41 protein-coding genes, 1 riboswitch and 1 other annotated feature are annotated in these 53,480 nt (G+C 45.3%); of the genes, 30 read left to right on the top strand and 11 right to left on the bottom strand.

The window, feature by feature from the left end; genetic code table 11:
* The first annotated feature begins 103 nt into the window (after positions 1–103).
* The 5 genes from AB5026_RS10275 (at position 104) to AB5026_RS10255 (ending at position 4,869) form a co-directional block, all read left to right on the top strand.
* Complete coding sequence (locus AB5026_RS10275) at positions 104–766, top strand: DUF5110 domain-containing protein (RefSeq protein ID WP_368213270.1); 663 nt, start codon at positions 104–106, stop codon at positions 764–766.
* Between the two features lie 64 nt (positions 767–830).
* Positions 831–1,289, top strand: a complete 459-nt coding sequence (locus AB5026_RS10270) for a ferritin-like domain-containing protein (protein ID WP_015526330.1) — start codon at positions 831–833, stop codon at positions 1,287–1,289.
* A gap of 109 nt (positions 1,290–1,398) precedes the next feature.
* Complete coding sequence (locus AB5026_RS10265) at positions 1,399–1,578, top strand: DUF6472 family protein (protein WP_015526328.1); 180 nt, start codon at positions 1,399–1,401, stop codon at positions 1,576–1,578.
* 316 nt (positions 1,579–1,894) lie between these two features.
* Positions 1,895–3,175, top strand: a complete 1,281-nt coding sequence (locus AB5026_RS10260) for a 2-hydroxyacyl-CoA dehydratase subunit D (RefSeq protein ID WP_173761040.1) — start codon at positions 1,895–1,897, stop codon at positions 3,173–3,175.
* On the top strand, positions 3,172–4,869 hold the full coding sequence (locus AB5026_RS10255) for an acyl-CoA dehydratase activase (RefSeq protein ID WP_021652226.1): 1,698 nt from the start codon (positions 3,172–3,174) through the stop codon (positions 4,867–4,869). The genes AB5026_RS10260 and AB5026_RS10255 overlap by 4 nt, the downstream gene beginning before the upstream one ends.
* A 54-nt stretch (positions 4,870–4,923) precedes the next feature.
* Here the strand turns inward: AB5026_RS10255 and AB5026_RS10250 are convergent, their stop codons facing one another.
* Positions 4,924–5,700: a helix-turn-helix domain-containing protein gene (locus tag AB5026_RS10250; protein ID WP_174087885.1), complete on the bottom strand. Its 777-nt coding sequence runs from the start codon at positions 5,698–5,700 to the stop codon at positions 4,924–4,926.
* Positions 5,701–6,041: 341 nt separating this feature from the next.
* Here AB5026_RS10250 and AB5026_RS10245 point away from each other — a divergent pair, with 341 nt between their 5' ends.
* The 5 genes from AB5026_RS10245 to thiE all read left to right on the top strand — a co-directional run bounded on the left by AB5026_RS10245 (position 6,042) and on the right by thiE (position 11,444).
* Positions 6,042–7,547: an alpha-N-arabinofuranosidase gene (locus tag AB5026_RS10245; protein WP_288245754.1), complete on the top strand. Its 1,506-nt coding sequence runs from the start codon at positions 6,042–6,044 to the stop codon at positions 7,545–7,547.
* Between the two features lie 67 nt (positions 7,548–7,614).
* Positions 7,615–8,604, top strand: coding sequence for an aldo/keto reductase (locus AB5026_RS10240; protein WP_278795475.1), 990 nt, complete (start codon positions 7,615–7,617; stop codon positions 8,602–8,604).
* A 323-nt stretch (positions 8,605–8,927) separates the two neighbouring features.
* Positions 8,928–9,030, top strand: a riboswitch (TPP riboswitch).
* Positions 9,031–9,366: 336 nt separating this feature from the next.
* Positions 9,367–9,921 carry an energy coupling factor transporter S component ThiW gene (gene thiW / locus AB5026_RS10235; RefSeq protein WP_015526323.1) on the top strand — a complete coding sequence of 185 codons (555 nt, stop codon included), beginning with the start codon at positions 9,367–9,369 and terminating at the stop codon, positions 9,919–9,921.
* A complete protein-coding gene (locus AB5026_RS10230; RefSeq protein ID WP_368213268.1) occupies positions 9,884–10,786 on the top strand; it encodes a hydroxyethylthiazole kinase in 903 nt (300 codons plus the stop codon). The genes thiW and AB5026_RS10230 overlap by 38 nt, the downstream gene beginning before the upstream one ends.
* Positions 10,787–10,802: 16 nt before the next feature.
* Positions 10,803–11,444, top strand: a complete 642-nt coding sequence (gene thiE, locus AB5026_RS10225) for a thiamine phosphate synthase (protein ID WP_015526321.1) — start codon at positions 10,803–10,805, stop codon at positions 11,442–11,444.
* A 314-nt stretch (positions 11,445–11,758) separates the two neighbouring features.
* On the opposite strand, the gene AB5026_RS10220 is transcribed toward thiE, so the two are convergent.
* The gene (locus tag AB5026_RS10220) at positions 11,759–12,205 is read right to left on the bottom strand and encodes an Lrp/AsnC family transcriptional regulator (protein WP_021652217.1); all 447 of its coding nucleotides are present in this window, start codon (positions 12,203–12,205) and stop codon (positions 11,759–11,761) included.
* 399 nt (positions 12,206–12,604) lie between these two features.
* Between AB5026_RS10220 and AB5026_RS10215 the strand changes: the two genes are divergently transcribed.
* Positions 12,605–14,035: an aspartate ammonia-lyase gene (locus tag AB5026_RS10215; RefSeq protein ID WP_173762953.1), complete on the top strand. Its 1,431-nt coding sequence runs from the start codon at positions 12,605–12,607 to the stop codon at positions 14,033–14,035.
* A 202-nt stretch (positions 14,036–14,237) separates the two neighbouring features.
* Positions 14,238–17,630, top strand: a complete 3,393-nt coding sequence (locus AB5026_RS10210; protein ID WP_368213267.1) for an SNF2 helicase associated domain-containing protein — start codon at positions 14,238–14,240, stop codon at positions 17,628–17,630.
* Positions 17,631–17,809: 179 nt separating this feature from the next.
* Here AB5026_RS10210 and AB5026_RS10205 read toward each other — a convergent pair whose 3' ends face one another.
* From AB5026_RS10205 to AB5026_RS10195, 3 genes are all read right to left on the bottom strand, one after another.
* Complete coding sequence (locus AB5026_RS10205) at positions 17,810–19,183, bottom strand: sodium-dependent transporter (protein WP_021652213.1); 1,374 nt, start codon at positions 19,181–19,183, stop codon at positions 17,810–17,812.
* Between the two features lie 208 nt (positions 19,184–19,391).
* Positions 19,392–20,981, bottom strand: coding sequence for a response regulator (locus AB5026_RS10200; protein ID WP_173734169.1), 1,590 nt, complete (start codon positions 20,979–20,981; stop codon positions 19,392–19,394).
* 18 nt (positions 20,982–20,999) lie between these two features.
* Positions 21,000–22,790: a sensor histidine kinase gene (locus tag AB5026_RS10195; protein WP_368213266.1), complete on the bottom strand. Its 1,791-nt coding sequence runs from the start codon at positions 22,788–22,790 to the stop codon at positions 21,000–21,002.
* Positions 22,791–23,002: 212 nt separating this feature from the next.
* Between AB5026_RS10195 and AB5026_RS10190 the strand changes: the two genes are divergently transcribed.
* From AB5026_RS10190 to AB5026_RS10170, 5 genes are all read left to right on the top strand, one after another.
* Complete coding sequence (locus AB5026_RS10190; RefSeq protein WP_368213264.1) at positions 23,003–24,310, top strand: ABC transporter substrate-binding protein; 1,308 nt, start codon at positions 23,003–23,005, stop codon at positions 24,308–24,310.
* Between the two features lie 59 nt (positions 24,311–24,369).
* A complete protein-coding gene (locus AB5026_RS10185) occupies positions 24,370–25,242 on the top strand; it encodes a carbohydrate ABC transporter permease (RefSeq protein WP_015526310.1) in 873 nt (290 codons plus the stop codon).
* Positions 25,239–26,081: a carbohydrate ABC transporter permease gene (locus AB5026_RS10180; RefSeq protein ID WP_021976595.1), complete on the top strand. Its 843-nt coding sequence runs from the start codon at positions 25,239–25,241 to the stop codon at positions 26,079–26,081. Before AB5026_RS10185 ends, AB5026_RS10180 begins: the two co-directional genes overlap by 4 nt.
* 9 nt (positions 26,082–26,090) lie before the next feature.
* Positions 26,091–28,259 carry a glycoside hydrolase family 2 TIM barrel-domain containing protein gene (locus tag AB5026_RS10175; RefSeq protein WP_173762955.1) on the top strand — a complete coding sequence of 723 codons (2,169 nt, stop codon included), beginning with the start codon at positions 26,091–26,093 and terminating at the stop codon, positions 28,257–28,259.
* A gap of 108 nt (positions 28,260–28,367) precedes the next feature.
* On the top strand, positions 28,368–28,619 hold the full coding sequence (locus AB5026_RS10170; protein WP_044961921.1) for a hypothetical protein: 252 nt from the start codon (positions 28,368–28,370) through the stop codon (positions 28,617–28,619).
* An 87-nt stretch (positions 28,620–28,706) separates the two neighbouring features.
* On the opposite strand, the gene AB5026_RS10165 is transcribed toward AB5026_RS10170, so the two are convergent.
* The 4 genes from AB5026_RS10165 to AB5026_RS10150 form a co-directional block, all read right to left on the bottom strand.
* Positions 28,707–28,910 carry a helix-turn-helix domain-containing protein gene (locus tag AB5026_RS10165; RefSeq protein ID WP_255363757.1) on the bottom strand — a complete coding sequence of 68 codons (204 nt, stop codon included), beginning with the start codon at positions 28,908–28,910 and terminating at the stop codon, positions 28,707–28,709.
* Positions 28,911–28,929: 19 nt separating this feature from the next.
* Positions 28,930–29,217 carry a hypothetical protein gene (locus AB5026_RS10160; RefSeq protein WP_129975543.1) on the bottom strand — a complete coding sequence of 96 codons (288 nt, stop codon included), beginning with the start codon at positions 29,215–29,217 and terminating at the stop codon, positions 28,930–28,932.
* A gap of 39 nt (positions 29,218–29,256) precedes the next feature.
* Complete coding sequence (locus AB5026_RS10155) at positions 29,257–29,364, bottom strand: response regulator (RefSeq protein WP_180211352.1); 108 nt, start codon at positions 29,362–29,364, stop codon at positions 29,257–29,259.
* 314 nt (positions 29,365–29,678) lie between these two features.
* Positions 29,679–30,815 (bottom strand): FAD:protein FMN transferase, encoded by a 1,137-nt coding sequence (locus tag AB5026_RS10150; RefSeq protein ID WP_368213263.1) that lies wholly within the window; start codon positions 30,813–30,815, stop codon positions 29,679–29,681.
* Between the two features lie 322 nt (positions 30,816–31,137).
* On the opposite strand from AB5026_RS10150, the gene AB5026_RS10145 reads away from it, so the two are divergent.
* The 10 genes from AB5026_RS10145 (at position 31,138) to AB5026_RS10100 (ending at position 48,791) form a co-directional block, all read left to right on the top strand.
* Entirely contained in the window at positions 31,138–32,016 is an 879-nt protein-coding gene (locus AB5026_RS10145; RefSeq protein WP_092069709.1) for a Cof-type HAD-IIB family hydrolase, read from the top strand.
* 157 nt (positions 32,017–32,173) lie between these two features.
* On the top strand, positions 32,174–32,803 hold the full coding sequence (upp, locus tag AB5026_RS10140; protein WP_044961929.1) for a uracil phosphoribosyltransferase: 630 nt from the start codon (positions 32,174–32,176) through the stop codon (positions 32,801–32,803).
* 50 nt (positions 32,804–32,853) lie between these two features.
* Positions 32,854–32,990: a sequence feature (ribosomal protein L10 leader region), on the top strand.
* A gap of 52 nt (positions 32,991–33,042) precedes the next feature.
* Complete coding sequence (gene rplJ / locus AB5026_RS10135; protein WP_021652200.1) at positions 33,043–33,552, top strand: 50S ribosomal protein L10; 510 nt, start codon at positions 33,043–33,045, stop codon at positions 33,550–33,552.
* 75 nt (positions 33,553–33,627) lie between these two features.
* Complete coding sequence (gene rplL / locus AB5026_RS10130; RefSeq protein ID WP_015526302.1) at positions 33,628–34,002, top strand: 50S ribosomal protein L7/L12; 375 nt, start codon at positions 33,628–33,630, stop codon at positions 34,000–34,002.
* 147 nt (positions 34,003–34,149) lie between these two features.
* Positions 34,150–36,786, top strand: a complete 2,637-nt coding sequence (locus AB5026_RS10125; protein ID WP_288866516.1) for a right-handed parallel beta-helix repeat-containing protein — start codon at positions 34,150–34,152, stop codon at positions 36,784–36,786.
* A 224-nt stretch (positions 36,787–37,010) separates the two neighbouring features.
* Positions 37,011–40,868, top strand: coding sequence for a DNA-directed RNA polymerase subunit beta (locus AB5026_RS10120; RefSeq protein WP_291543509.1), 3,858 nt, complete (start codon positions 37,011–37,013; stop codon positions 40,866–40,868).
* 17 nt (positions 40,869–40,885) lie between these two features.
* The gene (gene rpoC / locus AB5026_RS10115) at positions 40,886–44,584 is read left to right on the top strand and encodes a DNA-directed RNA polymerase subunit beta' (RefSeq protein WP_174087893.1); all 3,699 of its coding nucleotides are present in this window, start codon (positions 40,886–40,888) and stop codon (positions 44,582–44,584) included.
* A gap of 98 nt (positions 44,585–44,682) precedes the next feature.
* A complete protein-coding gene (locus AB5026_RS10110) occupies positions 44,683–46,632 on the top strand; it encodes a serine/threonine protein kinase (RefSeq protein ID WP_368213260.1) in 1,950 nt (649 codons plus the stop codon).
* Positions 46,633–46,663: 31 nt separating this feature from the next.
* The gene (locus AB5026_RS10105; protein ID WP_021976216.1) at positions 46,664–47,479 is read left to right on the top strand and encodes a PP2C family serine/threonine-protein phosphatase; all 816 of its coding nucleotides are present in this window, start codon (positions 46,664–46,666) and stop codon (positions 47,477–47,479) included.
* Positions 47,480–47,564: 85 nt separating this feature from the next.
* Positions 47,565–48,791, top strand: a complete 1,227-nt coding sequence (locus AB5026_RS10100; RefSeq protein ID WP_368213258.1) for a hypothetical protein — start codon at positions 47,565–47,567, stop codon at positions 48,789–48,791.
* 58 nt (positions 48,792–48,849) lie between these two features.
* Here the strand turns inward: AB5026_RS10100 and AB5026_RS10095 are convergent, their stop codons facing one another.
* Together AB5026_RS10095 and AB5026_RS10090 are read right to left on the bottom strand one after the other, a co-directional pair.
* On the bottom strand, positions 48,850–49,983 hold the full coding sequence (locus AB5026_RS10095) for a serine hydrolase (protein WP_368213257.1): 1,134 nt from the start codon (positions 49,981–49,983) through the stop codon (positions 48,850–48,852).
* Between the two features lie 14 nt (positions 49,984–49,997).
* The gene (locus AB5026_RS10090; RefSeq protein ID WP_021976213.1) at positions 49,998–51,026 is read right to left on the bottom strand and encodes an N-acetylmuramoyl-L-alanine amidase; all 1,029 of its coding nucleotides are present in this window, start codon (positions 51,024–51,026) and stop codon (positions 49,998–50,000) included.
* Between the two features lie 177 nt (positions 51,027–51,203).
* On the opposite strand from AB5026_RS10090, the gene AB5026_RS10085 reads away from it, so the two are divergent.
* Genes AB5026_RS10085 through AB5026_RS10075 form a run of 3 tightly spaced genes read left to right on the top strand, consistent with a single transcriptional unit; the run spans position 51,204 to position 53,216 of the window.
* Entirely contained in the window at positions 51,204–51,524 is a 321-nt protein-coding gene (locus AB5026_RS10085) for a PadR family transcriptional regulator (protein WP_118061753.1), read from the top strand.
* Positions 51,521–52,213, top strand: a complete 693-nt coding sequence (locus AB5026_RS10080; RefSeq protein WP_021977001.1) for a DUF1700 domain-containing protein — start codon at positions 51,521–51,523, stop codon at positions 52,211–52,213. The genes AB5026_RS10085 and AB5026_RS10080 overlap by 4 nt, the downstream gene beginning before the upstream one ends.
* A complete protein-coding gene (locus tag AB5026_RS10075) occupies positions 52,206–53,216 on the top strand; it encodes a DUF4097 family beta strand repeat-containing protein (protein ID WP_368213256.1) in 1,011 nt (336 codons plus the stop codon). Before AB5026_RS10080 ends, AB5026_RS10075 begins: the two co-directional genes overlap by 8 nt.
* Positions 53,217–53,480: the final 264 nt, after the last annotated feature.

The raw sequence follows: 53,480 nt of genomic DNA, 5'->3' as shown, positions 1-53,480 counted from the left end.
CAGTACCGTAAGGTGTTTGCCAATGCAGTAGTGGGAGAAGCAAGAATCCCCCTGCTTTAGCTGTGGGGAGTGTCAAACAGGTCTGCGCTATGAGGGTGGACGAATGGTGGATATGTACCGTACTCTGGACAGTATCCCGGTTCTTGCAAAAGCAGGCGGTATTCTGGTGATGACCGATGAGATCCGTGGAACAGAGGCGGAAAAGAATCCGGAAAGCCTGAATATCCGGGTATTCCCGGGTGCTGACGGAAGCTTCAGATTGTATGAGGATGACAACGAAACCTGTGCTTACGAAAATGGTGCCTGTGTATTTACGGAAATGGATTATAAGGAAAAGGATCAGGGAGTGTTTACCATTCATCTCGCACAGGGAAAAACAGAGTTGATCCCGGCAAAGAGAGCTTATACCGTGGAGTTCTGTAATTTTGCGAAAACAGGAACAGATACTGTGAAGGTTCTGGTTAACGGAGCAGAGACTGAGGCTGCTGTAAAATATGAAGAGAAGCTTCAGAAGATCTGTGTGGAAGTGGAAGCAGACACAGCGGCAGAGGTGCAGATCATTCTTGCAGGAGAGGTAGCGGATAATCGTATAGAGAAACGTATCTTCGATTTCCTGAACCAGGCAGAGATCGGTTTTGTACTGAAGGACAGATTATATCAGCTGATCACAGCCGGAAAGAAGCTGCCGGTTCTTTTATCTGAGCTTCAGTCTATGGAGCTGGACAAGGATCTTTACGGAGCACTGATGGAGATCCTGACTGCGTAAAACATGAATAAAATCGCGTTTCCAAACCATACTATCATTATTATCAAAAGAAAGGATGATCATAATGATATTAAAGGAAAAAGAACGCACAGTGATCCAGGATCTTCAGACACAGGAAAAAAGCTGCATTGAAAAATACGGAAAATACGCACAGCAGGCCAGGGATCCGGAGCTTAAAAGCTTATTTCAGACTCTTCAGAAAAAAGAGCAGGAGCATTACGATTCCCTGAGCCAGGTGCTTTCCGGTACAGTTCCACAGGTAAACTGTAATGACAGTGACGGCCGTGATTACCAGCCAAAGGCTGCTTACACATCGGTGATGTCCTCAGAGGATAAGGAACACGATGCTTTTCTTGCAACAGACTGTATCGGAACAGAAAAGCTGATTTCCGGAGAATACAACTCGGATGTTTTTGCTTTTGAAGACAGTGGTGTGAGGAAGCTTCTGGCAGATATCCAGGTGGAAGAGCAGAATCATGCGGAGATGCTTTACAAATACAAGACTGCGAACGGAATGTTCTGATATATAAAAAAGAGGGAGGATTTCAGTAATGGAATTCTTCCTTTTTTTATTATATAATCAGGAGAACAGCAGGGAGAAATACTTTCCTGCAAAGAGAGGAGAAATAAATATGAAGGGAACCAGCTGCGAATACTGTGCAAACTATACATATGATGAAGAGTGTGACGAATATTATTGTGATGTCAATCTGGATGAGGATGAATATTATCGTTTTGTGAGCAGTGATTACAAGGAATGTCCGTATTATCGTTCCGGAGATGAATATAAGGTGGTACGTCATCAGATGTGATACAGAGTAACGGAAAAAACAGAGCAGAAGATAATGCGATAAGACAAATGCGGGTTTTCCACGAAAAGGAATGCGAGTTTTGTGGAAAATCTGCATTTTGATGTTTTGATATGTGCAAAAGGCTTCAAATTTGTAAAAATTGGCGTGTTTACATTTGAAAAAAATATCTTTATAATAAAAATATTGGTCTGACAGGTGGAACCTTTATACCATCCAGACGATGATAATGCTACAGGATTTTGTTTGAGACAAAATTTCGGGTAAGCGTCTGACAGACTTATAATAGATTTTTTGATTTGACGGAGGATGTGACAGATTGGATATTATAAAGAAATTCGGGGATATGGTGGGAGAGAGATCCATCAGGGATCCGGAAAAAGCACGAAAACTTCTTCTCACTGGATACCGGCTTCAGGAAAAACGTCTGCAGCTTTTTCCTGACAGGAAGCTTCCGGCTTCGGGACAGTATGTAGCCCGTGTAGTCATGCAGAATATTATCAAAGCCCTTGCAAAACCGGATGATACCGCGCTTGTGAGCATTTTTGTACCGGGAGAGCTTCTGACAGCAGCAGGGATCACTCCGTATTCCGTGGAGGCAATGTCCTGCTTCATCGCCGGAACCAGATGTGAGCAGGCATTTCTGGCACAGACGGAATCAGAGGGCTTTCCGGAAACCATGTGCTCCTATCACAGAGTTTTTCTGGGAGCGTCCATGACAGGATTGGTACCGAAGCCCAAATGTACCATCTACACAAACCTTGCCTGCGATGGAAACATGATGACGTTTCCTTATCTGAAACAGAAATATCAGATCCCGGGCTTTTATATTGACGTACCCTATGAAAAAAATCAGGATTCCATCAGCTATGTTGCAGATCAGCTCCGTGAGCTGAAGAAATTCCTGGAGGATGTAGGCGGGAAAAAAATCTCCGAGCAGTCGGTACAGCGTGCAGTTGCCAACAGCAATGAAGCGGCCTCCTATTACAGCAGCCAGCTTGCCCTCAGAAAGGATCACGATCCGGTGACTTCCCTGACAAATGAGCTGTATGCAATCTTTATGTGCCATCTTCTGGCGGGCTCAGAGGAATCCCTGAAATACACAAAAATGCTTCTTGAGGATGTGAAGAAGGCACCAAAGGGGGAAGGTCTTCATATTTTGTGGATGCATATGATGCCGTTTTTGCAGGAGCCGGTAAAGGATGTATTTAATTACAGCCAGAACGTGCATATCAGTGCCTGTGATTTTGTTGCAGACGGTTTTCAGCGGATGCAGGCCTCGGATCCTTATGAGGCCCTTGCGGAAAAAATGGTCAACTGCATTTACAACGGAAGTGTGAAGCAGAGGATCCGGCGTGCCCAGGAGCTGGCGAACCTTACAGAGGCAGACGGCGGGATCCTTTTTGCGCATTGGGGCTGCAAGGGAACCATCGGAGCTTCCAGCCTGATCAAAAATTCTCTGGAAAATGCAGGACTTCCAACCATGGTCCTGGACGGTGACGGCTGTAACCCGGCCAATTCCAGTGACGGCCAGGTATCCACACGACTTCAGGCATATCTGGAAATGCTGTCAGAAGGTAAGGAGGAAAAACGGTCATGATACATTACGTCTGTAAATATACACCGCTGGAGCTGTTTAAGGGCTTTGGCGAGGAATGTGCGGTTCTTGAGGAAATGCCGGAGAATTTTGAGCTTTCGGACCAGATCGCCCATGCTAATCTCTGTGGTTTCGGAAAATCTGTGATCCAGGCAGTGCTGGAGGGAAAGGTAGAGCAGCTTGTTCTTGTTAACTGCTGTGATTCCATGCGCCGTGTGTACGACATTGTGGAAAGTACCGGTAAATGTAAATTTCTGTACATGTTGGACATGCCTCATGAGGATAACGACTGTGAAAAGGTGAAGCTTGCCCAGGGCATCCACCGTCTGAAGAAAGCTTATGAGAAATTTTCGGGGAAAACCTTCGACAGAAGTGGATTTCTGAATGCTTTTTCCCATGAGCCTGTGGATAACCAGCCGTATATCGGTGTTCTGGGTGTCCGTGTCAGCGGCATCCTGGAAAAAATGATCCGGGATAATATCCGCATGGATGTGGAAAACCTGACCTGTACAGGTGGAAGACGTCTTGCAGTGATCCGTGAGGAGCTGGAAAAAATGGAAGACGATGCCATGTTCCTGGCTTATGCGGATGCACTTCTTTCACAGATGCCCTGCTTCCGTATGAACAACAGCACCCGAAGAAACCGGCTGTATCTGGATCCGAACCTGAAGGGGATCATTTATCATACTATTAAATTCTGCGACTATTACGGATTTGAGTATGCAAGCATCAAGCGTGATATCAAGGTTCCGCTTCTGAAGATCGAGACAGATTTTACAAGCCAGAGTGCAGGACAGCTCCTTACCAGAGTGCAGGCTTTTGCGGAGACCCTGGAAGGCTCTGAGGATATGGACCCATCAAAAGGAATCAGCGAGGAGATAAGGAAAAAAATGGAATCAGGAGTTTATTATGTGGCAGGGATCGACAGCGGTTCCACAAGTACGGATGTTGTGATCCTGGATAAAGACGGAAAAATTAAATCGACCATGATCATTCCCACAGGCGGCGGCGCTATGATGAGTGCAGAGAAGAGCCTGGAGATGGCCGTGGAAAAAGCAGGGATCAGGAAAGAAGATATCGTGCGTATCGTTACTACCGGATATGGACGTGCCTATATTGACAGTGGTGATGACAGTATCACAGAGATTACCTGTCACGCAAAGGGCGCCCATTATCTGAATCCGAATGTGCGTACAGTTATCGACATCGGCGGTCAGGATATCAAGGCGATCAGCATTGACGAGAACGGTGCGGTAAAAAATTTCCTGATGAACGATAAATGTGCAGCAGGAACCGGACGATTCCTGGAAATGATGGCCCGTACTCTTGGACTTTCCCTGGAGGAGATGAGTACCCGTGGTCTGGAGTGGAAAGAGAACGTAGTGATCTCAAGCATGTGTACTGTATTTGCAGAGTCCGAGGTAGTTTCCCTGGTTGCCCAGAATAAGGACGTGGCAGATATCATCCATGGTCTGAATGTATCTGTTGCTTCCAAGGTAGGAGCTCTTGCAGCCCGCCTTGGCAAAAAGAATCCGGGGGAATACATGATGACCGGTGGTGTTGCCAGAAATAAAGGTATCATCCAGGCACTGGAGGAGAAGCTGGGTGCGAAGCTTTATATCTGTGATGAGGCACAGCTTTGTGGTGCGCTTGGTGCGGCACTGTTTGCTTATGAGAAGTGTAATGCGGCACGGTGATCAGATCAGACAAGTTGCCTGCGCAGTGAATGCAGAGTGTGAATATCCTTTTGGTTAGGGGCGGCGTGCCCACTCACTGGGCGAACAGCCACAGTTCTTTCGGAAGTACCGGCTGAAGTGGGAGAGATTTGAAAATCCGCACAGCAGAGCCACCTGTTGAACAGGCAGAGCTTCGTTGGTGAGCAGATTTTTGGCTTTTTCCAGACGGAGCAGATTCAGGTCAGCATGAGGGGTACTGTCAAAAAAATTCCGGTAACAGGAATAAAACTGACTTTTTTCGAGATTAGCCATGGCGCAGAGCTTTTCTGTTGTCCATGGCTTTTCGTAATTTGTAAGCATTTCCAGACGGATTTTTTGGAACAGGCTGCAGAGCTCCGAGTCTGCAGACTTGCCTGTATCTGTACTGCGGAGTTCCCGTGAGGCTGTGATCATCAGCTGGCAGAGCAGGGCATACTCGTAGTCCCGGGAAAAAACTTCTCTGTTCAGATATTCATGCTGCAGCTTCTGGATACAGTGATCGATCTCCTGGCAGTCACTGGGGTAAAAAATTTCGTTGCAGGGAAGTCCGAACCGTTTTGCCAGGTTTTCTCCGCAGGAAAAATGGACATAACTGTTCCGGAATTTTCGCACAGCCTGATAATGCTGGGGATTTCCCGGAATATAAAAGATGCAGGCATTTTCCCGGGTGACAGTAAGCTGACTGCCCAGATAAACCTTCATTGGTGTTTTAAATAAAAGAAAAAGAAAATCTCCGCTTCCCTCCGGTCGGAAAATCCTGTCGTAATCGGAGTTGGAACGGTTGTATTCGCAGAAATTTAAGGTGAAATCCATGAAAATGCTGCGCTCCTTTCATTACGTAGATCAGACAATCCGACTGTGGCATTGTAAAGAACTTTCTGTCTGGAAGTATAAAGTAAAGTGACAGAGGGACGTCCGTCTGGTAAGACTGTCTTTACGATAAATCTTACCGGAAAAAAAGTCAACTATTTCGGAAGATAATCACTGGTATGGATAGAACAGGATGGTAAAATGAAACATAGAAACGGTTGATTTCCGGTCTGTCTGAGAGTGTGTGAGCGAACAGAGGCGTAAGAGCTGATATACGGCGGAATCGGAAACAGAGCTAAATGCAGTAGCAGCAGAAAATAATAATTTACAGGAGGATTTTTACAATGAAAAAAGCGCAGATCATCGTGGACAAATATTTCCTCACCGGAAAAACAGACAAAAGAATCTATGGTTCCTTTATAGAACATCTCGGACGTGCGGTTTATGAGGGGATTTATCAGGAAGGCAGCCCTCTTTCTGATGAGCAGGGATTCCGGAAGGATACTCTGGAGCTGGTAAGGGAGCTTCAGGTACCGATCGTTCGTTATCCGGGCGGAAATTTTGTATCCGGATTCCGCTGGGAGGACAGCGTCGGACCGAAAGCTCAGCGTCCGTCCAGACCGGAGCTGGCCTGGGGTGTCATCGAGACAAACCAGTTTGGACTCAATGAGTTTGTGGACTGGTCCAGAAAAGCCGGCAGCGATGTGATGATGGCAGTAAACCTGGGAACAAGAGGACCGGAGGATGCGAAAAATCTTCTGGAATACTGTAACTTTAAGGGTGGTACCTATTACAGTGATCTCCGTAAGGCTCACGGCTATGAACAGCCGCATGATATCAAATTATGGTGTCTCGGAAACGAGATGGACGGTCCGTGGCAGATGGGACATAAAACTGCGGCAGAGTACGGAAGAGTTGCAGCAGAGACTGCCCGCCTGATGAAATTTATGGATCCGGAGGTTGAGACTGTTGCATGCGGAAGCTCCAGTCTGGAAATGCCTACCTTTGGCTCCTGGGAGTATACGGTTCTTGACGAGGCTTACGATCAGGTGGATTATCTTTCCCTGCATCAGTACTATGGAAATGCATCGGGAGACACTGCCGATTTTCTGGCAAGCTCCAAGGGCATGGATGATTTTATCTCAGGAGTGGTTTCCATCTGCGATGCTGTAAAAGCAAAGAAGCATGGAAAAAAACAGATCAATCTTTCCTTCGACGAATGGAACGTATGGTACCACAGCAATGAACAGGATAAAAAGCTGGAAAAATGGGTACAGGCGCCCCATCAGCTGGAGGATGTTTATAACTTTGAGGATGCACTTCTTGTGGGAAGCATGTTGATCACACTTCTCCGTCATGCAGATCGTGTAAAGATCGCCTGCATGGCACAGCTGGTAAATGTTATTGCGCCGATCATGACATCCGATACAGGCGCATGGCGTCAGACGATCTTTTATCCGTATATGCTGACAAGTGTGTTTGGAAGAGGAACCGTCCTTAATACACAGGTTCTCACACCTATATATGAAAGCAAGACTTATGGAGAAGCTCCATATTTGGATTCTGTATGTGTCTGGGATGAGGAAAAGGATACGCTGACGATCTTTGCAGTGAATAAGAGTCTGGATGAGGATATGGAAGTTTCCTGTGACTTGAGACAGTTTGAGGGATATAAGATCGTAGAGCATATTGTACTCAATAATGATGATCTTCAGGCAGCCAATACAGAGGCTCAGCCGGAGAATGTAGTTCCTGTAAAAGCCAGTGCAGAGTGCTCAAAGCTGGACGGCGGAAAACTGGAAGCAGTTTTTGCAAAACACAGCTGGAATATGATCCGTCTTGCGAAATAAGGGCCGGTGAAGTATAGTAAAAGCAGTTACAGAAAATGTAAATCATGCTACATTATGGGAGGTTTTTATGTACACACCTGCAAAGGAACGCTACGAAACTATGGAGTACAACCGCTGCGGTGAAAGCGGCCTGATGCTTCCGAAGGTGTCTCTTGGATTATGGCATAATTTCGGAGATACTTCTGATTATGAAAACATGAAGCAGCTGTGCTTTACAGCTTTTGACAATGGTATCACACAGTTTGACCTTGCCAATAATTACGGACCTGCCTATGGAAGTGCGGAACGGAATTTCGGCAAGATCCTGAAAGAAGAACTGATGCCATACCGTGATGAGCTGATCATCACAACAAAGGCAGGCTATGATATGTGGGAAGGCCCTTATGGAAACTGGGGCAGCCGCAAGTATCTTCTGGCAAGCCTTGACCAGAGCCTGAAGCGCATGGGTCTGGAATATGTGGATATTTTTTACCATCACAGAATGGACCCGGAGACTCCGCTTGAGGAGACTATGGGGGCGCTGGCAACAGCGGTTCAGCAGGGCAAGGCCCTCTATGTGGGACTTTCCAATTATGATGGAAAAACCTTAAGCCAGGCAGCAGCGATCCTGAAGGATCTGAAATGCCCCTTTGTGATCAACCAGAACCGGTATTCCATTTTTGACAGAACAGTGGAAGAAAACGGTCTCAAGAGAACCACCGGCATTTTGAAAAAAGGTCTGATCACCTTCAGCCCTCTTGATCAGGGACAGCTGACAGACCGTTACCTGAACGGGATCCCGGAGGACAGCCGTATCCGCAAAGATGGAAGATTCCTTAAGGAAAGTGTGCTGACGCCGGAGCGTCTGGATCAGATCCGGAGACTGAACGATCTGGCAGCCCAGCGTGGAGAGAAGCTGGCTGATATGGCGCTTGGCTGGCTGCTTCAGCATAAGGAAGTTACCAGTGTTCTGATCGGAGCTTCCAAGCCGCAGCAGATCCTTGATAATGTGAAAGCGATCCACTGTGCACCGTTTACAGCTGAGGAGCTGCGTCTGATCGACGAGATCTCAAAATAAGATTTATATACTTCCTGTTTTACTATGAAAAGTAGTGAAGCAGGGAGTTTTTTATGTCGAAATAATTGTTTAACTGAATTAGGAAAGTTTCCGGGTTACTGTTCACTGGTAATATTCCGCGAGGTGTTTTTTTGTGAGCGAAGGTCACAGAAAACCCGAGACATACCGCGCGAATTTATGCGATTAGCATAAATTCTGTGCATCGCGAAGCGTGTTGCTGAGAACGGAGTGAACAGTAACGTCTCCGGCGGGAGTGCAAAGAGCAATAAGCAGTGGAGGTTTGACAACGGGATAGGTGTGTGCTATATTGAAAAACAGAAAAGAAAAGAGCCAGCGGGAGCTTGTGTGACAGGCTGAGAGGAAGATAGATCTTCGACCGTACCTGATTTGGGTAATGCCAACGGAGGGATTGTGATCTGAGAGCGTGTCTCCGTGGAGTTTGCCATGGGATGCGCTCTTTTCGGATGCAGGAATGGAACTGGAATGGTCTGACAATGTGGGGATGTGAAAGTGACAGAGACTGCATGTGGAGCTTCTGCGGCGAGCGGGCAGGAAGGGGAGCGCCTTAATGTCTGGCAGGAGAGTGATATTCCGGAGGATTTTTCCGGAAGGATCATGTAAGCGATGGGAATCCGTGTTTTCGGAGTGAGAGGAAGTAAGGGAACTTCGACCGCCAAAATCTAAGGGCAGACTGCAGCAGACGGGAAGCTTTTGCCCGGATCTGACAGGGCTCTGCCTGATATTTCAGGGAGGAAAAACACTATGGAAAAACAAAGGATGCACACGCTTCGTATGGTAATGCTGGCAATGATGGTTGCGATCGGTGTCGTTATTTCACCGATCCTGAGGATTGAGGGAATGTGCCCCACGGCGCATCTTGTCAATATCGTATGCTCGGTTCTGATGGGACCGTGGTATTCCCTTCTCTGTGCGACCATGATCGGCGTGATCCGTATGATGTTCATGGGAATCCCGCCACTTGCACTGACCGGTGCAGTATTTGGCGCATTCCTTTCAGGTGTGTTCTACAGACTTTCCAAAGGCAAGATCATTTGCGCGGTGATCGGTGAGATCTTTGGAACAGGTATCATCGGATCCATGGTTTCTTATCCGGTGATGGCATTCCTGATGGGAAGAGGCGGACTGACAGCATTTTATTATACGCCGATGTTCCTTGCAGCAACCACAATGGGAGGATGTGTTGCCTATATTTTCCTGAAGGCTCTGAGTAAAGCAGGTCTTCTGGTGAAATTCCAGGCAGCTTTGGGTTCAAAAACATATGAGACAAAGAATTTTACAACTGCGAAAGCGAATTAAAGAAGAAAAGCCGCTGATCCATTGCATCACCAATCCGATCTCGATCCATGACTGTGCCAACGTGGTCCTTGCAGTAGGTGCAAGGCCGATCATGGCGGAGCATCCGGCAGAGGTGACAGATATTACGGCATCGGCTGGTGCGCTGATGCTGAATCTCGGGAATATTACCGATGCCAGGATCGAGTCAATGAAGCGTTCTATGAGAACAGCGATGGAAAATAAGATCCCGGTTCTTCTGGACCTGGTAGGGGTTGCCTGCAGTGATCTCAGGCTGGATCTGGCACGGGAGCTTTTAAGGATCGGTCATCCGGCAGTGCTGAAGGGAAATATGTCAGAGCTTCTGGCTGTTTCCGGGCTGCCGTCTCATGCGATCGGAATCGATGCGGGTGTCGAGGATGCTCTGACTGAGGAAAATATCGATGGAGTCAGTGAAGTGCTTAAGGCTTTTTCTAGAAATAATCAGGCAATCGTGCTGGCTACCGGGAAACAGGATTTTGTTACGGATGGTGAACGGGTTGTTTTGGTACAAAATGGCAGTGCGGCGCTGTCCGGGATCACAGGAACCGGCTGTATGGTCGGTGCACTGACTGCTGCGTTTTTGCCGGGGTGCGAAGATAATATTGCGAAAGAAATGACGGATAGTATAGAGGCAGGTGTCTGGTCTGGCGTTGAGACGGAATTAAATGGGAGATCCGGGAATTATCTGGCTGCGGCAGTGCTTGGTACTGCACTTATGGGTATCGCCGGCGAGGAAGCGGAGAAGATTTCCCGCGGTCCGGGAAGCTTTCAGGTAAATCTGCTGGATGAGATCTATGGGCTTTCGGATCGACAGCTGCTGGATCTGTTGAAGATTGAAATGTACTGAAAAAGAGGGGATTAGGATGGATAGAAAAGATTTGGATGTAACGTTGTATCTGGTGACGGATAGTTCTTATCATACGGAGGAGTCTTTGCTCCGTACGGTTGAGGAGGCTTGTAAGGGTGGTGTGACTCTGGTCCAGCTTCGCGAGAAGAATAAGGGTGGACGGGAGTATCTGGATAAGGCTTTTAAGGTGAAGGAGATCACAGATCGTTACAATGTGCCGCTGATCATTGATGATCGTGTGGATGTGGCGCTGGCCTGTGATGCGGCTGGTGTGCATGTTGGAGCTTCTGATATTCCGGTTGCTGTGGCAAGGAAGCTGATGGGACCGGATAAGATCGTGGGGGCTACTGCCAAGACGGTGGAGGCTGCTGTGAAGGCTTATGAGGATGGTGCGGATTATCTTGGTGTGGGGGCGATTTATCCTACTACTACTAAGGTTGTGACGATCCTTACCAAGGTTTCTACGTTGAAGGATATCTGTGAGGCGGTTCCGATTCCGGCGGTTGCGATCGGGGGATTGAATGCCGGGAATATGGATGTGCTTGAGGGCGCAGGCATGAGTGGTATGGCGGTTGTTTCTGCGATCATGAAGGCGGAGGATCCGAAGAAGAATGCGCGGGAGCTGAAGGAGAAGATTGTTGCTTTGATGGGAAAGTGATTTAGGAAATGAATGGAGAGCAGTGGTGGATTTGAGGTTCATTGCTGTTCTTTTTTTGTTGAAATACGGACGCCCGTGAGGCGTGTGCTGCCTGTCGCCGGGGCTTCGTCGGGGGCTGGCTTCTAGGCTGCCGGAATTCTGCTAAAACCGTTTTCCAAAAGTCCGAACTCGCGTCTTGCAGCCGCTCAGACAGCGGACTTTTGAAAAACAACGCAGATTTCCGCCAGCCAAGAATCAGCTCCCCTCCTGCAGAGTCCGGCGACAGGCAGCACACGCCTCACGGGCTGGTTTTTCAAGGCGGCAGGGGAGGGTGGTTACTCCACCGGCAGATCTCTGTGTTCTACGCTGGTGGAGAATACGATCTGTGTTTTGGTGCGGCCGAACTGCTGGAGTTCGTTGATGAAGTGGTCCAGTTCCATGGTGGAGCGGAAGGCTACTTCGATGAGCATGGAGTAATCGCCGGTGACGCAGTTGCATTCGATGACGTTTGGGATGGACTGGATGAAGGGATAGAAGTCTTTTTTTTGGTTGGGTTCTACTTCCAGGTTGATGAATGCTTTTATATGATAACCGAGAAATACCGGGTTGATCTGGGCATGGTAGCCTGTGATCAGCCCGTTTTTTTCGAGGTGTTCGATCCTGGCGGAGACAGCGGGGGAGGAAAGGAAGACTTCCTTTGCGATTTCCTTTACCGGAGTGCGGGCGTTTTTCTGAAGCATTTCGATGATTTTTCGGTCGATGTTGTCGAGTTTGTGTTCCATGTAGAATGTCTCCTTTCAATGAAAAAAATGTTATTTGTAACTGGTACAGAGCTGCGTAGGGAAGTGGATTGAAAATAGGTATTTCTGTATTGATTATACTGCGTGTGTTATCACAACACAAGAAACGACTTAATAAAAATAAGAAAAATAAAAGAAATTCTTAAAAAGATTAATGTAAACTATTGAAAAACACGGATAATCGTGGTTTTCCATTAAAAGTATTTACAAGCTACAAAGAAAGTGTTAGCTTCTTAGGCATCAGAAAAACAGCTGCTGATAAAAATGAAAATAACAGAATGATTTGTAAACAGCGAATATCCGTCGGACTGAAAAAATGAGATCAGAGGGCGGAGCAAATCAGATGTGCACAGGATCAGAAGAAAGAAGAGGGATGATAAAATGACAACAGAAACAAGACTGGAAGCAGATTCGATCGGAACTATGGAAGTGCCTGCAGAGGCTTATTACGGAGTTCAGGCTTTAAGGGCAAAACAGAATTTTCCTATTACAGGTACAAAGCTTCATCCGGTATTTATCAGGAACCTGGCACAGATTAAAAAAGCAGCAGCTATCACTAATAGTAATGCAGGGCTTCTTCCGGAGGATAAGGCAGACGCCATTGTTAGAGCCTGTGATGAAGTGATCGCAGGAAAATTGGCTGAGGAATTTATCGTAGATGCCATTCAGGGTGGTGCCGGAACCAGCGCAAATATGAATATGAATGAGGTGATCGCAAACAGAGCCGGTGAGATCCTCGGATGTCCGAAGGGTAGCTATAAAATGGTCCATCCAAATGATCACGTAAACATGGCGCAGTCCACCAATGATGTGATTCCGACGGCCGGTAAGCTTACCGTTCTGGATCTTCTTGCACCTCTGGAAAAAGCACTGGTAAGACTTGAGAAGGAGCTTGCAAAAAAGGCAGAGGAGTTCGATGACGTGATCACTATGGGACGTACACAGCTTCAGGATGCAGTTCCGATCCGTCTTGGTCAGGTGTTCCACGGTTATGCGTCCATGGTTTCCAGAGACAGGAAACGTATCGAAAAGGCTCACAGGGAAATGTACACCGTAAACCTTGGAGGAACTGCAGTGGGAACTGCTATCAATGTTTCCGATTCTTATTTTTATAAGATTGTGCCAAATCTGGAAAAGCTTACAGGTTATCCGTTGAAACAGGCCGAGGACCTTTTTGACGCAACAGAAAATCTGGACGGCTTTGTTGCCGTATCCGGTGTAGTAAAAACCTGTGCGGTGGATCTTTCCAAGATGTGCAACGATCTTCGACTGATGTCTTCCGGCCCGAAAACCGGATTTGGGGAGATCAATCTTCCAGCAAAGCAGAATGGGTCTTCCATCATGCCAGGTAAGGTAAATCCGGTCATTCCGGAGGTAGTAAGCCAGGTTGCTTTCCACATCGTAGGACATGATACCACCATTACCATGGCGGCAGAAGCCGGACAGCTGGAGCTGAATGCTTTTGAGCCGGTTGTATTTTGTAATCTTTTTGAATCCATTACGACTCTGGGAAAAGCAGTGGATACATTGATCGTAAACTGCATCACAGGAATCACCGCAAACCGCAAACACTGCAAAGACCTGATGGAAAGCAGTGCAGGAATTGCAACAGCTCTTTGCCCGCATATCGGATACAAGGCATCTGCAGCCATTGCAAAAACAGCTGTAAAAACAGGAAAATCCGTCCGTGAGCTTGTTCTGGAACAGGGACTCATGAAGGAGAAAGAGCTGGAAGAGGTTCTTGATCCGTATCTGATGACAGAAGTCGGAGAAGAGAGGAAAGAGGATGAAGTAAGAAGGAAAGCCTGCTGAGAAAGTTATCTGTACCAACGTATGACGGGAACGTCTGATGCAGCAATTCATTTCAGAGCAGCTGAACCTGATGCGGGATTTTATGGAAATGCTATAGGCAGATCAGGAATGAGATATCAATGAGTACTATAAGGAGACTTGTCACAGTGCAGGTCTCCTTTTATAATGGAAGAAATGCGATAAGAAAAGAAGGGAAAGATACATGCTTAAACGAACAGCCATACGGGCACTCTGTAATACAACGGCATATCAGAGAGGTCTTGATATTTACCGTACCGGAAAGAGGATCCAGTCGCTGGATATTAAGTCGGAAGGAGCTGTGGATAAAATATCTGCAGCAGTGAAGGAAAGTGGGCGTAATGTATACAATACAGGCTTTCAGTATGATACAGAAGCGGACCGCATAAAAGAAGCATACTGTGACTGCCCGGCTTTTCGCAGCTATTCCGGGATCTGTAAGCATTGCGTGGCAGTGCTTCTGGAATATGGAGACCGTAAGGCCTATGAGCGTGTGGAAATCCGCAGACAGCAGGATGAGGAACAGAAGCAGGCAGAGTTATTCAGCGGAACAGCATTTCCGGCTGCTTTATCCGGACCAGGGCAGCCTGCAACGAAAACCACCGTTGAGCTGAAAAGCCTCCTTAATCGCCAGCTATACAGCCGTATGCTTCCGTTTTCCGGGGATCCGTATTTTGGTAGGGTGGAGCTGGAAACCTGCCTGAAATTTAATTCTGTGAGAAATTGTTTTACCGTGGAATTCCGCGTTGGCTGTGAGAAAAAATATATCCTCAAGGATGTGTTGGCCTTTGTGTGGAATCTGGATCATAATGAGAAGGTTTCTTATGGAAAAAATCTGGAATTTATCCATTCCGATGAAGCCTTTTCAGAAGGAGCCAGAAGCGTGCTGGCCTTTATCCGGGAATGGGTCGAGAATCATCACGGCACTTACATGTCCAGATATGAACAGCTGAAGAATATAGCTGTGGAAAAGGTGAGGGATCTTACCGTTGACAGAAAAGAACTTGAGGATTTGCTTCTTATACTTGGCGAAAAAAGTTTCAAGTTCAAAATGAACAATGATCCGGAGACAACATGGCATTCTGTCAGAGAAATTCCGGACAGGACGCTGATGATCCGGAAGAAGGATCAGGGGTTATCTCTTGAGATCGCGCCGGTATACAGTGTGATAGGCATACGGTATCATATGTATTTTGATAATGCGAAGGTATATCTGGTTTCCAGGCAGGAGCTTGGAGCAGTGGAGGAATTTGTTGCCTGTCTGGAGCGGCTTCCTGCAGGCCGAGGCTTTATTGATGAACCGGATGTGCCTGCGTTTGTGCGTGAGCTGCTTCCTTCCCTGAAAAAATTTTTTCACTGTGATCTCAGGGATTTCCCGGAAGAAACAGGTCTTGAATGCTACAAGGCTGCATATGAGATCTATCTGGATGCACCAGAGCGTGACTGGATCACCTGTAAGGCATTTTCTGTTTACGGGAAGGATAAATTTTCGGTTTTTGACCGAGATGTGTCTGCCCGCACCAGGGATATTCCGGGAGAGCTTGGTGTGTTTGCGCTGCTGTCAAAATATTTTAACGGATATGATGACCAGCGGATGGAGCTGGCATTGGATTGTCGTGCCGAGGAACTGGAATCTTTGTGCAGGGAAGGTTCAGGGAAGCCCGACAGTGTGAAAGCTTCCGAAGAAAAGCTCTACCAGCTTCTTACTGAAGGGATCCCCGCCATGCAGAAAGTTGCAGCTGTCTATATTTCCCAGTCCATCAAACAGATGCGGGTGACAAAGCTGCCAAACATCCGTCTTGGCGTTTCTCTGTCAGCCGGACTTCTGAACCTGGATCTGGATGTGGAGGGGATGGATCAGGCGCAGCTTTTTGATATTCTTTCCAGGTACGATCGCAGGAAAAAATATTTCCGCCTGAAGGATGGCAGCTTTCTGGATGTTTCCGATGGTCAGCTCAGGGAGCTTTCTGCTCTGAAAAATGGACTGCAGATCAGTGATCGTGAACTGAAAAAAGGAAAGACTCAGGTTCCGGCCTATCGTGCTATGTATCTGGACAGTCAGCTGAAGGGCGGCGATCTGATCAAGGTAGAGAAGGACAATGCCTTTCGTGCGTTGATCCGGAACATGCAGACAATGGAAGAACATAAATTTCAGATTCCCAGGGAGCAGGAAAAAATCCTCCGGGGCTATCAGAAAGAGGGCTTTTACTGGATCAAAACTTTGAAGCATAATCAGTTTGGAGGGATCCTGGCAGATGATATGGGACTTGGAAAAACCCTCCAAGTGATCACATTTCTCTGGTCAGAATTTCAGAAATCTGCGCCGGGAGAAAACAGACGTGCCCTTGTGATAACGCCTGCTTCGCTGGTGTTTAACTGGATGAACGAGATCGAACGTTTTGCGCCGGGACTTCCGGCTACCGTTGTGACTGGTGATGTGAAGGAGAGGAAAGCACTGATCAAAAATGCGGGAGAACGGGAGGTTCTGATCACTTCCTATGACCTTCTGAAACGGGATCTGAAGGCTTATCAGAACCTGGATTTTGCTGTGCAGATCATTGATGAGGCGCAGTATATCAAGAATCACGGAACTCAGGTGGCAAAGGCTGTGAAGGAGATCCGGTCGGAATTCAGGCTTGCGCTGACCGGTACACCGGTGGAGAACAGGCTCAGTGAGCTGTGGAGTATTTTTGATTTTCTGATGCCAGGTTTCCTTTATTCTTACGAAAAATTTCGTAAGGAAATCGAACTTCCGGCTGTGCAGTACAGCAATTCCGATGCGATGGAGCGTCTGCAGAAAATGATCCGTCCTTTTGTGCTGCGGAGATTGAAGAGGGATGTGCTGAAGGATCTTCCGGATAAGCTGGAAAAAGATATGTTTTCCCCGTTGGAAAGCGAGCAGAAGGAGCTGTATGAGGCCCATACGGAACGGCTTCGCCTGATGCTTGGGATGCAGTCGGATGCGGAGTTTCGCACTTCTAAACTGCAGATCCTTGCAGAGATCACGAGGCTGCGGCAGATCTGCTGTTATCCGGGACTTGTATATGAAGGATACAAAGGGAATTCTTCCAAGCTGGAGATGTGCATGGAGTTGGTTCAGAATGCGGTGAATGGCGGACATAAGCTCTTGTTGTTTTCCCAGTTTACTACCATGCTGGATGTGCTGGCTGTCCGTCTGAAAAAAGCAAAAGTTTCTTTTTATATGTTGACCGGATCGACTTCCAAGGAAAAACGGGCGCAGATGGTACATGCATTTAATGAGGATGATACTTCTGTTTTCTGCATTTCTCTGAAAGCAGGAGGAACAGGCCTGAATCTTACGGCAGCTGATATTGTGATCCACTACGATCCCTGGTGGAATCTTGCCGTGCAGAATCAGGCCACAGACCGCGCCCACCGCATCGGCCAGCAGAACGTGGTCAGTGTCTACCGTCTCTTCATGAAAGATACCATAGAAGAACGAATCCGGGCTCTTCAGGAAAGAAAACGGGAACTGGCTGATGAGATCTTAAGCGGCGAGGGAATCGGCCAGGCTTTGATCAGCAGAGAGGAAGTACTGGAGCTGCTAGGCAGGTAAAATTCTTAACTGAATCAAGTAAGTTCCCTGCTTCAATTACAAAAAGCAATACGCGGTGAGGGGACTTGCTTGTATCGGGAAGAATGCAGGCTGTGAATATCCGCCTGACTCAACAAAAACACCCCCGATGGAAATCGCGTGTGTAAATTACATACGATATCCGTCAGAGGTGTTTTATTTTATGCAAAAAACTTATCGTACAGACCAAAGAAGAAGATAAACAGAATGATCAGCGGCAGGATATAAGTGATGTATCCGCGCATCCATTTCCGGATCTTCATGCCTTTTCCGGTGTTGGCTTCTTTTGTGAAGTTTTCCCAGCCCCAGCCCCGTTTGGAAACACAAAAAAGCAGGTATACAAGAGAACCAAGCGGGAGCAGAATGTTGCTTACCAGAAAATCTTCAAGGTCGAGAATTGCGCCGCCGAATACCTTGAGCCAGTCCCAGGACCATACATTGTATCCAAGTACGCATGGCAGAGACAGAAGGATGATGGCGATGGCATTTACAAGACTGGATTTTTTTCGGCTCCAGCCGGTAAGCTCCATACCGCAGGAAATAATATTTTCAAATACAGCCAGGATGGTAGAGAAAGCTGCAAATGACATAAAGATGAAGAACAGGCTTCCCCACAGTCTTCCAAGCGGAATGTGGTTGAAAATATTCGGCAGTGTGATGAAGATCAGGCTCGGTCCGGAAGTCTGGTCAACATTGAATGTGAAACATGCCGGGAAAATAATAAGTCCGGAGGTGATCGCAACAAAAGTATCCAGAAGCGCAATATTCATGGATTCACCAAGCAGTGCATGATCTTTTCCGATGTAGCTTCCGAAGATAGCCATAGCACCGATACCAAGGCTGAGAGTAAAGAATGCCTGGTTCATAGCACCGGTAATGGTAGAAATAATACCGATTTCTTTCATACGCTCGAAATCCGGGATCAGGTAGAATTTCAGTCCCTCTTTGGCACCATCCATGGTAAAACTGTTGATGGCAAGAACAACCATGATCACCAGAAGAGAGATCATCATAACCTTGGTAACTTTTTCAAGGCCGTTCTGAAGACCGCGGGAGCAGACAAAAACACCTGCAATAACAACAACGATCATCCAGAATCCCATAGTAACGGGCTGGCCAAGCATGTTGGTAAACTGTCCTGCAACACCGTCGGAATCAAGTCCCTGGAATTTACCGGTGGCTGTCATATAGAAGTAATTCAGCATCCAGCCTGTAACAGTGGTGTAAAACATCATCAGGAGATAACATCCGATCAGAGTGATATATCCATGGATGTGCCATTTCTGTCCTGGTTTTTCCAGTGCGTAATATGCTTTGACAGGACTCTTCTGGCTGGCACGTCCAACAGAAAACTCCATAGTCATAACAGGAAGTCCAAGAAGGGCCAGGAAGATCAGGTAAAACAGTACGAATGTGCCGCCACCGCCCTGTCCGGCCATGTAAGGGAATTTCCAGACGTTTCCGATTCCGATGGCACAGCCAGCAGAAATCAGAATGAATCCCAGACGGGATCCAAGTTTTTCTCTTTCTTTCATAACTCACCTCATTGTTGCAGTTTGGTAAACTGCTATTTGTATAAAGTCGCAAGTTTTATCTTAACACATTCCTCGATATTGCACAATAAAAAGAACTTGCATTTTGCATAAAACATATGTTAAAATAAAACATTATTTTAACAAGATAAAGTGGTGGATCGTTACACTTTAAAGAAATAAAAACATCAACAGAATCTGAATGTCCGCTTTAATAACTATTCTCTTCAGTCAGGGATACGAAATTTTTCGGAGAGATCCCGTAATATTTCCGGAAACATTTACTGAAATATCCGGAATCAGAAAATCCGCATAAAGAAGCTACATTTTGAATGGAAGGGCTGTCTTCCAGAAGAAACTGTCTGGCTTTTTTCATGCGGCAGACATTGATATATGAGGTAAGTGTAACTCCGGATTCCTGACTGAATACAGTAGAGAGATGCTGGGGATTGACAAAAAAATGGGAAGCAATGGTTTCAAGACGAAGATCCGGCTGATTAAAATTCAGACAGATATATTCCTGAACCTGGGATACAAGAGCTGACTTCCGCGGATTTTTTTCATCAGCAAGAGAATCCAGAACTGCCTTGCAGGTAGACTGGAGCAGTTGTTTTAACTGCAGGGCACTCTGGCAGTTCTGGTAAGTATTCAGGGCGTTTTCCAGAAGAGGAAAAAGCGTTTCACGCTGACTGCACTCCGTGATAAAACCGTCAAGTACAGTAAGAAAAGCAGCAGCTACACTCCAGGTCTGCCGGATATGGATTTTTTTGGTGATGATATCGTTGAAATATTCATCAATATATTTACAGAGAGCCGGTGAATTTTGCTGGCGCAGAAAGATCAGGATATCATTATAAACCAGAGGCTTTAATGTAAAATCACCGGAATGGGACTGGGGCGTGAAATAAAGAAATCCGGAAGAAGACGCAGTTCTGTTATGAAAAACAGAAAGAGCCTCTTCATAGGAATAGCGGATTCCTTCCACGCCTTCATGAGGTGTTCCACAGCAGAAAAAAGTGGAAATCTGTGCGATATTATCATATATCCCGGCAAGTCTGAGACAGGATTGTTCCAGATCGGTAAAAGAAAAATCAGAGCTTTTTTCCATGATGATATACTGTCTCATCTGAGAATAGTCAATGTAAATAAGCTCTTTGCACACAGGCTGTAAGATTTCCCTGCATATATTTTCCAGGATGGTGTGGAGCAGAGAAAAATCACCTTTTTCATCCCATATTTCCGGATTGGCATTGTGGATCTCCATAAGAATGGTAAGATAATCGGAAGTTTTATGAACCGGAATTTTTTCCAGATCATCCGGGGAAATGGTTGTTCCACTGATCACTTTCTGGAAGAAATTAAGCTGCATTTGTCGTGTATACAGATCGCGGAACTGAAAATAATTATTCACATAACTGTTTCTGGAATTTTCCTGATCGATCTCGTCACTTACTTTCTGGAGTGTCTCCATAAGCTCCCGGTGATCCAGTGGCTTCAGGAGGTATCCGCGGACCTGAAGAGAGATGGCTTTTTTGGCATAGTCAAAATCTTCGTATCCTGTGGAAAGGATGAATCTGGTATGACAGTCTGTTCCAAGAGCTGCAATCATATCCAGACCGCTCATAACCGGCATGGATATATCCACAAGGGCAATATCGGGTTTGACATTTTCAATAAGCTGGATTCCGGCCTGTCCGTTATTAGCTTCCCCTGCAATGTTATAAATGTTTTGTTTTTCAAGAAAATTGATCAGAGATTTTCTGAAAAAAATTTCATCGTCAATAATTACGAGTGTTTTCAATTTATATTTCCCCCTCAATCAGATTTTTTTGTCAGGTATTACTATGGTTACAGTGGTTCCCTTTTCAGGTGAACTTTCGATGGTGAGTCCGTAATTCTCACCGTAGAGAAGAGCAATCCTGTGGTTGATACTTGGAAGCCCGAAAGAATGTCGGGCAGTTTTGAAGTCTCTGATAGAACGGTTAAGTTCGGCAAGTTTTTCCGGCGGGATACCGGAACCATTATCAGAAACAGAAATACAGATGGTACCATTTCTGATAGAAACATTTAAGTGAATATGGCATATCTGGCTGGTAAGTCCGTGGACAAAAATATTTTCCACAACAGGCTGTATGGTCAGCTTGGGTATCTCTGCCCCATGATCCTCCCAGGACGGCTCATAGGTGATCTCGTAATCAACAAAATCCATATACCGCAGATTCTGGATATAAAGATACTGTTCTGTAAGAAGCAGCTCCTGGCGCAGAGGAATGATAAACTGTCCCTTTGAAAGAGAGTTTCTGTAGAAAGATGACATGGAAGACACTGCTTTTACTGCAGTATCATTCATGTCAAGTTCTATGAGAGACTTGATGGTGTTTAAAGTATTATAAAGAAAATGGGGATTGATCTGGGACTGTAAAAGACGTACTTCCATTTTCTGTTTGGCATTTTGTTCCTCATAGATATCGTTAAGTAATGTCTGGATCTTCTGCATCATAAGGTTAAACTGGTTATAGAGAACTGCAAGTTCATCATTTGAAGAGTAACTGGCAGAAATATTCAGCTTTCCGGCAGACGCAGATTTCATTTTTTCTACAAGTTTCTGTATAGGTGCGGTGACAGTACCTGTACATAATATGGAAAAAAATACAGATAAAATAAACACTACAATGCTGATCAGAAGAATGTTGTGCAGGATCACCATATGATCCAGAGTCAGGCTTTCCAGAGGAATCAGGTTGATCACATTCCAGTTCAGGTCAGGATAGGATTTGCAGATAAAAAGAGTGTCAGTGCCGTCTACGGAAAAAAACTGCCTGTCGGTTTCTGTCAGGGTTTTATAATTCTCTGAACTGATTTTTGTATAGGATGAGAAGTCTTTATAAATACCTCCGGATGAAGAAGAGGAAAGTATCTGTCCATTTTCATCAGTAATATAGAAATCCCTGGAAGAGCTGTCCGGAAGGTCGCGGAATGCAGAGGAAATATTTGTTTCTCTGATCAGAAGGACCAGGGCGCCCAGATATTTGGTGTTATCAATGTTTGTAATACTTTTTAAGGCTACAAAGGTTGGCTCCCCACTTATCTGGAAGGGTCCGAGAAAATGAAAGGCCAGATTAGTCTGAAGGCTGTCAAGGACTTCGGGACCTAAAATGGAATCAAGCTGATCTGTTTCTGTGGTACTGCTGTGAAACCAGTGGTTTTCTGTATCCAGGATATCCCAGGCATAGATGTTTTTGTGAAGTCCGATGATACGCTGGGCCTGGTCTGTAAGCTCGGAATTTACCAGAAAATGTTCCAGTGTGTTTTCGGGAACTGTGGGATTTTCTTTTAAAACATCGGCGATATTGCTGTTGATGGAAAGGGTGATGGCATAGTTTGATATATTATCGATCTTTTCTCCAAGGTTGCTGGTGATCAGGGATAGCTGCTGCTGACTGGAAAGTGCGGCACGCTTGATCAGTACTTTTTTGGATGCAGTATAAAAAAACACGGAAGTAAGCATGAGTATCAGAGAACTGAGCAGCAGATATGTAATAAAAAGCCTGCGTTTCAGACTGATTCCTAAAAATAAGTGAAACACCTTTTTTTTCAGATTTTCTATCATGGAATCCCCCCTCTGGTTTTATTGGCTACATTATATAATAAGGGAAAAATTCTCACAAGTGTGGGGGAAAGATTGGAGAAAATATTCCAGGTACAGCGAAGATTTTCCATGTATTTTTCCGGACGGATTTAATATAATGGTCTCATCGATAAGGAAAGCGGAACAAAATATTCAATCCGGATGAATAGAAATGTACCAAAAGGAGGACGAAAATGAAATTAAAAAAAGTGATGGCTGCTACACTTGCCACAATGATGTGTCTCTCTTCATTCAGCATGATGAATGTGTGGGCAGATAAAAAAGAGGATTCCGAACCACTTGTGATCAATTATATCAGTGCCAGGGGCGAAACAGATGCGGCACTGAAAACATTGAAGAAGCTTGCAGAAGATTACAAAAAAGATCACCCGGATTTTGAATTCAATGTAGAGTCTATTGCAGACAGAGAAACATATCTTCAGAAGATCAAGATCCTTGCATCCAGCAATGAGCTGCCGGACTGGTTTGACGCAGATCCGGAGGCATTTTTTGAAGGACTTTGCAAAAAGGATCTGATCTACAGTGTGGATGACCTTTATGATGAACTGGGTATCAAAGACAAGTTCTTTGATATTGCACTGAATTATCCGAAACTCAGTGGCGGAAGCAATTACCTTATGACCTGGCAGGGAAATGTAGAGTATTTCTGGTATCACAAAGACATGTTTGAAAAAGCCGGAATTACTGAAACACCTCAGACACTGGAAGACCTCCTGGATGTGTGCAAGAAGCTGAAAGATGCGGGAATGACCCCGATATCCGCAGGAAATTACGACATGATCATGCGTTATCCTGCATTTAAGGCTTTCAGACTGGAAGGAAATGACTTCATTGACAATGCAAGAATGGGAAAAGAAAAATTTAATTCTGAGACAGGTATCGCAACAGCCCAGTATACACAGGATATAGCCCAGTATTTCAGTGAAGGATGGACAAGTTCAGATACTACCGCACAGATGGATCTGTTTCTGAACAATGGTGCGGCAATGTTATACACCGGAACATGGGATACACCGGATCTTGTAGATGATGAGGGAAATCTTAAAGATGACATTTCCATGTTCAAGCTTCCTGTAGACAGCGAGGGAACCGCTACGGGAGAAAATGATTACTATGCGAATTGTGGAATCGGAACTGCCATTCTCAAGGATTCCATGAGTGATGAGATGAAAGATTTCATCAGTTATGTATGGGATAATTTTGCTGATACGGCAATGTATGAGTTCAATATGCTTCCATCCATGATGCCAAGTGACCCGGAGAAGCTGCCGGAGCTTACACAGCAGATTTTAAGCGATCTTGAGAACTGCGGCACTTTTGCCCAGTGCTGGGATGTTCGTCTGGATCCTTCTACAAACGAGGTTTACAGAAAAGAGTTGGCAAGCCTTGGAATGGGAGAATCAACACCTGAAGAGTTCTGTGAAAACATGGACAAAGCTGTAGAACAGTATGCATCTGATTATTTTGACACTGAAGAATAACTGAGAGAATACGCAGATGCGGAATTTTATCTGCATCTGCGTATGAAAGGGGAGAGGATATGAAGCCCAGAAATAAAATCCAGCCTTTACCGTTTGTTCTTCCTGCACTGTTCGTATATATTCTTACTGTTATCATCCCAATTCTGTGGTCAATGGGTTACAGCCTTTTTTCCTGGAATGGAATCGGTGATATGAAGTTTATCGGACTGGAAAATTATGTGAGGATGTTTCAGGATGAGACATTTCGTGAGGCTGTTGTAAATAATCTTAAATTTGTTGTATTGGGAAGTTTGTTCCAGTTATGTGCAGGACTGATCCTGGCAATTTTGCTTACACATATTTCCAAAGGTGGAAATATTCTGCGGGTTATTTATTTTATTCCATGTATCATTTCATCTATGGCGATCTGCCAGATTTTTTCCAAAATGCTTTCTGTCCAGCCCCAGGGCCTGGTTTGCTATGTGATGGAAAAACTGGGAATGGAACCTATCGCTTTGCTGGCAAATTCCCATACAGCGCTGATTACCATAACCCTGATCGATGGATATAAATACTGTGGTCTGTACATGATCATTTTTTATTCCGCATTTGTATCCATATCAAAGGATGTGATCGAGGCATCTACAATGGATGGCTGCAATGTTTTTCAACAGTATCGTTACATAAAGCTTCCACTGGTGAAAAATATATTCAGCATTGTCATTGTAATGCTTGTAAATGGTTGTCTGAAAACCTTTGATGTATTCTATATTCTTGACAATAAATCCAGATCAACAGAGATGGTGGCAACTTATATGTATAAAACCGCTTTTAATTCGGCTGACTTTGGCTATGGAAGTACATTGTCCGTTTTTCTGGTCATTGAATGTCTGGTAGCAGTAGGGATTATACAGAAATGCCTGGGATCGGCGAAAGGAGATGGGTCAGAATGATAAAATCAAGAAAAAATATACCTATTCGTGCTGTGTTCTATGTAGTGATCCTTATTTTTGTCATGATACAGGTCTACCCTATTTTCTGGGTTATCTGCTCCAGTCTGAAAACACCGGATGAAATGACATATACTGCACAGTATGCCCTGCCATCAGGATTTTATCTTGGAAACTATATCAGCGCACTGACGATCTCATCCATTCCAAGATATTTTCTTAACAGTACGGTTGTGGCAGTTCTCACACTTCTTGGCATCGTAGTCCTGGGATGCCCGGTTGCATTTGTGATCAGTAAGGTAAAGGTAAAATATGCCAATGCACTGATGGCATTTTTCCTGTTTGGAATGATGGTGCCTATTTTTTCCTGCCTTGTACCCATGTTCCAGATTTATAACAGGATCGGACTGAGAAATACATACTGGGCACTGGTGCTTCCGCAGATCGGGTTCGGACTTCCAATGTGTATCTATCTTTACACCGGATTTTTTAAATTTATGCCGGATTCTCTTCTGGAAGCGGCAGTTATTGACGGTGCCACAATGGGAACCACATTCCGCAAGATCGTGGTACCTATGGCTAAAAATACTACAATGACAGTTCTTACATACAATTTTGTTTTTGTATGGAATGAATTTACCTATGCCAATACGTTTATCTCATCTTCTGATATGAAAACTCTGCCAATTGGCCTGAATGACTTTGTGGGGCAGTTCGGAAGAGTGGACTGGGGAAGTACATTTGCGGCGATCGTAATATCGATCCTGCCTACACTGATCGTGTATTTTATTCTTAACAGGAACATAATCGAAGGTATGGCTGCAGGTGCGGTCAAGAGTTAGGAGGCTGAAATGGAAACAAGGATTGAATTGAAACAAGGATGGAAAATTTTGCAGGATGTTCATGATACAGGGGAAAAGATCGGGCTTTATGCTGCCAGGGAAGCAGATACTTCCGTAGGTTCCCAGGTGTCTGAATGGGAGGAACTGGAGGAACTGAAACATCTGCAGCTTATCTATGCCAGACAGCCATATTTCGGGCGTGAACTGAGATATTTCAATCAGGCACCCTGGTGGTACAAAACAGAGTTTGAAGTTCCGGATCAGAAAGTTACGGATGCTGTCCTTAAATTTACCAATGTGGATTATTATGGAAAAGTATGGCTTAACGGAGAATTTCTTGGAGAGCATGAAGGATATTCCGCTCCATTTTCCTTTAATGTAAAAGATAAGCTTGTTTTTGGAAAGAAAAATTATCTCATTGTAAAGGTAAGTTCTCCATGGGATGATGAGGTGGAGCTGGATGCACAGGATTCCAGAACCACCCTGGTAAAAAGAAATATGGTAAAAGGTACCTACGAACATTCTGATACATTTATCCAGAGAGATGTAAATCCTGTAGGAATCTACGGAAAAGTGGAACTGATCCTGACAGAAGAAGGTGTTCTGGAAGATCAGACAGATCTGAAGTATGAACTGGATCCAGATGGAAAGAAAGCAGACGTATATGTGGAAACTGAAGCGCGAGGTCTGAAATCCGGGGAGACATATGATTTTAATGTAAGGATCCGGGAAAAAGAGTCCGGTCTTATAAAGGCAGAAAAAACTGTTCAGATAATGGCAGAGAAAGCAGAGACAGGCTTTAAATGTGAGCTTAAAGTGGAAGATGTCAGACTGTGGTCCACATGGGATCATGGTTATCCCTGGATGTATCAGGCAGAACTTACGTTAAGCAGGGGAAAAGACATACTGAGCAGCAGAACAACGAATTTTGCTTTCCGGGACATTCAGATTGAGCGTAATGAAAAAATAACAAGATTCTGGCTTAATAACAGGAAGCTGTATATAAGAGGAACCTCTTATTTTCCGGATTGTTATATTTCCGCAATGACAAGGGAACGGTACCTGAGAGATCTTCTTAATGTAAAGGCGGCAGGTTTTAACCTGGTACGAGTACATGTCCACACAGAGCAGGAAGTTTTTTATGATCTGTGTGACGAGCTGGGAATTGCAGTTCTTCAGGATTCGGAGTACAATTGGACGCATCCTTCAACAGATGAATGGGCGCAGAGATTTGCAGATGTTTACAGAGAAAATGTGAAACTTCTGAAGCATCATCCGTCTCTGATCTGCTGGATCATTATGAATGAACCGGGATGTGTTGATCCGGATGGAAATGTGAGAAGGAGATTTATGGAGGAAAATCCGGGACCTGCTCTGTATAGGGAGGTACAGAAGATGGATCCGGGCAGACCGATCATCAAGGGTTCTTTCTGCGAAGATGATCCGCTTAGCGGGGACAGCCACAATTATCTGGGTTCTTTAAGCGGTGGAGAATATGCAGATATTTATGAGCAGACAGAAAAGCTGAATACAGAGTACGGATTTGATGCACCGGGCAGCAGTGAAAATCTGAAAACTGTTCCGGCGGTATATCATCGTCTGGAAAAACTGGTGGATGATATCCCGAAGATCCAGGAATATCAGTATAAGCTTCTGAAATATTATACAGAGCATTACAGGATCCAGAAATATGAACCTTGCTCAGGATATGTACAGTTTATGTTTATCGACCTGTGTCCTCAGAGCTTCTACGGTTTATATGACTGGTGGGGAATTCCCAAAAAGGGTCTTCAGGCTATACTGGAAAGCAACGCACCAGTGGGTGTTTTTGCAAAGCACAAAGATCATCTGGACAGTCTGTATATTGTAAATGATACAGATGGAGCTCTGGGAGAGTGTGAACTTACATGGATCATTACAGAAACATTGAACGGAGAACTGGTGGAAAAGGGAAGTGTTAAAGCAGAAGTTCCGGCAGACAGCCGTGTCATGGTAAAAACCTTTGAGAAAGAATACGGAAAAGGCAAGAAGTGGAACCTTACACTAATTCTTTCTGATAATAGCGGTAAATGTATGGCAAAGAATACCTATCAGGATATCTGTACTTTGCTTTCAAGAGTTGATGGGCATCCGGACCGTATGAGCCATGAGTTTGGAATGAGACTCTACTGGGCCTGAGCTATCTGCAGCTCACAGGCACTTTCATCCTTGACTTGTGTCAAAAATCACAACATGTTATACTTTGTGTATAAAGGAAGATTTTAGGCGTGGAAGGAGCGATATTATATGCGTTTACAGAAAGTACAGGATGCTCTGAACAAAAAAAATATCAAATTCGAATACACAGAGGAAGATGGTTGCGGAAGTCTGGATTTCATGTTCCGTGGACTGAAATTCCATGTATGGGAATACGAGGACAACGGTTGGGGTGCCGAGACCAATATTTATGCGGCTGGAAGAAGTGAGGACATTGACGGAGATTATGAAGAGAAGATTTCTGCAGAGATTCTTTCCTGGCCGGATATGATCAATAACTGAATATAATAATATTGAATAAAGTGGCTGTAACTGAACGGATACGCTCAGTTACAGCTACTTTTTATCGGAGAAAAGTTTTCTGAAGAACTATAGCTGTACGTTCAGGTATTCACTGGGAGACATCTGACAGTTCTTTTTAAAAACCTTGCTGAAGTAATTTCCATTGCTGAAACCAAGATGCCAGGCAATGTCGTCGAGAGTTATATCCGTAGACTGCAGAAGCCGTTTCACCTCGGTGAGCTTTAACTGCATAGTATAGGAAAAAAGATTCTGACGTTTTTTTAAAACAATCTGGACAGATGCTCCTTACTTAGAAAAAAGATTCTGCAATATCGGCCAGGGAGATATTTTCCAGATAATGTGCATTGATATAATCAAAAACATCACTGATTACCCTACTGGTGAACGCAGAGCAGGGTTCGGGTGATGAAGCAGAATCGGAAGTCCCAGTTTTGCCTGCTTCACTTTCCAACTGAGAAATTGTGGCTGAAAGCGCATTGTTCAAATTCTGGGGATCAACAGGCTTCAGTATGTAATCAATAACACCAGCCTGGATCGCAAGTCTTGTATATTTGAAATCGCTGAATCCGCTGATCACACTGATTTTGCTGTCGATGTGAAGTTCTTCCGGCTTTTTTTAGAGCTGTATTCCGTCCATGACGGGCATTTTCATATCTGTGATAATAATGTCAGGATGCTCTTTGAGAATGATCTTCAGGCCATCTTCGGCATTATCTGCTTCCAGAAGATCACTGTTTGCTCGGATTTATCCCATGGTGTTTTGAACTTCCGGATAAGGGATATGAAGAAGCTTGGGAGCAGATTGTGAATCCGGAAGGTTTTGCCTCCCCCCCCCTGTGGCCCTACAACTGCGGAACAGAGACATCCACGGTACGGAGGCAGATTATGAATGTCTGTGGAACGGCCCATCCTAGCCATTTTCAACGACACAGACACAGACAGCAATGGCAAATCTTCTGAAAGATTATCCGCAGACTTATGTGACAAATATGGTCTATCCGTAAGGTTTTTGGTTGTTACTGAAAAAGATTTCATGGTTCAGGATTCCACATCAGTGACATTGATCTTATCCTGGAATCCGTCCGTATAATGCAGCTCATAATCCTCTGTGATAAATACAGCCTGCACGCCTTTTTTCTCTGCAAATTTCAGCCCGTCTTTCAGGCCAAGGGCGAAACAGGTGGTGCTTAAGGCATCGCCGTTCACAGACTGGTCGGAGATGATCGTCACAGAAATCAGGCCGTTATCATAAGGATAGCCGGTTTGGGGATTCAGGATATGATGATATAATTTACCGCCCTGCTTAAAGCACCTCTCATAAATCCCAGAGGATACAACGGATTTTCCGGCGATATCCATAACAGCCTCTGTTTCATTGCGGTCTGCAAAAGGCTTCTGGATGCCGATCTTGAAGGGAGTGCCGTTGGGCTTTGAGCCGATGCAGAGGACGTTGCCGCCAAGGTTGATGATAGCACTGTTTACGCCTTTTTTTACCAGAAAATCTTTCAGGCGGTCTGCAATATAGCCTTTGGCAATGGCGCCTACATCGAACTGGATGTCATCAGAGGGAAGTGTGATATCCTGCCCGTCAATGGTGACGCCGTCGGAGCTGCACAGGGGGAGAACTTTCTGAATATCTGCATCATCCGGAGCCTTCGGGTCTTCTGCTGTGAAATCCCAGAGAGAGGTCAAAGGCGCAATGGCGATGTCAAAGGCACCGTCGGATTCCCTGGTGATATCGAGTCCTTCGGAAAGCAGAGCAGCAAGGTATTCGGATATATGCCATGTGTTTGTGGTGCCATTGACCTGGTAGGGAGTGGTCTGAGTTTCAATGGTTTGATTTGATACAGCGGAATCTGATATCCGGTGATTTAATTTATAAAGCTCGCTGTTCTCATTTGTCCGGCTGAAGATCAGCTCATACCTATCGCACAGTGCCAGACAGTCATCCAGGAGGGACTTATCCTGGGAATCGTAAATGGTGATCTGTATGGCTGTGTTCAATTTGATGCTGCTGATGCTGATAGGCTCCTTCTCGGTGGCAGTGCTGGTGCCAGTGGTATTCTGGCAGCCTGTGAAAAGGAGCATTGGACAGACAAGAACTGTGCACAATATTAAATAGAAGAAACGGGAATGTGAGCGGCTTCTTTTGGAATGAAAAAAATAAGTTGACATAATATTCTCCTGTTTTCTGATTGACTGACTTAACTGAAGAGCATTTATTTGATGCAAATCTATGTAGTACATGTGGATGGGGTTATTCACTTAACCGGATCAAGCAGCGACGCGGATTGCGGATATACGCTTGACCGACATCGGACAGATTTATGAAATCTCATTATACCATGTATTTCTGAAATCAGAAAGGCATATGCCTGTCGCAAAAATCATTGTATTTTGCAATAATATAAGATATAATTTCTCCGAAAAAAGGACATATTTGCTATGGATCCGAATGATTGACCGGAATTTTTACAGATAAAAGGAGAAATTTTTCATGATAAAAGTAATTGCAAGTGATATGGATGGCACACTTCTTGGTGATGACCATAGAATCGCACCGGAAACCCTTGCGGCGGTCAGGCGTGCCTGCGATGCGGGAATCCGCTTTATGGTTGCCACCGGTCGGAATTTCCCCGGTGCCATGGAGGAACTGAAGGGAACAGAGCTGACCTGTGATTATGTGGTGAGCAGCGGTGCTGAAGTACGGAATCCGCAGCAGGAGGTTGTAAAGAGTACACCGATCTCTATTGAGCTGTGTGAGGAGGTCTACAATACGGCAAAAAAATACCCGGTATCTGTAGCATTTTTTACGGATCGCTATGATTACCGTATTGGAACAAAGAAGGAAATTGAAGACGGAATCATTCAGCAGATCCGTCTTTTCAATATGGACATAGATACCAGCGAGGAGATTGTACGGAAATCCCCGCAGTACCGCAGAATCGCCGGAAACACGAAAGGGATTTCCGATATCCGTTCCCTGGAGAGCAGCGGTGCGCCGATATATAAGATCTTCATTTTTGCGGCAGATGTGGAGCAGCTGGAGAAACTCAGCGATGAGCTGAAAGAAAATCCAGCCGTTGCAGTGGCTTCTTCCTTTATATATAATCAGGAGATTACAGCAGTAGAGGCGCAGAAAGGCCCGGTGCTGAAAGAATATATCGAGTCTCTGGGTTATACCATGGATGAGGTGATGGTCCTTGGTGACAGCCTTAATGATTATTCCATGATCTCCATGGATTTCGGCGCAACCGTTGCAATGGAAAATGCAGTTCCGGAGATCAAAAAGGCAGCAAAATACATCACAAAGAGCAACAATGAGTTTGGTGTGGCCTATGCTATCGATCAGGTTTTGGAACGCCAGGGAAAATAGTTTTTCCCCCTTTTGAAAAAGTGTCATATATATTATAATGTAGAAAGATGAATACAGAAAAGCGAAAGGCTTGCATTCCGGTGTATGAAGCAGAGTGGAATGAGAAGTTTCGCTTTACAAAAAACACAGACAAAGAGAGGAAATCACGATGGAAAAAATGAAAAATGTTTATATTATGGATCACCCGCTGATCAAACACAAAATTTCAATGCTCCGTGATAAAAATACAGGAACAAACGAGTTCCGTAAACTGGTGGAGGAAATCGGAATCCTGATGGGATATGAGGCGCTTCGTGATCTTCCTACAGAGGAAGTGGAAATCGAGACACCGATAGAAACCTGTAAGACACCGATGATCTCAGGTAAGAAGCTGGCAGTGATCCCGGTCCTCCGTGCAGGACTTGGAATGGTAAACAGCATTCTCACACTGGTACCGTCTGCAAAGGTCGGACATGTGGGACTTTACCGTGATCCGGTAACACATGAGCCCCATGAGTATTACTGTAAGCTTCCTGAATCTATTGACGAGCGTATTTCAGTGATCGTTGATCCGATGCTTGCAACCGGCGGTTCTGCCGAAGCTGCCATTGATTTTGTCAAGAAACAGGGCGGAAAGAATATCAAGTTTATGTGCATCATCGCAGCTCCTGAGGGACTGAAACGTCTCCATGAGGCACATCCGGATGTACAGATCTACTGTGGTTCCCTTGACAGAGAGCTCAATGAAAACGCTTACATCTGCCCGGGACTTGGAGATGCCGGAGACCGTATTTTTGGTACTAAATAATTTTGAAAAAATCTTAAAAAATACTTGACACACCCGGCACTGTTATGGTATTGTACCTAAGAACGCTGCCGAAGACAGTAGGTGCCGTAAGGCATAAGGATTAAAACGCCTACCGAGGTCCAAGTATTCTGAGTTAAGATTACACAAGGCCTTATTGCGAAGCAGTAAGGTCTTTTTTTTAAACAGATTGACTTATTGCGACGGCGGTATACAAAATCTATAAGGAGGTGTACCATTTCATGGCAAAAGTAGAACTGAAACAACCAATCGTAGAAGAGATCTCTAACAGCATTAAAGACGCACAGTCTGTTGTACTTGTAAACTACAGCGGTCTTACAGTTGAGCAGGATACAATTCTTCGTAAAGAGTTAAGAGAAGCTGGTGTTCAGTACAAGGTATACAAGAATACCATGATGCGTCGTGCATTCGAGGGTACAGCATTTGAGAGCCTCAGTGATCATTTACATGGCACAAATGCGATCGCTATCTCCGAGACAGACGCAACTGCTCCGGCAAGAATCCTTGCTAAATATGCAAAACAGTTCCCGGCACTGGAGCTGATCGCAGGTGTAGTTGAAGGTAACTACAATGATCAGGCCGGAATTCAGGCACTGTCCACAATTCCTTCAAGAGAGGAACTTCTTGGAAAACTGCTTGGAAGCATGCAGTCTCCGATCGCAAACTTCGCTCGTGTGCTTAATCAGATCGCAGAGCAGAACGGCGGAGCTGACGCAGCAGCTGCTGAGTAATCCCAGCAACGTGCAATTGGCGGCATAACGACCGCATGATTATTAATTAAAATTTATAAATGGAGGGAAATTAAAATGGCAAAATTAACAACAGAAGAATTTATTGCAGCAATCAAAGAATTATCTGTATTAGAGTTAAATGACCTTGTAAAAGCTTGTGAGGAAGAGTTCGGCGTTTCCGCAGCAGCAGGTGTTGTTGTAGCAGCAGCAGGTGCAGCAGGCGAGGCAGCTGAGGAGAAAGATGAGTTTGACGTAGAGCTTACAGAGGTTGGCGCTAACAAAGTTAAAGTTATCAAAGTTGTTCGTGAGGTTACAGGTCTTGGACTTAAAGAGGCTAAAGCTATCGTTGATGGTGCTCCGAAGGTTGTTAAAGAGGGCGCATCCAAAGCTGAGGCTGAGGACATCAAAACTAAACTTGAGGCTGAGGGAGCTAAGGTTACACTTAAATAATCCAGTCAGAATAAGAGCTTTGAGGCTGTTGTGCCTGCCGGTTTACCGGCGGCACAGCAGCTTTTTTAGTGAAAAAATCCAGGGTAAATCTTGCTTTTTGAAGAAAAAGAAAGGATAATAAAGGAGACAGGAAAGGGTGGATGGAATATGAAACGAAAAATAATGGCCTGTATCCTTGCTGCTGCGTTGGGAATCACAGGAGTTTCTTTTCCGACGGCAGCCAAGACAGTGTCTGTCGGAAAAAATGTAAAAAATATAACTGTAAACGTGAAAAATCCTCTGGATGAACTTCGGGCTCAGGAAGCTGCAATGCAGCAGCAGGAGGAGCTTGAAGAAGAGGAAAATATGCCGGAACAGGATCTGGATCCGCTTGTGCTGGATAACGATGGCAGTGTGGTTCCTGCATCACAGGCATCCTGGACAAAAATAGAGTCAGGTGCTGTAGAAGCAGTGGATGTATCAGAGGCACCGGGGGATGAGGAAATATCGGAAAATTCAACTGAAGACGCATTTTCAGATGGAAGCACAGATGGAGATTTTGACACAAATAAGAATATTTCTGACAATGCAGCAACGGAAGCTGGCAGTGAGGATATTCAGACAGCAGATGGCAGTATCAGCGGAGAATTGCCGGCAGATTTTTCCGAAGGAACGGAGAACGGCGATAACGGTTCCGAAGAACTTCAGCTTCAGCAGGAAAACGATAATGTAGAAAACGTCGCAGAGCCGGATAATAATAAAGCTGATGAAGGCGCAGGTCAGGCACAGGCTGATTTTACAGATGATGCCAATGCTGCCGGGGATTTTTCCGCAGGAGATGCGTCAGATGGAGAACTTGGAACTTATCAGACTGTGACTCTGGAAGTTGAGGAAGGACAGGATATCACAGCACCCCTGAACACACTGTTTCTTGAACTGAAAGATCAGGCCACAGATGAAAATCCCTGCAAGATCATAATTCCACCGGGAAATTATGAACTGACAGGTACACTTTGCATGTACAGTAATATGTACTTATATGCAAGAGACGCTAATATTACAAAAACGTCTACCACCAAACATCTGATCCTCCGCCTTGGAAATACCAAAGATTCAGAAGGCGGATATGATGGATATCGCAACATTGTGATCGATGGAGGAACCTGGGACTACAATTATCAGTGTGTGGAAAATAAGGATGCACCAGGCGGATTTGTGGGATTTTGCATTGGACATGCTACGAATGTTACGATTAAAAATGCTACATTTCTTAATAATCTGAAATCTCATTTTCTGGAATTTGGCGGAGTGAAAAATGCCAAGATCACAGGCTGTACATTCAGTGGCTATTATAAGAATTATGTGGAAGGCGGACAGGAATGCATTCAGATCGACTGCTGTACAGATGAGAGCAATGTTTTTCCGCAGTACAGACCTTACGATGGAACGACCTGTGAAGATTTTGTGATCGATGGAAATGTGTTCGAAGATGTCTTTGCAGGGCTGGGAACGCACAGTATGATGTCCGGAAAAACATATAAAAGGATCACAGTTACGAATAATACTTTCCATAATGTAAAAAAACGCTGTATAAGGTTTATGAATTATGAAGATTCTACAGCAGAAAATAATACCATGGTAAATGTGGGAAATGGAGTGGACATTTCTTCTGTGAGCAGCAATACACACCAGACGCCAGGCTATGATGATGGGCCGGACATGCTGAAAAACAGGAATCTTCGTGTGGCAGGAAACTACATCAGTCTTGCCAGAACTACCAGCATTGGTGGAATTGCATGGATCTGCAGTGGTATAAAAGTTTCAGGCTATAATATGAAAAAAGATGGAGCTGTGCTCCCTAAAAAGATATATCCGGTGAAAGGTGTGACTGTAGAAGATAATCAGATCAGCGGATATGGAAACGGAATCAGCATGTCTCTTACTGACACAGATACCGTAACAGATAATCAGGTAACAATGAAAAAAACTTCTTCATATTCCAATTTTGGGATTTATGCCCAGGATTCCAGAGGAAGCGTTATCAGCAGGAATACAGTGTCCGGAACTGCAAATACGGGAATTTATCTCTCCGGTTCTGTCTATGCAGCAGGATCAAAACAGAAAAATCTTGTAGAGCGGAATGCTGTTTCCGGAGCAGGCGGAGATGGAATTTATCTGCAATCTGTAAATACTTCATCCGCTGCACAGAAGAATACTGTTAAATCAGTGGCCGGCTCGGGAATACGTGTAAATGCAGGAAAGAATAATAATGTTCTTGGTAATATCTGTTTATCCAACAAAAATCATGGCGTGAAAATTGAGTATGTGGCCGGCGGAGTCAGGGTAAAAAGCAATCGTGTGACATCAAATGCAAAAAGTGGTATTTTGCTCTGGAAATCAAAAGTATCTGAAGTATCAGGAAACCGTGCGGAGAAAAATAGGGGGAATGGTGTTTATGCATATGCATCTGTAATACCGGTCATGAAAAAGAATACATTTTGTGAAAACGGAAAAGTTCAGGCGGTATATGTAAAAAGCTGCAAAGGATGGACCGGTATCAACCGTCCTTCATGCAGAGCTGTTACATCAAGAAGTACAGCTATAAGCGGAACTGCATCAGGTAGCCAGACAGTTATTGCCTATGCGCGGTGTTCCGGAAAACAGACAAAGCTGGGGGTATCATCCGTAAACAAAAAGAAACAGTACGTTATTAAAATAAAGAAGCAAAAAAAGAATACTGCTCTGAAACTTGTCTCAAAAGATAAATACGGAAATACAGTAACAGTAAATACTATTGTGAAGTAAGTATGTGTGATAAAAAAAGATTCTGTTCCGGATATCCATACATCGTATGTATAGAAGGAACAGAATCTTTTTTTTGAAAAATGTAAAAAATCAAAAAAAGTGCTTGACACACTTTTTTTCTTATGTTAAAGTGGAGGATGCTATATTATGGCTAGATATGCCTGCCTAAAGGTCAGGCGGGATCATGTTGTAATAAATAATAAAAAAACAGGGGTGAAACGTCAATGGAAAAAAACAGAATTCGTTCTGTAAAAACTGGAAAAAGCATGCGTATGAGCTACCAGAGACAAAAAGAAGTCCTGGAAATGCCAAACCTGATCGAAGTTCAGAAAGATTCCTACCAGTGGTTTCTTGACGAAGGTTTAAAAGAAGTATTTGATGATATTTCTCCGATCGCAGATTACGGCGGAAAGCTCAGTCTGGAATTCATCGATTTCACATACGATGAAAAAGATGCAAAATATTCCATCGAGCAGTGTAAAGAACGTGACGTGACTTATGCCGCACCTTTGAAGGTTCGAGTAAGGCTGATCAATAAGGAAACAGAAGAGATCAACGAACACGAGATTTTCATGGGAGATTTACCGCTGATGACAGCTACGGGTACCTTTGTTATCAATGGTGCTGAGCGTGTTATTGTCAGCCAGTTAGTACGTTCCCCTGGAATCTACTACGCAATCGCTCATGATAAACTTGGTAAGAGACTGTTTTCCAGTACTGTAATTCCGAACAGAGGTGCATGGCTGGAGTACGAGACAGATTCAAATGATGTATTTTATGTACGTGTAGACAGAACAAGAAAGGTTCCGATCACTGTTCTGATCCGTGCACTGGGCATTGGAACCAATGCTGAGATCATTGATCTGTTTGGTGAAGAGCCAAAGATCCTTGCCAGCTTTACCAAGGATACTTCCACAAACTATCAGGAAGGTCTCCTTGAGCTGTATAAGAAGATCCGTCCGGGCGAGCCGCTTGCAGTAGAGAGCGCAGAGAGCCTGATCATGGCAATGTTCTTCGATCCGAGAAGATATGACCTTGCCAAAGTCGGACGTTATAAATTTAATAAGAAGCTTCATTTCAACAAACGTATCGTAGGCCACAAGCTCTCCCAGGATGTTGTAGATACAACAACAGGTGAGATCCTTGCAGAGGCTGAGACACTTGTTACAAAAGAGCTTGCTGATACTTTACAGAATTCCGCAGTTCCGTATGTGTGGATCCAGGGTGAGGAGAGAGAGATCAAAGTCCTTTCCAGCCTTATGGTTGACATCCGTCACTATCTGCCGGAGCTTGAGGATCCGAAGTCCCTGGGTGTTACAGAATTAGTATACTACCCGGTACTCGAAAAAATTCTGGAAGAAAATGACACATTTGAGGACAGATGTGAGGCGATCAAACGTGATATCCACGACCTGATCCCGAAACACATCACCAAGGAAGATATCCTTGCGTCCATCAACTACAATATGCATCTGGAGTATGGCCTTGGTAACGATGATGATATCGACCACCTGGGTAACCGTCGTATCCGTGCTGTCGGTGAGCTGCTTCAGAACCAGTACCGCATCGGTCTTTCCAGACTTGAGCGTGTGGTACGTGAGAGAATGACAACACAGGACACAGAGAGCATTTCTCCGCAGTCCCTGATCAATATCAAACCGGTAACTGCAGCAGTGAAAGAATTCTTCGGATCTTCCCAGCTGTCACAGTTCATGGACCAGAACAACCCGCTTGGAGAGCTGACTCATAAGAGAAGACTTTCCGCACTGGGACCTGGCGGTCTGTCACGAGATAGAGCCGGATTCGAGGTTCGAGACGTACATTACTCCCATTACGGAAGAATGTGCCCGATCGAGACTCCTGAGGGACCGAACATCGGTCTTATCAACTCCCTTGCATCCTATGCAAGAATCAATCAGTACGGTTTCGTAGAGGCACCGTACAGAAAGATCGACAAAACAGATCCTTCCAATCCGCGTGTAACCGATGAGGTTGTATACATGACAGCGGATGAGGAAGATAATTACCATGTAGCACAGGCGAATGAGCCTCTGGACGAAGAGGGACATTTCCTTCATAAGAATGTCTCCGGTCGTTACCGTGAGGAGACACAGGAGTACGAGCAGCACATGTTTGATTACATGGACGTATCTCCGCGAATGGTATTCTCCGTTGCTACAGCCCTGATTCCGTTCCTGCAGAACGATGATGCGAACCGTGCGCTGATGGGATCAAACATGCAGCGTCAGGCCGTTCCGCTTCTTACAACAGAGGCTCCGGTTGTTGGTACAGGTATGGAGACCAAGACAGCCGTTGACTCCGGTGTATGTGTTGTTGCAAGAAAAGCAGGTACCGTACTTCGTTCTACATCTACAGATATCACCATCAAGAACGATGACGGAACAAAAGATGATTATCATCTGACCAAATTTATGCGAAGCAACCAGAGCAACTGCTACAACCAGAGACCGATCGTGTTCCAGGGTGAGCACGTTGAGGCAGGACAGGTTATCGCTGATGGTCCGTCTACATCCAATGGTGAGCTTGCACTTGGTAAGAACCCGCTGATCGGATTTATGACCTGGGAAGGTTATAACTACGAGGATGCCGTTCTGCTTAGCGAGAGACTGGTACAGAATGATGTTTATACATCTGTCCATATCGAGGAATATGAGGCAGAATCCCGTGATACCAAGCTGGGACCGGAAGAGATCACACGTGATGTTCCGGGTGTCGGCGATGATGCTCTGAAAGATCTGGATGAGCGTGGTATCATCCGTATCGGTGCTGAGGTACGTGCCGGTGATATCCTTGTTGGTAAGGTTACTCCTAAGGGAGAGACAGAGCTTACTGCTGAGGAGCGTCTCCTTCGTGCCATCTTCGGTGAGAAGGCAAGAGAGGTACGTGATACTTCCCTTAAAGTACCGCACGGTGAATATGGTATTATCGTAGATGCCAAGGTATTTACAAGAGAGAACGGCGATGAGCTGAGCCCTGGAGTAAATCAGGCAGTACGTATTTATATTGCACAGAAGAGAAAGATCTCCGTTGGTGATAAGATGGCTGGTCGTCATGGTAACAAGGGTGTCGTTTCCCGTGTACTTCCAGTTGAGGATATGCCATTCCTTCCGAACGGACGTCCCCTTGATATCGTGCTGAATCCTCTGGGTGTACCTTCCCGAATGAATATCGGACAGGTCCTGGAGATCCACTTAAGCCTTGCTGCCAAAGCACTTGGCTTCAATATCGCAACACCTGTATTCGATGGTGCTAACGAGGTTGATATCCAGGATACTCTGGAACTTGCCAACGATTACGTAAATACGGAAGACTTTGAGGAATTCCGTGAGAAATATAAAGACATTCTTGCACCGGATGTTATGCAGTATCTGGATGAGAATAAAGCTCACAGAGCACTCTGGAAGGGCGTTCCGATCTCCAGAGACGGTAAGGTAAGACTTCGTGACGGACGTACAGGAGAGTACTTTGACAGCCCTGTAACTATCGGTCACATGCACTACTTGAAACTGCATCATCTGGTAGACGATAAGATCCATGCACGTTCCACAGGTCCATACTCCCTGGTAACACAGCAGCCTCTGGGTGGTAAAGCTCAGTTCGGTGGACAGCGTTTCGGAGAGATGGAGGTTTGGGCACTGGAGGCATATGGTGCTTCCTATACACTGCAGGAGATCCTGACAGTGAAGTCTGATGATGTGATCGGACGTGTTAAGACCTATGAAGCGATCATCAAAGGCGATAACATTCCTGAGCCAGGTATTCCTGAGTCCTTTAAGGTACTTCTTAAAGAGCTTCAGTCTCTTGGTCTGGATGTACGTGTGCTCAGCGAGGACGGATCAGAGGTACACATTATGGAGACTTCTGATTACGGAGATACAGATCTTCGTCATGTCATTGAGGGCGATTCCAGAGGACGCAGAGATGAGGAGTCCTTCGGTAAACACGGCTATACCAAGCAGGAGTTTAGCGGAGAAGAGCTTGTCAATGTAGAAGAAGATGAAGACCTGGAAGAAGATGAGGACATGATCGAGTTTGAAGAGTCCTTTGATGATGAGGAATAAGAAAGGGGAAAGAATACATGGCAGAAACAACCAACGCCAATGAAACATATCAGCCAATGACTTTCGATGCCATCAAGATCGGACTGGCGTCCCCTGAGAAGATCAGAGAGTGGTCACACGGTGAGGTTTTAAAACCTGAAACAATCAACTACAGAACCTTGAAGCCTGAGAAGGACGGTCTTTTCTGCGAAAGAATTTTCGGACCGAGCAAGGACTGGGAGTGTCACTGTGGAAAGTATAAAAAAATTCGCTATAAAGGCGTTGTCTGCGACAGGTGTGGTGTTGAAGTAACCAAATCTGCCGTTCGTAGAGAACGTATGGGACACATTGAGCTTGCAGCTCCTGTATCTCATATCTGGTATTTCAAAGGAATTCCGTCCCGTATGGGTCTGATCCTTGATATTTCTCCAAGAACACTGGAGAAAGTGCTTTACTTTGCAAACTATATCGTTCTGGATCCTGCTGATTCAGGCCTTATGTACAAACAGGTACTCACCGAGCGTGAGTACCAGGAAGCAAGAGAGTCTTACGGCGAAGGCTTCCGCGTAGGTATGGGTGCTGAGTCCATCATGGAGCTCTTGAAAGCTATTGATCTTGAGAAAGATTCCGCAGAGCTGAAAGCAGAGCTTGTTGATGCAACAGGCCAGAAACGTGCAAGAATCATTAAACGTCTTGAGGTTGTAGAGTCCTTCCGTGAGTCCGGCAACCGTCCTGAGTGGATGATCATGACTGTGATCCCGGTTATCCCACCGGATCTTCGTCCTATGGTACAGCTGGATGGAGGACGTTTTGCAACATCTGACCTGAATGATCTTTACAGAAGAATCATCAACAGAAATAACCGTCTGAAAAGACTTCTGGAGCTTGGCGCTCCGGATATCATTGTCCGCAACGAGAAGCGTATGCTGCAGGAGGCTGTAGATGCCCTGATCGATAACGGACGCCGTGGACGTCCTGTAACAGGACCTGGAAACAGAGCCCTGAAATCCCTTTCCGACATGCTGAAAGGTAAATCCGGACGTTTCCGTCAGAACCTTCTGGGTAAACGAGTTGACTATTCCGGACGTTCTGTAATCGTTGTAGGACCGGAGCTGAAGATCTATCAGTGTGGTCTTCCGAAAGAGATGGCCATCGAGCTGTTCAAACCTTTCGTTATGAAAGAGCTTGTTGCTAACGGAACATCTCACAATATCAAAAATGCCAAGAAGATGGTAGAGAAACTTGAGCCTGCAGTATGGGATGTCCTTGAGGACGTCATTAAAGAGCATCCGGTTATGCTTAACCGTGCACCTACACTGCATCGTCTGGGTATCCAGGCGTTCGAGCCGATTCTTGTAGAAGGTAAGGCGATCAAGCTTCATCCACTTGTTTGTACAGCGTTCAACGCAGACTTCGATGGTGACCAGATGGCCGTACATCTTCCGCTTTCCCAGGAAGCACAGGCAGAGTGCCGTTTCCTTCTGTTATCACCGAACAACCTTCTGAAACCGTCTGATGGTGGTCCTGTAGCTGTTCCTTCACAGGATATGGTCCTTGGTATCTACTATCTGACTCAGGAGAGACCTGGAAACAAGGGTGAGGGCAAGTTCTTCAAGAGTATCAACGAGGCAATCCTCGCATACGAGAACAAGGTCATCACACTTCAGACCAAGATCATTGTACGCTGCCATAAGACAATGCCGGACGGAACTGTTTTAAGCGGCAATGTTCACTCTACACTGGGACGTTTCCTGTTCAACGAGATCCTTCCGCAGGATCTTGGATTCGTAGACAGAAGCGTACCTGGAAACGAACTGCTTCTTGAGGTTGACTTCCTTGTAGGTAAGAAACAGCTGAAGCAGATCCTTGAAAAAGTTATCAATACACACGGAGCAACAAAGACAGCCGAGGTACTTGACTCTGTTAAGGCTATGGGTTATAAATACTCCACACGTGCAGCCATGACCGTATCCATTTCCGATATGACCGTGCCGCCGCAGAAGCCGGAGATGATCAAGCAGGCTCAGGATACTGTTGACCGTATTACAAAGAACTACAAACGTGGTCTTATCACAGAGGAAGAGCGTTATAAAGAGGTTGTTGATACCTGGAAGAAGACCGATGATGAGCTTACAAAAGCCCTTCTGACAGGTCTTGATAAGTACAACAATATCTTCATGATGGCTGACTCCGGAGCCCGTGGTTCCGATAAGCAGATCAAACAGCTTGCCGGAATGCGAGGACTGATGGCTGATACAACCGGTCATACTATCGAGCTTCCGATCAAGTCTAACTTCCGTGAAGGTCTTGACGTACTGGAGTACTTCATGTCTGCGCATGGTGCTCGTAAGGGACTTTCCGATACCGCTCTTCGTACAGCCGATTCCGGATACCTGACAAGACGTCTTGTTGATGTATCCCAGGATCTTATCGTTCGTGAGGCTGACTGCTGTGAGAACAGAGCAGAGATCTCCGGAATGGAAGTTCGTGGATTCATGGACGGAAAAGAAGAGATTGAGAGCCTTCAGGAGCGTATCACAGGAAGATTCTCCTGTGAGACAGTTAAGAATAAAGACGGAGAAATCCTTGTTAAGGCGAACCACATGATCACACCGAAGCGTGCTGCCCGTATTATGAAAGAGGGCGTAAGCAACACAACAGGCGGACCGATCGACAAACTGAAGATCCGTACCATCCTTTCCTGTAAGTGCAAGGTTGGTGTCTGCGCGAAATGTTATGGTGCGAACATGGCTACCGGTGAGCCGGTACAGGTTGGTGAGTCCGTTGGTATCATCGCAGCACAGTCTATCGGTGAGCCAGGTACACAGCTGACCATGCGTACGTTCCATACCGGTGGTGTTGCCGGTGGAGATATCACACAGGGTCTTCCTCGTGTCGAGGAGCTTTTTGAGGCAAGAAAGCCGAAGGGTCTTGCGATCATCACAGAGATCCCAGGTGTTGCCACGATCAACGACACTAAGAAGAAACGTGAGATCATCGTAAATGATCCGGAGACAGGTGATTCCAAGACTTACCTGATCCCATACGGTTCCCGTATCAAAGTCCTTGACGGACAGGTTCTTGAGGCCGGCGATGAGCTGACAGAAGGTAGTGTAAATCCGCATGATATCCTGAGAATTAAGGGTGTTCGTGCAGTTCAGGATTACATGATCCGCGAGGTTCAGCGTGTATATCGTCTGCAGGGTGTTGAGATCAACGATAAGCATATCGAGGTTATCGTTCATCAGATGCTGAAGAAGATCCGTATCGAGGATAACGGAGATACAGAGTTCCTGCCAGGAACACTTGTTGATGTCCTTGATGTTGAGGAAGTTAACGAGAAACTTGAGGCAGAGGGCAAACAGCCGGCAGAGGGCAAACAGGTTATGCTTGGTATTACCAAGGCATCCCTTGCTACAAACTCCTTCCTGTCAGCAGCATCCTTCCAGGAGACAACAAAAGTCCTGACAGAGGCTGCTATCAAAGGTAAGGTCGATCCGCTGATCGGTCTGAAAGAGAACGTTATCATTGGTAAGCTGATTCCTGCAGGTACAGGTATGAAGCGTTACAGTGAGATCAGTCTTGACACAGGAATGCCGGAAGTAAAAACAGCTTCCGAGGAGCCTGAGGATACAGAGGAAATTTCCGTAGAGGAAGAGAAGACTGAGACTGCTCCGGAGGAAGAGACCGCTGCTGTTGAAGAGACAGCAGAGGAAACTGCACCGGTAGAAGAATAAGTCAATATACCTTGCTAATATAAATAAATCTCCCCCCGGAAATCCGGAGGGAGATTTCTGTTTATAAGCAGGGATTTTCTGAGAGAGGAGGGATTGCGATGGACAAGGAACTGCCAATTTCCCCGTGGCCGGAATGGAAGATCATAAGTAAGATCGGGGAAGGTTCTTTTGGAAGAGTGTATAAAGCTCAGAGAACAGAGAAGGGACGTTCTTTTTACTCGGCAATTAAGATAATCACAATCCCCGCCAGTAAAGGGGAACTGGACAGTGTGCGCTCAGAATCCGGCGATGAAAGATCCGTCCGCGGTTATTTCGAAAATCTGGTGGAGGAGTGCATTCAGGAAGTAAGCACCATGGAGTATTTCCGGGGAAATTCCCATATTGTATCTGTAGAAGATTACAAGGTAATGGAATATCTGGACGAGATCGGATGGGATATTTTTATCCGCATGGAATATCTCACAAGCTTCATGGAATATTATGCGGGAAAAAATCTCACAGAAAAAGAAGTGATGAAGCTTGGCATAGACCTTTGTAAATCACTGGAATACTGCGGGCAGCTTCACATTATCCACAGGGATATCAAGCCTGAGAATATTTTTGTATCCAGGTTCGGGGATTTCAAGCTGGGAGACTTTGGAATCGCCAGAGAACTGGAAAAAACCATGAGTACCCTTTCCAAAAAGGGAACTTATTCCTATATGGCGCCGGAGATGTACAGGGGAGAACAGTACGACAGCAGAGTGGACATTTATGCACTTGGCCTGGTGTTATATAAACTGATGAATCATAACAGGCTTCCGTTTCTGAATCTTGAAAAACAGCTGATCACATACAGAGATAAGGAAAACGCGCTCACGAGGAGGATGTCAGGCGAAACACCGCCTGCACCTGTGGATGCGGGAGAGGCTTTCGGCTCCGTTATCTTAAAAGCCTGTGCTTATGATGCAAAAGAACGATATCAGACTCCTGATAAGTTTCGGGAAGCACTGGAAGAAATCCGGTATGGAACGGCAAACAGAGAACAGGGAGTTCATGAGAAACCGAAACCAGTGGAGGAAAGACCTGTTCCGGAGTCCATGCCGAAGTTTCTCCAGGAGGGTGCAGCCAGACAGCTGGCAAGAACAAGTCAACTGAATACGGAGGCAATCCGTCAGGCACGTAGAAATCCTGCGCCGGTATCTGTACAGCCGGAGAAACCGACAGCCGGAGAAATAGCAAAAAATGCAGCCCGGAATAGGCCAAAGGCTCAGAGTACAATACAGAATCCTCAAAAATCTGCATCCGGAAAAACAGTATCCGAAAGAGATAGTCTGTCCGGTTATCAGTCAGGATTTTCCCGTCAGCCAGAACCCGGTATAAGAAAAACCGGAGCTGTAAAGCCCAGAGTTACTTCTATCACAGATCTGGAAGACGACCGTGACCAGAATCTCCAGGAGTGGGAAGGATCCGTGTCAGAGAATGGTGGAAATACCGATGACGGAAAGAGGCGGAAAGGCATTTTCAGAATGCTCATAGCAGCCGGGATCATTGTTGTGCTGATCGGCGGGATCATTGCGGTACGAACGATACGGAAACCTTCGGACAACGGGGAACCTTCGTATACAGATTCCGATGATTCTGATGCTCTGAACAAAGGAAATTTCGGCACTGCAGACGATGCAGATAAAAGCTTCGCACAGGCAATGGAAACGATACGTGACCATGCGACAACCATAGAAAATGCTCTGGACAGTTATAGACGTGAAGGCACAGAGGGGGATCGTCTGCGCTTTTATAACGGATCAGGAGAGATCGCCAAAGTACTTGTATATCCCGGCAGTTCCGCAGATGGCGTTTATGAGGAATATTTTTACTGGGGCGAGCAGATGTTTTATACTTATGTATGGGACGGAGATGAAAAACAGTATTTTTATTATCAGGACGGCCTTCTGATCCGATGGATCGATGCAGATGGTAAGGTTCATGATAAAGAGAGCGATAACGACGAATATGTAGAACTGGGAGACAAATACTGGAGTAATTCGGTAATGGAGCTTCAGCAGTAATGTCGAAAGGGTTTTTACGAAAGGAAAAAGAATGGCCTATCAGATTGATTATGCATATACATGTCACACCGGAAAGGTGAGGACGAATAATGAGGATAATTTCTGGTGCTGCGGAGTGCGGCTGCCAGTGCACAACCAGGGAGTTGACGGAATCCTGGCAGGTCATACGCAGCATTGGCAGCTTCCCGTACTGGCAGTTTTTGATGGCATGGGAGGGGAAAGCTGTGGTGAGATGGCAGCCTCTGCAGCCGTGGAAGCACTGGGTGGTTTTTATGAAGAAAATAAAAAAAGCCTCAAAAAAGAGCCGGTGGTTTTTCTCACAGGAGCCTGTGCAAATATGAATGAAGCAGTATGCAGATACAGCAGGGAAAATCGTATCAGCAGCATGGGAACTACGATGGCACTTTTGTCTTTCAGTGAAAAAGCGATCTATGCCTGTAATCTTGGGGACAGTCGTATTTACCGCCATTTTCAGGGAAAACTGCAGCAGATATCTACGGATCATGTGATCAGTGGAAAAATGCTTGGAAAAGCTCCTTTGACACAGTACCTGGGTTTTCAGGAGGAAAACATGGCTCTGGAACCATCCATTGTGGAGATCGGCTATCAGACGGGAAGCAGTTATCTGATTTGTTCAGATGGCGTAACGGATATGCTGTCAGATGAAGAAATACAGGAAATCCTGAGCAAAACCGGTACCGCGGAAGAAAAAGTAGAAGAGCTTCTTGAAATGGCGCTGTCCAGAGGTGGAAGAGATAATGTAACGATGATCCTTGCCCAGATCAACGGCTATGAAGAAAAAAATCCTCTCAAACGATGGGCAGAACGGCACAGCACCGGGCGGTAGAAACTCTGCCGGTAATAAAGAGCGGCATTGCTTCCAACCGGCTCAGTCTGCCGGTGAGGAATATAAGGGATAAGGAGAATTTGCGATGAGAAATCGAATGCAGGATCTTGATTTTGAACAGACAGTTGCCTTCGATTCTGTGAAGGATTTTGAATTTACCAGAAAGGCGGCACAGAAGTTCCGCCAGATTGTCAGTCTGGATTCCTTTGAGGATGATGATGCAGATGTTATTTTTCATTATCTTTATAAAGAAATGGAACTGGTTTCTTTTGGCGATTATCTGAAAAGATATGTTTATGAGCGTGCAGAATTGGAAGAACCTTTTTCCCAGGTACCCCAGGAGGTTTACAGGGATATTGTGGTGGAATCTTTTAAAGAGACTTACACACCGAAATCCATGTCCCCGACTTCTGCCAAGCTGAGTTCTCTGGTGAACAACTGGCTGACCCAGGCTTCTGTGAAACGTGAGACTGTTTTTCTTCTTGGGTTCGGGCTCCGCATGAGTACGGAGGATGTATCGGATTTTCTAACCAGGGTGCTTCGGGAACAGGATTTTGATTTTCATAATCCGGAGGAAGTAATTTACTGGTATTGCTATCATAACCATCTTGGCTATTATAAGGCAGAAGAATATAAAAAAATCTATAAAGAACTGACACCCACGGAAAAAAAGACCGGTGAGGTTGTATACGGAACAGGTCTCTGTCTGGACAGTGAAGAGAAACTTCTGGAATATCTGGCATTTCTGAAAGGCAGATGCGACGATCCGAAATCGGAAAAGAGTCAGGCTTTTCAGGAATTTATGATCCTTCTGGAACGTGCCCGTAAGATCATTGCAGCCATGTACCAGCAGGATGAAGAGGAAAACGGTGGCAAAAAGATCTGGAAGCCTGAGAATATCAGCGCTTCAGATCTGGAGAAGGTCATCTGCAGCGGTATCCCTATCAACAAGATGGGAAATCTGAAAAAAATGTCCGCTTCTATTCTGGCAAAACATTTCAGCCAGAAGCGGTTCAGCCGCCAGAGGATCAATAACATTCTGAACCATAAGTTTCCGGTAGAACGATTTGATCTGATCACGCTGGAATTTTTTGTGATCTCTCAGGAGATGGCAGATGATGATCCATATACAAGATACCGCCATTTTCTGGATGAGATCCAGGAAATCCTGGCACGATGCGGCATGGGTGAGATCTACATAGTAAATCCATATGAGTGTTTCATCCTCATGTGTCTGCTGACAGACTGTCCGTTGGCAGTTTTTTCCGAGATCTGGGAGAAATCCTATGAAGAAGGGGAAGAGAAGAACTGAAAAGAAGAATAAAAAAGGATGATGCGTGTCTGGTGCATCATCCTTTTTTGTCTGTGCTTTATTCGTTGTAATATCCGTAGATCGCACGGCTGTCCTGAGCAATGGTATTCTGTGCCGCAGCGGTATCGTTAAGATCCTGTGACATGAAGCAGATCACAAGGTCGATTCCCTTTGCAGTATCGTAGATGATACCGGCATCATTCTCCACAGTGTCAAGCTCTCCAGTCTTGTTGGCGACTTTTACACCTTCTGGCAGCTGAGCGGGGATTTTGTTGGTTCTTGTCTGCATTTTCAGGAGGTGGTACATGTATTCCGCACCTGCAAGAGTATCTTCTGCCGCGCTGCCCTTGTCCATCTGATAGATGGTCTTCAGGAATTTTCCGCAATCTTTTACAGAGGTGTAATTATCTCCATTGGAATTATCTGCAAGAAGGAGACGTCCCATGGAAGTGTTGGTGTATCCATGATCCTGGCAGAATTTATTGACACGCGCCATTCCGGCTACGTCATCACCGCCTCCGAGACAGTTGACAAGCTTGTTTGCCGCGTCATTATCACTGACTGTGATCATGGAATTCAGGTTGTTATCCAGGGTTTCTTTTCCGTAAGTTGTGGAAAGACTGTCATAATCTTCATATACAGCACCCATGATATACAGCTTGATCAGACTGGCAGCCTGCATCTTCTGATCATTGATGGCACCTTCGGTATTTTTTGCAAGATTACATACATATACGGACCAGGTACCGTTATCAGTCGGAAGAAGTGACTGTACCTGACTCAGTACGTTGTCCATGCTGGAGTCGGAATTATCGGTAAAAGTGCTGCTTCCACTGGAAGGAGACAGAGTGCCCTCTTCCTGTGAAGCTGCTGCGCTTTCCTGGCTTGCGGAAGAATCTGTGGAAGAATCAGAATTCTGCTCCTGAGAGCTGGAATCCTGAGAATCCTGGGAAGCGGCAGCTGCTGCACTTTCAACGGTAGGATCATCCGCATAAAGAGCATCCAGCTGATCTGCCTTGCTGCTCAGCTCAGCAGCAGAATCAGAAACTTCCTGAACATTTTTCTGAAGGTCGGAAACCTTGGACTGAAGAGATTCAAGCTTGTTCAGTGAACGGACATTCAGTGCACCCAAACCCACCAGGGCAACGGCAAGCACTGCGATCACAACATATAAAAATACATTTTTTTTCATAAGAAATACTCCTTTTACTGCTGAAAATAAGCATCAATTCCATTGGCGATCCCTTCGGCCATTGTCTGCTGGAAGGAAGAATCTGCCATCTTCAGATCATCATTCTGATTGGTCATAAATCCCATTTCCACAATAGTAACCGGTATGGTACTCCAGTTGATTCCTGTCATGGTATCTGTATAGATAATACCGCGGTTCTGAAAACCGGTAGCTGCACAGTAGGAATCAATGATGCACTGGGAAAGACGGTTGGAACTGTCATAGAGACTGGAAACATAAGGATTCTGCTGTGATGGGCACATGGTCAGTGCACCGGAAACAGAAGAAGAATCATCGCCGTTTGCATGGACACGTACACAGATTTCTGCACCCTGGGATGCTACCAGCTCCGCACGTTCCTTGTTGCTGATCGCAGTATCATTGTCAGTTCTTGTCATTACAACCTGATAGCCATGTTGCTCCAGGATATCTTTCAGAAGAAGAGAGACATTCAGATTCAGCTGATATTCCGGAAGGCCGCTGAAAGAACCACTGGTTCCGGTAGAAGCTTTTGCTTTCATGGTGGAGGAACCAGGTCCGTTGGGCTCTGTGGCGCTCATATCCACGTTTTCACCCTGATGTCCGGGATCAATTCCTACGATGTGACCATTTGCAGCAGAAGCAGTGGTATCGCTGCCTCCGTCAGAGAATCCCTCACCACCGGCTTCACTGAAAACAGAAGGTTTGGAACTTTTCTGGCTGTTTTCGGATTCCGGTGCGCGTTCGTGTTCGCCGGTGTTGTTCTTTACTGCCTGTTCAGTCTGGGAGCGTTGCTGCAGATATTTGTCGGCTGCCTGTTTCTTTTCGATCTTGGCTGTATAAAGGTCAATATCTTCTTTCATGGCTTTCTGCTTCGTTTTGACCGGTTCGATGACGGAAGTCATTTTCTGGTCTGCGGCATCAATTTTCTGATAGGTTTTGTAACTTAAGCCAAAAAGCAGTCCAATACAGATAAGACCCGTCAGAAACAGGACGATCGCCATCAGATGGGGCTTTTTTTCCATAAGATCATGTCCTTTCTTGGGAAATAGTTTGTATTTGTAAAACATTATAAAGAAGGACTTCGGAAAAAGCAATTGCGAAATTCTCCTTGACAAAAGAGAAAAGTATGATACTATATATGTAAAATAATTATATATAAAAATTTTATATATAAAATAATTACATAAAGGGGTGAGCGTATGTATTACTATCCGGTGTCAGCTGTGCTGACGGAATGCCTGATCCTCTCTGTTGTGGAACAGCAGGATTCCTACGGATATGAGATTAGTCAGACTGTGAAGATGGTAGCATCGATTAAGGAATCAACTCTGTATCCTATTTTGAGGAAGCTGGAGACAGGCGGATATCTGACAACTTATTCCGAGGAGTTCCAGGGAAGGAAGCGCAAGTATTATTCCATCACAGAGGAAGGACGCAGTCATCTGGAATATCTGAGGAAAGAGTGGAGAGAATACCGCGATACCATAGATGATATTGTGGAAGGGAGACTTCGAAAATGACGAGGAAAGAGTATATGGAGCAGCTCAGGAAATATCTGAAGCGGCTTCCGAAAGAAGATTATGAGAATGCCATTGAATATTTTTCGGAATATTTCGATGAGGCAGGTCCGGAGAATGAGCAGCAGGTAATGGAGGAACTTGGCGAGCCGAAGGAAGCAGCCAGGGAACTGCTTCTGAATCTTCTGCAGGAGAGTGTGGGAGACGGGAAAGACAGTACCGGAGAAAAAGAGACGGAACTGCCGGCAGAAGGTTCCGGCAACCGACGGAGTGCAGCAGGACAAAATGCAGCTGCTTCAACCAGTGATTCTACAAAGAAGAAACGTTCTCCGGGTAAGATCATCCTCCTTGCAATTCTTGTCCTCTGTGCGTCACCGGTAAGTCTGGCACTTATGTTCAGTGTGCTGGCAGTATTGTTTGCCGTAGTAGTTGTGATCGCAGCCGTGATTTTTTCCCTGGGTGTGGCCAGCATCGCAACCATAGCCGGAGGAATCATGGTAGCCGGTTTTGGAGCCACACTGATCCTGAAATCTGTGGCAGCAGCCTGCATGATGGTTGGCGGCGGATTTCTTATGGCAGGAGCCGGAATCCTGGTCGGTGTGCTTACCATATATATCTGTAAATGGTGTGCAACAGGAATCGGACGTCTGGTAAACCGATTTGTAAGAAAGAAGGTGCAAAGAAATGAATAAGATCGCAAAAACAGCATTGATGACAGGCACAGCGCTCTGTGTGGCGGGAGTCGTTCTTTCTACAGCAGGATATTTTGCCGGGGGAAAAGATTTCACATATGCTTCAGATCATGTGTATGTATCCGGAGGAAATTCTTCTGCTCATAAAAACCTTGCAGTTATGAAAAAAGAACAGATCGATGATTTTACAAAACTGAATGTAGATTTTGAGGATCTTGACCTGGATATCCGGACTTCGGATGATGACCATTATTATATGGAATATAAACTTGAGAAAAACGGAAAGAAAGATCCCCTGACCTGGGAGGATAAAGACGGAGAACTTACACTTAAGGAGTCCGAAGGAGGAACGGGAGGTTATTTTATAACATATGATCTGGGAGTCTTTCGGACACATATAGAGCAGACCCAGAAAGAAGATACGGTAAATACAGTGATTCTCTATGTGCCGGAGAAAGCGCAGCTTCTGGAAGCTGAGATTCAGCTTTCGGACGGAGATTTTACTGCCGATCAGCTTTTATGTGAAAAAATGACAGCGCAACTTTCCGATGGAGATCTGATGCTGGACAAAGGCGTGTTTGAAAAATTTGAGGCAAAGCTTGGCGACGGAGATCTGGATGTAAAAGAGCTTCAGTGTACGGATAACATGCAGCTGAAATCCGAAAGCGGAGATGTGAGCATAAAAAGAGCAGATCTTACAGACGGCCAGATTTCTCTTGATGATGGTGAGCTTCAGATGGGCAACAGCAGTTTCAACGGAGATATGGAAATCACCAGCTCCAACGGAGATGTTTCCATCCAAATGAAAAAGAGCAGCGTGGATAAAACCAACATTTATCTGAAAACCACAGACGGGGATGTAGATACAGGAGATCTTTCCCGTGGAAAATCCAGCAATGAGGAAGACTTCTCTGTTTATGAGAACCAAGTAGGCACTTCCGCACCGACTTTAAGTGTGAAATGTAGCGACGGAGATATTATGTTAACCGAATCTGCAAAGTAGATAATGCGGATAGCAGATATCTGCCTGAACAGTCATCTGACCCTGAATCCGCCAGATAATAAAGAATGATCCAATAAAAGAAATCTTCTGAACAGCAGCAGACAAAAACACTGCCGTTTGGAAGATTCTTTTTGTTGTAAACAAAATATGAGGATGGTAAAATATACATCTGACGTAACGTTATACCGAGCAGGAGAAGGTAAAAAAATCAAATGATAAAAAAAGATAATACTTCAAAACAGATCAGGATCTACTGTCTGGTCG

The sequence above is a fragment of the Blautia sp. RTP21359st1_E11_RTP21359_211015 genome (genome assembly GCF_040910705.1).
Lineage (GTDB): Bacteria > Bacillota > Clostridia > Lachnospirales > Lachnospiraceae > Blautia_A > Blautia_A fusiformis.
The sequence above is the reverse complement of the archived record's forward strand: the minus strand, read 5'-3'. Positions and strand labels throughout refer to the sequence as shown.

Coding starts and splice junctions, on each gene's coding strand:
- AB5026_RS10275 (WP_368213270.1), top strand. CDS start 104: ATGGTGGATATGTACCGTACTCTGGACAGTATCCCGGTTCTTGCAAAA.
- AB5026_RS10270 (WP_015526330.1), top strand. CDS start 831: ATGATATTAAAGGAAAAAGAACGCACAGTGATCCAGGATCTTCAGACA.
- AB5026_RS10265 (WP_015526328.1), top strand. CDS start 1,399: ATGAAGGGAACCAGCTGCGAATACTGTGCAAACTATACATATGATGAA.
- AB5026_RS10255 (WP_021652226.1), top strand. CDS start 3,172: ATGATACATTACGTCTGTAAATATACACCGCTGGAGCTGTTTAAGGGC.
- AB5026_RS10250 (WP_174087885.1), bottom strand. CDS start 5,700: ATGGATTTCACCTTAAATTTCTGCGAATACAACCGTTCCAACTCCGAT.
- AB5026_RS10245 (WP_288245754.1), top strand. CDS start 6,042: ATGAAAAAAGCGCAGATCATCGTGGACAAATATTTCCTCACCGGAAAA.
- AB5026_RS10240 (WP_278795475.1), top strand. CDS start 7,615: ATGTACACACCTGCAAAGGAACGCTACGAAACTATGGAGTACAACCGC.
- thiW (WP_015526323.1), top strand. CDS start 9,367: ATGGAAAAACAAAGGATGCACACGCTTCGTATGGTAATGCTGGCAATG.
- AB5026_RS10230 (WP_368213268.1), top strand. CDS start 9,884: ATGAGACAAAGAATTTTACAACTGCGAAAGCGAATTAAAGAAGAAAAG.
- thiE (WP_015526321.1), top strand. CDS start 10,803: ATGGATAGAAAAGATTTGGATGTAACGTTGTATCTGGTGACGGATAGT.
- AB5026_RS10220 (WP_021652217.1), bottom strand. CDS start 12,205: ATGGAACACAAACTCGACAACATCGACCGAAAAATCATCGAAATGCTT.
- AB5026_RS10215 (WP_173762953.1), top strand. CDS start 12,605: ATGACAACAGAAACAAGACTGGAAGCAGATTCGATCGGAACTATGGAA.
- AB5026_RS10210 (WP_368213267.1), top strand. CDS start 14,238: ATGCTTAAACGAACAGCCATACGGGCACTCTGTAATACAACGGCATAT.
- AB5026_RS10205 (WP_021652213.1), bottom strand. CDS start 19,183: ATGAAAGAAAGAGAAAAACTTGGATCCCGTCTGGGATTCATTCTGATT.
- AB5026_RS10195 (WP_368213266.1), bottom strand. CDS start 22,790: ATGATAGAAAATCTGAAAAAAAAGGTGTTTCACTTATTTTTAGGAATC.
- AB5026_RS10190 (WP_368213264.1), top strand. CDS start 23,003: ATGAAATTAAAAAAAGTGATGGCTGCTACACTTGCCACAATGATGTGT.
- AB5026_RS10185 (WP_015526310.1), top strand. CDS start 24,370: ATGAAGCCCAGAAATAAAATCCAGCCTTTACCGTTTGTTCTTCCTGCA.
- AB5026_RS10180 (WP_021976595.1), top strand. CDS start 25,239: ATGATAAAATCAAGAAAAAATATACCTATTCGTGCTGTGTTCTATGTA.
- AB5026_RS10175 (WP_173762955.1), top strand. CDS start 26,091: ATGGAAACAAGGATTGAATTGAAACAAGGATGGAAAATTTTGCAGGAT.
- AB5026_RS10170 (WP_044961921.1), top strand. CDS start 28,368: ATGCGTTTACAGAAAGTACAGGATGCTCTGAACAAAAAAAATATCAAA.
- AB5026_RS10150 (WP_368213263.1), bottom strand. CDS start 30,815: ATGTCAACTTATTTTTTTCATTCCAAAAGAAGCCGCTCACATTCCCGT.
- AB5026_RS10145 (WP_092069709.1), top strand. CDS start 31,138: ATGATAAAAGTAATTGCAAGTGATATGGATGGCACACTTCTTGGTGAT.
- upp (WP_044961929.1), top strand. CDS start 32,174: ATGAAAAATGTTTATATTATGGATCACCCGCTGATCAAACACAAAATT.
- rplJ (WP_021652200.1), top strand. CDS start 33,043: ATGGCAAAAGTAGAACTGAAACAACCAATCGTAGAAGAGATCTCTAAC.
- rplL (WP_015526302.1), top strand. CDS start 33,628: ATGGCAAAATTAACAACAGAAGAATTTATTGCAGCAATCAAAGAATTA.
- AB5026_RS10125 (WP_288866516.1), top strand. CDS start 34,150: ATGAAACGAAAAATAATGGCCTGTATCCTTGCTGCTGCGTTGGGAATC.
- AB5026_RS10120 (WP_291543509.1), top strand. CDS start 37,011: ATGGAAAAAAACAGAATTCGTTCTGTAAAAACTGGAAAAAGCATGCGT.
- rpoC (WP_174087893.1), top strand. CDS start 40,886: ATGGCAGAAACAACCAACGCCAATGAAACATATCAGCCAATGACTTTC.
- AB5026_RS10110 (WP_368213260.1), top strand. CDS start 44,683: ATGGACAAGGAACTGCCAATTTCCCCGTGGCCGGAATGGAAGATCATA.
- AB5026_RS10105 (WP_021976216.1), top strand. CDS start 46,664: ATGGCCTATCAGATTGATTATGCATATACATGTCACACCGGAAAGGTG.
- AB5026_RS10100 (WP_368213258.1), top strand. CDS start 47,565: ATGAGAAATCGAATGCAGGATCTTGATTTTGAACAGACAGTTGCCTTC.
- AB5026_RS10095 (WP_368213257.1), bottom strand. CDS start 49,983: ATGAAAAAAAATGTATTTTTATATGTTGTGATCGCAGTGCTTGCCGTT.
- AB5026_RS10090 (WP_021976213.1), bottom strand. CDS start 51,026: ATGGAAAAAAAGCCCCATCTGATGGCGATCGTCCTGTTTCTGACGGGT.
- AB5026_RS10085 (WP_118061753.1), top strand. CDS start 51,204: ATGTATTACTATCCGGTGTCAGCTGTGCTGACGGAATGCCTGATCCTC.
- AB5026_RS10080 (WP_021977001.1), top strand. CDS start 51,521: ATGACGAGGAAAGAGTATATGGAGCAGCTCAGGAAATATCTGAAGCGG.
- AB5026_RS10075 (WP_368213256.1), top strand. CDS start 52,206: ATGAATAAGATCGCAAAAACAGCATTGATGACAGGCACAGCGCTCTGT.